Below are 41228 nucleotides of genomic sequence, written 5' to 3'. Positions count from 1 at the left end.
ATTGGATTCGTCAGACTTAAGTGAACCGCCTAGTGCGGAACCGCATGCTAGGTGGTGTGAGAGGTCGGGGGTTAATCACCCCCTCCTACTCGATTGAGGTATTCATCATAATGTGATTGTGTATTGTAGGTAAATAGGGTACATTCGTATTATTATGATTGAGGTGAAAACAAGTGTTTAAAATTGGCTACCGTACCATTAAAAGTGCGGTTGGTGCAGGTGTTGCGATTGCGATCGCACAGTATTTACACCTTGATTTCTACGCCGGTGCTGGAATCATTACGATCCTCTGCATCAAACAAACGCGGAAGAGTTCGTATGAAACAGCGTGGGAACGTTTCTTGACAAGTGTGATTGGATTGCTCATTAGTTGGTTGATTTTTCAAAATATCGGATATCATCCATGGACGATTACGCTTTTATTATTGGTCACATTTCCCATTATGGTAGGGCTCAAGGCAAAAGAAGGGATTCCTGCTGCCTCAGTCATCATCTCCCATTTATACACGTTGCAACATATCGATTGGCATGTCATTGTAAATGAATTAGGGATTATCGTGATCGGTATTTTAGTTGCATTTGTAGTGAATAGCTATATGCCGAGCTCTGAAAAGAAACTGCTTGAGCATCAACGTAAGATTGAACAAAATTTTAAGCGGATATTTCGGGAGATGGCTATTTATCTACGGTACGGTGAAAGTAATTGGGATGGAAAAGAATTGATGGAAACGGCAGAATGGATCAAAGAAGCCAAAGAAATGGCACTACATAACATTGAGAACCATAGCACAGAAGAAGAAAAAGCCATGTATCGATACTTCCAAATGAGGGAGAAGCAATTCGAGATCATGGAACGAATTATGCCAACAGTATCCATGTTGAATCATACATGCGACCAAAGCCAACAGATTGCTTGTTATTTAGAAGAACTAGCAGATGCCATTCACCCTGGGAATACAGCAGATATCTATCTAGAGCGACTTGAACAGATGAAACGAGAGTTTCGCGAGCAACCTCTCCCAGTAGATCGGATCGAATTCGAAACGAGGGCTTGTTTATATTTCTTTGTCGGGGAAATGAAACGTTATCTGATTATCAAAAAAGCATTATCCAAAAAGAAAGCAGCTCCCGATTCATCTGGTAAATCAACAACAAAGAAGATGGACCCATCACCTAACTAAAAGCGAGAGAGAATAGGGGAGAGAAGAATGACCGATCGTTTTTTACAGGAAGAAAATAACCATTTACGTAAGCTATCGTCTATGATGACAGAAGCCATCTGGATGGTAAATACAACGGGTTCGCAAGATTGGCAGGATAAAGAAGTAGAGGCTGAGTCACAGTATCGGTTATATTGTTCGGATTCGAAACGATTTGCTATGTTGAAGGAAAAAATGGTTCAGGCTCCAGAAGGTTCGATAGAGCGACGCCAATACGAACGCCTCCATCAATCAGCGCTCGAAAATCAGCTTCCTGCTGAGACCTTAGAAGAAATGGTCAAATTATCTTCTAAGCTAAGCAATATTTTTAATACGTTCCGCGCTACAGTAAATGGAGAGAAGTGGACGGAGAACCAAGTACGTCAAGTTCTCCTCACTAACACAGATGTAGCTTTGCGTGAGAAAGTATGGAACGCTAGCAAGGCGATTGGGCAAGAGGTAGCTTCCGGATTATTGGAACTCGTTCGTGTGCGTAATCAAGCAGCCCAAAGCTTAGGATTTGAAGATTTTCATCAAATGTCATTTGACTTGCAAGAGTTAAATCGCGATGAGGTTTTCGCGATTTTTGACGACCTAAAGAAGCTAACAGATGGTCCTTTCCAAGCGATGAAAGATGAAATAGATCATGAACTTCGCGTTCAATATGGGTTGTCAGAGGATACCCCTTTGCAGCCATGGCATTATAAAGATCCGTTTTTCCAAGATGCTCCTGTAGTACCGGGTGCGGATGTAAGTCCTTTTTTAAAAGGAAGGAATGTGGAGAAATTAACGGCTGATACGTTTACATCGATGGGAATGGAGATTCGCGATATGTTAGCTAAGAGCGATCTCTATGAACGGGAAGGGAAGAACCAGCACGCGTTCTGTCTCGATATGGATCGGGAAGGGGATGTGCGGGTATTATGCAATATTCATGATAACCAATACTGGATGGAAACGATGCTTCATGAATATGGCCATGCGGTATATGACAAATATATCGATCGGAAGATCCCGTTTCTTTTACGTACACATGCCCATATTTTCACAACGGAAGCTGTGGCGATGTTTTTCGGTCGCCTGGTAAAGAACCGGGAATGGTTGTCGGAAATTGCCCAAGTAGATGGGGATGCATTAGATAAAATCGTACTAGGTCTAGAGAAAATGCAGCAACGTCAGATGTTAATCACGGCTCGTTGGGTTATTACCTTTGTCCGATTTGAACGGGAACTTTATCGCGATCCCGACCAAGACCTAAATAAGTTATGGTGGGAAATCGTAAAAGAAGTTCAATTTGTGGAGCCACCGAACCAGGTAGATGAGCCACATTGGGCTTCTAAAATTCACTTTACGATTGCACCAGCGTACTATCAAAACTATTTACTGGGAGAACTAACGGCTTCTCAATTTGATCAACACATTAAACAACATATTAGCCCTACTTACTTCAATAAAGAGGTAGGTAACTGGTTCTTAAAAGAGATCTTCTTCCCAGGTGATCGGAATGGATGGTCTAAACTGATTGAAAATGCTACTGGCGAAACATTGAATCCAGCTCATTTTGTTACTCAATTTGTGAAATAGGGACTACGTAAGCGCACAAAAAAGAAAGATATTCCAATGCAGTATGGATATCTTTCTTTTTTAATTGACTTCAGAGGCTTCATTCGCTAAAATAAACCAAACGGTCGGTTTGTTTATAGGAGGTTTGATTCATGGTTTCCCGCAGGTATGATGCTCAAAAAACAAAGCAAGAGCTTGCCATGATTGCGAAAGAATTGTTCATTAAAAAAGGGTATATAGCTACGTCAATTGGTGATATCTGCTTAGAATCAGGTGTCAGTAAAGGGAGCCTATACTATCATTTTAAAAGTAAAGAAACTTTGTTCCTCTATATTATTGAGAAGAATGCACAAGATTTGACTTCAAAATGGCAACAAAAAAGCAACCAGTATACCGATGTGATTGAGAAAGTGTACGGGTTCACTGAGTTTTATGTAGAAGACTTTCGGAACCCACTCTTAAAGGCTTCCGAGGAATTCTCAGCCAAAGAGTTAGGGAAGGAAGAAGTAATTGAGCAAGTTTTAGAGATGAAAAAAAGGACATTTCAAATCTTCCAAGAGATCATTCAGGAAGGAATACAGCAAGGAGAATTTGTAGCGGCCGATGTTACCCTGCTTGCTCGTACGTATCGTGCTTTATTAGAGGGATTATCGCTCTCTTATTATGAAATGAGTATCGAAGAAATGAAGGACTTATATCGAAGTGCTGTTACCTTTTTCTTAGAAGGAATTTCTAAGAAAAAATAGTAAAGTATGGATGTGGTTGGACGCTCTCTATGTAACGACCGCTGTTTTATAAAGAATTTATCTTATATGAAAAGGACGTAGAATATGGATACTTACCAAGAAAACGTCTCATCACCGAAAGTAACCTCCCTCTTCCGAAATCGTTTTATCCAAGCGATTCTGGCTTCGGGATTGTTTTTACAAATCGGGATATGGGTTCGAAACTATGCCATTTTGTTGTATGTAGTGGATCAGACCAACGGTGACCCAGTGGCAGTGTCGATGATCTCTGTGGCTGAGTTTGCGCCGATTTTTCTTTTCTCCTTTGTTGGAGGGACATTTGCTGATCGTTGGAGACCGAAGAAGACCATGATTTGGTGCGATATTTTAAGTGCGATCTCGATCTTTTTCGTATTAATCGCGCTCTTGTTTTTTACTTGGAAAGTCCTCTTTTTTGCCATGTTATTTTCAGCGATTCTCTCCCAGTTTTCGCAACCATCCGGAATGAAGTTGTTTAAGATTCATGTGCCAGCAGAGCATATGCAATCGGGGATGTCGCTGTATCAATCGTTATTTTCCATTTTTATGATCTTAGGCCCGGTTTTAGGAACATTTGTTTTCCAGCAGTTTGGAATCAATACGGCTATTAGTGTTACAGTGGTGGCCTTTTTACTTTCTGCGGTCTCACTTGTTTTTCTACCTGCTGACCCTGAGATCAAAGAAGAAACAGAGAATCAGTCTTCTCTTGTTCAAGAGATGAAGGAAGGTATTAAGTATGTTCTCTCCAGCAAGGTGCTCCGTTCTCTGGGTGGAACCTTCTTTATGGCAGGTATTTCGATCGGTTTAATTCAACCTTTAGCGATCTTCCTTGTGACGGAACAACTACACTTGCCAAAGGAAAATCTTCAGTGGCTGATTATGGTGAATGGCATTGGTATGTTGGCGGGTGGTGCTCTAGCGCTCTTAGCTGCTAAGAAAATAGCCCCTCAACGATTACTAGTAATCGGTCTTGTGGTAAATGCCGTCGTCATTTCCATCTCTGGCATATCGGAAATACTCTGGTTAACGTTAATCGCGCAGTTTTTTGCTGGTATGGGGATGCCCGTTATCCAGATCGGGATTAATACGATGATTATGCAACATACTACTTCCGATTTTATTGGCCGGGTAAACGGGATCTTAACTCCGCTCTTCATAGGGGCGACTGTCATCATGATGAGTATCACAGGTCTGCTAAAAGAGAATCTATCCCTGACATGGATTTACCAAATCTCAGGTATCTTGATGTTACTGGGCGTAGTGTTCCTCTTGCCACTTCTCCGGTTATCAGCTCCTAAACCCGATCTCGTACAGGTTGCTCAGACTGAAACAGAAACAGAATAGATGTAGCTAATAAAGTGTAATGAACCACAGAAGAAGGGTGCGATTCACATGTAGTTGTGAATTGCACCCTTCTTACTCTCGCCTAGAATGAAAATGAACTTGGATGCTAGGGAGGGCATCCTCTTTCTTTTCTACCTCCTGTAGGAGTAAGACTTCTGTCCCATCTTCAGGATTCTGTAAAAAATGATTAATGTGTACATAGTCTGGATCGATCATTCCCATAGATAGCTGGATATGGGGATACAATTCGTTTTTCTGTACTAGATTACGCTTCATTTTTTGTCATCCTTCCAGAAGGAGATACATGATTTCCATATATTTCTATGCGAAAAACCTAGAAACGCGAACAAAAAGTAGTCAATTTTTGTCGATTTCTCATTTACGTTTTTCGGTTTCCGTAGTAACCTTAGTAGGATGACTAAGAAGGAGGAGACTATCATCGAAACTTTAATTGAGAATAATAATCAAAATCAGAAGTCTTCTTCCGGGCGTTGGAGAATGGCGATTATTTTAGGTGGGCTTTCCGCATTTGGAGCCTTATCCATTGATATGTATTTACCGGCGTTTCCAGAGATAGCAAATGAATTTCATGCAAGTCCATCATTGGTTCAAATGAGCCTTACGCTCTTTTTAATAGGTATGTGTGTAGGACAATTATTTACAGGTCCACTTAGTGATATGATCGGAAGACGGAAGCCTTTGTTAATCGGGTTATTATCATATGGAATCATATCTTTATTATGTATATGGAGTCCATCGATTTGGATGTTTGTGCTGTTGCGATTTTTCCAAGGATTGACTGCTTCAGCAGGGATTGTGATTTCACGTGCAGTCGTTCGTGATCTGTATGTAGGGACTGAATTAACACGCTTTTGTGCTTTGCTCGCCCTAGTTAACGGATTGGCGCCGATTTTAGCTCCGATTATGGGAGCACAATTATTAAGCTTTGCTCCATGGCAGGGAGTTTTTATCGTACTGAGTATCATCGGACTTGGTATGTTTGGTATCGTGGCGTGGGGGCTTCCTGATACACTTCCTGCTGAAAATCGTGCGCAAAGCGGAGTTCGTCCAGCCGTATTAAGCTATGCTCGCATTTTACGAGATCGCACCTTTATGGGTTATGCGATATGTCAGGGGTTAGTGTTTGCTGCGATGTTTGCTTATATATCGGGCTCATCCTTTATGGTGCAGAACATCTATCATGGAACTGCCACTACATTTAGTATTATTTTTGCCATTAATGGTGTAGGAATTATGATTGCGAGTCAGATCACAGGTAAATTGGCAGGAAGATTTTCGGAGCGGTCTTTATTTAAGGCGGGGCTGATCATGTCTGCTTCAGGCGGTGGATTACTATTAATCGCTTTCCTAAATCAGGCTCCACTCTATGTGGTTTTAATTCCTTTATTTTTAGTCGTATCAAGTGTAGGGGTTGTTTCGACATCCGTTTTTTCACTAGCGATGGAAAGTCAAGGGAAATCAGCAGGTAGTGCTGCGGCTGTCTTAGGCGTTATTGCACTCGTTTTAGGTGGAGTTGTTGCTCCATTTGTAGGCATTGCCGGCGAGTATACGGTAGTGCCACTAGGGATCATTACAACGCTATGCGGAATTGGTTCACTAAGTTGCTATTATTTCTTTATCGGGACGACGAGTGCTCTACAAAAAGAGAATAGCTATTAAGTAAAAGAAATGGCGGTAGACTGATCCGAGAGTGGATCTTGTCTACCGCCATTTTGCGTTAAATCGTACGATATTTTTCCCAACGGAGCCATTTGGGATAGTGATTTTTTAGCAGTCCCCCAGAAGCTTTTCCCCATCCGAGCGGGTAGTTGTCTACTGTGACCAGAGTCCAGCCACTTTGTTGATCGGGAAGTGTTTCTCCTTGTAAATAGAGCAGTAAGTCATTTCCGTTCCAGCTGAGATTACGCACACGCTTTACCTTGTCGCTCTGTAGGGCAAGGGCGAAGGCATGGGAGGGTTGAAAGTGACTTTTTTTAATTTGGCCTAGATGCATTCCAGGGCGCTCTACCTTTAATCCTTTTAGAGAGGGAAAGCCAGATGGTGTCCGATAGAGATGCTCTCCATATAGAGTGAACTCCCCTTCGATCCACGAAGAATCGAGTAAGTGATCTTGTACAAATGTATCATAAAGCTTTTTCCGATCTTTCGGGATGGATGCTGTTTTCCCGATTTTGGTCTTACGGGAGGTTTCGGAGTCGCCTTTTTGAAGTACAGCCACAAAGTGACCTTCGCCACGCAGATGATGGGGCCATAAGCGGCCAGCAAGAGCTAATCGCGGATCTGGGTTCTCCATCCAGTCAAGGCGGCCAGGTTGGTAATGTGACGCCTGCGGAACAGGGATTAACTCAAACTCAGAAAATTCGGCGAGGAAAGAAGCGACTACTTCTTCGTTTTCCAGCGGGTTAAAGGTGCATGTGGAGTAAACGAGTCGTCCTCCGTCTTTTAGCATGGGAGCCGTTGCACGAAGAATCTCCATCTGTAGCTCGGCACATTTTTCGACTAGACGAGGACTCCAACGCTCTCCTGATTCGTCATCTTTGCGAAACATCCCTTCACCCGAGCAAGGGGCATCAATTAAGATTCGATCAAAAAATTGAGGGAAGCGATCGGTAAGGTGATTCGGATCTTCATTTAGGACAACGGCATTGGGGACTCCACAGCGCTCTAGGTTTTCGACAAGTATTTTGATTCGTTTGCCGTCAATCTCATTCGCAACGAGGATTCCTTCTCCTTGCATGTGGGATGCGATTTGCGTCGTTTTCCCCCCTGGAGCGGCACAGAGATCTAAAATCGTTTCTCCTGGCTTTGCTTCAAGCGCTTCGGCTGGAGACATCGCACTGGCATCTTGGATATAGTACACACCTGCCGCATGGAAAGGGTGCTTGCCGGGGCGGTCTACTTCGTGTTGATAGTAGTACGCTTCTGGGCACCAAGGGACATTTTCTAGTGTGGTGAAAGGGAGTTCTTCTACTAGTTCTCCTGGTGTAGTGCGTAATCGATTGACACGAAAACTTCTTTCCGGTGCCTGTTCATAAGTAGCAAGGAAGGAATCATATTCATCTTGTAATCGCTCTTTCATCTGTTCTAAGAAAACGGATGGAATCGTAGGAGACATAAGACTCCCCTCTTTTCTATGTATGTAAGTTCTCAATCTGTTCGCTCGAGCTCTTTCCTGCTACGTATCCAGTACATAGAGCAGAAGTGATGTTATAGCCACCCGTATAACCATGGATATCTAGGATCTCTCCACAAAAGTAGAGGCCAGACATCATTTTGGATTGCATGGTACGCGGATCGATCTCTTTAATATGGACTCCGCCCCCCGTGACAAAAGCTTTATCAAGTGGTAGAGTTCCGTTGATATGAACAGGAAAAGCTTTTATGTGTTCGGCTACTTTCCGTTGGACTTCTTTGGAAGTTTGTGTACAACTTAATGTGTCCGAAAGGTTATTCATCTGAAATAGGACAGGGATCATTCTCTCAGGGAGATATCCTTTTAATGCATTCCGGAATGCTCGCTTTGGACTTTCGTCGACCAGTTTACGAATCTCTCTCTCTACCTCATCAACGGTACTCTCTGGTTTTACATCGATAGTAAGCAAAGTAGTCGGAGTACCAAATTTTTTTAGATTCTTGATGACGAATTGGCTACAACGAAGGGCAGTCGGACCCGAGAGCCCAAAGTGGGTAAAGAGCAAATCTCCGTCATGGCTTACCAATTTCTTTCCTTTTGCATTCCAAACGGTAACAGTGATATCTCGTAATGATAATCCTTGCATCGATTTATCTAGGATCCAAGGTTCCCCAGAGGTAAGAGGAACTTCTGTCGGGAATAATTCTGTAATGGTATGCCCAGCCGCTTCGGCCCAAGCGTATCCGTCGCCAGTGGAACCCGTCTGAGGAACCGATTTGCCCCCAACCGCTATGATGACTTGATTCGCATGAAAAATCTCTCCGTTCATACTCTCTACACCGGCTACTTGTCCATCTCGATAGAGCACTTGACGGACTGGCGTATTGACACGGATGTGTGCCCCGCCTTCTTTCACCTTTCGAATGAGTGCTTGTACTACGGATTTAGCACTGTCGCTGACTGGAAACATTCGACCATTATCCTCTTCTTTTAACTCGACGCCCAGTTCACGAAAGAAGTGAACGATATCCCAATTGTTAAATACAGAAAAGACACTGTAGAGAAATCGTCCATTTCCCGGAATAAATCGGATAAGCTCATCTATATCTTTAATATTGGTGACATTACAACGTCCACCGCCAGAGATCGCAAGCTTACGCCCCAGTTGATCTCCTTTATCAAGTAGGAGCACTTTTGCCCCATGCATCCCAGCAGCAGCACTGGCCATCAAACCAGAAGGGCCACCACCAATGACAATCACATCATATTTCATATAGCGCTCCTTTAAGGTTAAACGTAGCTATGTTTAGCTTTTCCTAACTTTCCCTATTGTAGAAGACCCCGCGAAAATTGGGAAGGGGAGCGTACAAAACCATCAAAAAAACTTCTTTTTTTAATAAAGTGATTCAAAAGCGTATAAAAATTAGCTAAAATAAGAATAAGGAAATCGGATGGATGACGTGAATACTCATTCATGACAGGAGGGTCCCTATGTCGTATGCAGAAAAAGTATGGCTCAAACAGTATCCATCGACTGTACCATCAACCATTGACTATCCAAATGTACTATTAACCCAATTCTTAATCGATGCCGCAAGGGATTTTCCTAAGCGAGATGCGGTTCTTTTTATGGGGAAAAAGCTTACTTATGAACAATTATTGGAAGAATCTTATCGTTTTGCGAACTCCTTAAAAGAGCTTGGCGTTAGGCCCCAAGAACGAGTTGCGATCATGTTACCAAACTGCCCACAAGCTGTAATCGCGTATTATGGAGCGCTGTTTATCGGAGCGGTCGTCGTTCAGACCAATCCGTTGTACATGGAACGAGAATTAGAGCATCAACTCACTGATTCAGGTTCCGAAACCATTATATGCCTCGACTTGGTGTTACCAAAAGTCCAAAATGTAAAATCAAAGACTCAGTTAAAGCGTGTGATTGTAACCAGTATCAAGGATTATCTACCATTTCCAAAAAATGTGCTTTATCCACTTACCCTGTGGAAAGACGGCATTAAACTGACTCATGAGTACGATAAAGATACACATGCTTTTAAGCGGCTCATTGCGAAAGCGCTTCCAACTCCAGTGACCCCACCAGAGACTGATCCGATCCATGATGTAGCCTTGCTCCAGTATACAGGAGGCACGACGGGTCTTTCCAAAGCGGCTATGCTGACTCACCGAAATCTGATTGTAAATAGCATTCAGGCATCCTATTGGCTATATAAGGTGAAACGTGGGACGGAAAAGATATTAGGTGTTCTTCCGTTTTTTCATGTGTATGGGATGACGGTTGTCATGAACTATGCCATGTATCAAGCAGCGACGATGATTCTGATTCCCCGATTTGACTGTGAAATGATCTTGAAGACGATTGTAAAAGAGCGTCCTACTTTGTTCCCGGGTGCGCCTACGATGTATGTGGCGATCATTAATCATCCTAACATCCAAAAGTATGATCTTTCTTCGATCGATGCTTGTGTAAGTGGATCAGCGGCACTACCCGTAGAGGTACAAGAAAAATTTGAAAAGTTAACAGGGGGTAGACTGATAGAAGGTTACGGGATGACGGAAACATCTCCTGTAACGCATTCGAATTTAGTATGGGATCGTGTCCGATCATCGACTATCGGTGTCCCATGGCCTGATACGGAATCAAGAGTCGTGGATGCGGAAACGGGCGAAGAGCTTCCTGTAGGTGAGATTGGTGAGCTTCAAGTACGAGGGCCTCAAGTGATGAAAGGATACTGGAACCGTGAGGATGAGACGGCGAAAGTTCTAACAGCAGATGGATGGCTAAGTACAGGTGATATTGTTCGCATGGATGAAGAAGGCTATTTCTTTGTGATGGATCGTAAGAAAGATATGATTATCGCAGGGGGATATAATATTTACCCACGTGAAGTGGAAGAGGTTTTATTTGAACATCCAGCCATTCAAGAGGCGGCAGTGGTAGGTGTTCCTCATCCGTATCGAGGTGAAACGGTAAAAGCATTCATCGTGCTCAAGCCAGGAGTCAAACTGACAGAAAAGGAATTAGATCAGTACTGTCGTGAAAAACTAGCAAAATATAAAATCCCACGCTTATATGAATTCCGTGATGAGTTACCTAAGACATTTGTTGGCAAGGTTCTCCGTCGTGTCCTTCAAGAGCAAGAGAAGAAGAAATACGAAGAAGAGATAAAAGAGGCCAATTAGATGAATGTGTAACCTAGCATCCGGAACGGATATGATGTTAGGTTTTTTCATTTCTGTGTGCGTTGACAAACGTTTTATTTATCCATACAATAATATTGAATGAATAATCATTCATTATTGTTTATGCAGAAAGGAATTTCGATCCCATGGCGAAACGGACTGGTGAAAAATACGAAGCGATCATCGATGCTGCAGTGCGCGTTATCGCAGAATTTGGTTATCATAATGCGCAGGTTTCGAAGATTGCTCGTGAGGCAAAAGTCGCAGATGGTACAATCTACCTCTATTTTGAAAACAAAGACGATGTGCTGATCTCTCTATTCAGCGAGAAAATGGGTTCATTTATCAGCGAGGCGGAGGAAGCGATTCAGCACTTCGATTCACCAGTTGAACAGTTACATCAACTCATTCGCCTTCACTTTGAGTATCTAGAGAGTGATCGTGAACTTGCGATTGTGACACAAATCGAGTTGCGTCAATCAAACCCAGAAGTTCGCAAAGGAATTGGACAGATTCTAAAGCGATATCTGGATATGATCGACCGGATCGTCGAAGATGGGATAAAAAAGGGTTTGTATCGTTCGACTCTAGATGTTCGCATGACTCGCAAGCTAATCTTTGGTACCATTGATGAGACCGTGACATCTTGGATTATGAACGATCGCAAATATAGTTTGCTCTCCCAAGTGGACCCAATCTTAGAGCTGTTTGTACACGGGATTGGTCAACAGACACGCGAGATGTAAGCGCTATCTAACAAAAGCACAGGAGGTCTCTTCATGAATATCCTAGTTTGTTTGAAGCAAACGTTTGACACAGAAGAGCGGATCACGATTGAAAATGGTGTGGTCGTAGAAGACGGCGCAGTATTCGTGATTAACCCGTATGATGAATATGCCGTAGAAGAAGGCATTAAGTTAAAAGAAGAACACGGCGGGGAAGTAACGATTTTAACCGTTGGTCCAGAACGTGTAGAAGCTTCGATGCGTAAGGCGCTTGCCATGGGTGCAGATAAAGGTGTATGGATTAATACAGAAGATTTTGATGGTGACTTAGATGAGCATAGTATCGCGAAAATCATCAAAGCAACGATCGAAGAGCAAGAACTTGAATTTGATATCATTCTCGCTGGTGCGATGGCAGTAGACGACGGTTCTGCACAAGTCGGCCCACGATTAGCGGAACTTTTAAATATACCTCATATCTCCACCATTACGAAGATAACAGTAGATGGTGGAAATGTAGTCGTTGAGAAAGACGTAGAAGGAGACATGGAAGTCATTGAATCTAAACTCCCTCTTCTCGTAACCGCTCAACAAGGATTAAACGAACCACGTTATCCATCTCTACAAGGGATTATGAAAGCAAAGAAAAAACCATTAGAAGAAGTAGAGATTGATGACCTTGATATCGAGGAAGAAGAGATTGAAGCCAAAACGAAGGTATTAGAAATCTACTTACCTCCTAAAAAAGATGCAGGGAAAATCCTACAAGGAGAACTTGCTGATCAAGTAACAGAGCTCGTTCAACTTTTAAAGAGCGAAGCGAAAGTGATCTAAAGACCTGGGGGGATTATCGACATGAGCAAAAAAATACTTGTACTGGCAGATGTTCGTGAAGGAAAACTTCGTAACGTGGCTTTTGAGAGCTTAGCAGCGGCACGACTTGCAAGCGAAGGTGGAACCGTAGTAGCAGCAGTCTTGGGAAGCTTTGCAAAAGATCACGTGGACGTACTTGCACATCACGGTGCAGATGAAGTAGTTGTAGTAACCGATTCGAAATTAGATCAATATACAACGGACGCATATTTCCAAGCAGTAAAGAAAATTATCGAAACAGTAGAACCACAAGCAATTTTCACAGGACACACAGCAGTCGGAAAAGACGTAAGTCCGCGAATTGCGGCACGTCTTGGTTTCGGTCTCATTTCCGATGTAACCGCTTTAGAAGAGGTGGACGGCAAATTAGTCTTCACTCGCCCGATTTATGCCGGAAAAGCATTTGTGAAAAAAGCATTTAAAGAGGACGAAACCGTATTTGCTACCCTTCGTCCGAATAATATCGTGGCACTGGATGCAGATACCGCTCGCACAGCAACTGTGACTGAAGTATCCGTAGACTTTGATCCAACTTTATTACGAACCATCATCAAGCAAGTGGTGAAGAAAGCAACGGATGGTGTGGACCTCTCCGAAGCAAGAGTTGTCGTATCAGGTGGGCGTGGTGTGAAGAGCGAAGATGGATTTGCTCCATTAAAGGAATTAGCTGACCTACTAGGTGGCGCAGTGGGAGCTTCCCGTGGTGCTTGTGACTCTGGGTACTGCGATTACGCACTGCAAATCGGTCAAACCGGTAAAGTGGTAACACCAGATCTCTACATCGCCGCTGGAATCTCCGGAGCGATTCAGCATTTGGCTGGTATGTCCGCATCCAAGACCATCGTCGCGATTAATAAAGATCCAGAGGCACCAATCTTCCAAGTAGCAGACTATGGAATCGTAGGTGACTTGTTTGTAGTCGTGCCAATGTTGACAGAGGAATTGAAAAAGGTGTTAGTAGGTAAGTAGTTTTTTACTTGGACTGTAGACTATGATGGTGGTCTACAGTCTTTTTTTGATCTAGACCACTAAAATCTTTCTGTACTTTTGGACACTCTCTAACTCTCGGACCGTTATCCCTTCTGCTTCCACCCATGCATGGGAAGCAAATGGAGCGAGCCGTATCCCTACGCACCAATCAATTGATTTCCCTTGCGATGTAGCAAACAGAAACAAGGCCAAAGACTGTTCTAAACAAGCCGTTCGAGAAATAAAAAAGCGCTTTGCTTGTTCGATTTGTATAAAGGCTTGTTCTGCCTCTTCAAATGACCATGCTTCCTTACAAGACAATTTTCGTTGGATGAGAAACGGTTTTAGCCTCTCTAAGTTTTGCGTTTTGATCAAAAAGGAAGCAAATAAAAGTGAAAGCCAAGCTCGTATCATGTTTTAATTAACAATCCCTTCTGAATGAGATGATCTGCGAAAGAAGTCATCTCATCTTGTACTCTTTCAAACAAAACCAAGTGGTCCATGCTAATCTTCTCAATCGCTCTTCTCATATCGCCATGTTGTCGAACTTGTTCGATAAATTCAGCTCCAGATTGGCTCACCGTGTAAAAGAAGTTACCCCGACAATCAAGTAGAACGTACTTCCCATCCACTTCAGATATCTGTACATGGTCGGGTAAAGCGAGTTTCATTCTCGTTGCTCCTTTCATGCTATCTAACGTTTTGACGAAGCCACAGTTCTAATGAAAGCGTATGATGGAATTCTGGAAGCTTCACAGGCACTCCGAGTGATAAACGATGTACACATTCTTGAAATGCCGGAAGATCAACTAACCCCATGTCCGATAAAGCCATTTCTCGAAAATGCTCCTGAAACCATGAAAACTGTTGCCTCATCCCGTAATAGACATCAGACGTATAATCGCCTTTTGTATTGCGGTTTAAGAGAGAGGACGGCAATTCATCTTGGAAAGCTCCCTTTAACAAGGGTTTTAGTTCATGCGGATTCATCTTTAGCTCTGATGGAGTACGCATACAAATCCGAATCACATTATGATCTAGATAGGGGACACATAGGAGCACTTGCTCTTGATTAGCCAAATCCTTTAAACCCTGCGAGACATAGCCAAGATATTGGATTCCGTACATGGTTTTGTTGACTCCCTGATATCGTGAAAATCGCACATCACGGACCATTGGACTGAATTTGAACCAATCTGCTTGATTGCCTACAGTCGAAAGCGGATTCCTTTGTCGTGGATGAAAAGGAAGATGAAATACCCTACGAAGTGCCCCCGAGATCCAAAGAAATGGAGACTCTTTTTTCTGCACCGCCCATCCATATACGTGAGAATAAAACGTTTTCCACTTTCCTTGACGAAGCAGATCAACGAGATACGTAAAATCCGCACCTAAAACGGTGTCGCCACCCTCACCACTAAAATGGACTTCGGATTGATTTTCACGCGCCCACTTCATTTTCTTTTTTACTTTATTAGCTGACCAGAGAAATGAAATAGGGGTATCTGTCCGAATCTGATCCATATGAGAATAAATGAGCGGGATATCATCCTGTTGCCAGATAAAATGTTGAATGTTTTCCTGTACCCCTGCGACTTCTCTGGCTATTTTTCCATCTTCGTCTTCCTCTTTCCCAATAATCGTCAGTGCTTTAATAGGCTTTTCTCTAGAAGCAATCCACGTAATCGTAGAAGAATCAAGCCCACCACTTAGATCACTCGTCACTCGCTTTCCCTGACAACGTAATCGGACAGAAGCCGTTAATTCTTCTCGTAAATCTCGCTGAGCTTCTTCCCAAGACAGTGGAACTTCTTGATCCACATTCCATGCTTGTACAACCCGTTCTCCTTGTGGACTTATAGAAAGTCCAAATCCGGACGGAACTCTCTTGATGCGCTGATAGGGAGTTTCTTCTTCTATACAAAACCCGCTAACGGATAGCGAACGCTGGAACCATGATACATTACAAGTAGATTGTACTTGCTTTTGAATCGGTGTAAGATGAGAAGAGAAAAGAAATGAATTTCCTTGTTTCGCATGATAAAGGGGTCTCACATTCGCCAAATCAGAGAACATCCATAACTCATTCGATATACGAATAATCGTTTGATAGTTTCCACGAAGAAACAGGATATGCTCTGGTTGACGATCCCTTATAAACTGGTGAAAGGCGTAATCAATCTCATCTGGATCTGATAGAATTTCACCAATGAGGTAACATTCAGCCCCGTTTTCTTTGAGATGTAGGTGCGGAGTTTGCATAACTTCAAAAGATAGCGAACTTCCTTCATAGTGTCCAAGAAACAATCGGGTTCCTCCTAAGTAAAAGAGAGACGCTGCTGACCTCTCAAAGCAAGCAGCGTCCCCCTACTCTTTTTTCTACCAACGATGTGAATTTTCGTCTGCTGTGTCGTTGAGCTTTGTTCCTAGAGTCATCTCTTCAAAAGAGCCAATCTCAACCAATTCTGGAGTTTGATATTCCATTCTTATTCACCTCCCTTCAATTTTACTTTAACCTGGTCTCCTACTAACACAGGCTGTAGTTGCTTAAATCTGGGCTTACCTAACCGTTTCCATTCATTCCACCAATTACGAAGGACATCTGCATGCAATGAATCTGTTACAAGCCACTGTCCTGATTGATGTCCCGAAGCGAGGGCAAATCCAGTTGGACTGCTATAGCCAATCCAAGATCCGGATTCAGGGTGACATGCATTTGTAAATCCTTCGGGATTCTTCCCTAGTAGATATGCACGAATTTCTTCCCCTGTTTCTTCAAAAGGCAGTGATTCAGGTTGAGTAGAAGTGAATTTATCTAGCCACTCTTGACTTGGATTTTCTTTCAACCATCTGGAGCTTGCCCATGCCGCTTCGTCTCCTTCCCCCACTAATTCAGCCTGAACGTGATATCCTGCAAGTTCTTTCAAGTCCTGCATAGGCTCTGAAGACATCATAATGTAACTTTCGCTCGCAACTGCCTCACCTTGCAAAATCCCGTTCACTTTCCTTAGACAGACAGTCACGATACAACGAGCAATGGGTAGAACTTGAAATGGGATGACGATAAGGCCGCCTTCTTGTAATTGGTCACTCCAAGCAATCGGGAAACTTTCAGGGGTTGTCCACGCTATAATACGGTCATATGGCTTTCCGGATTCAAAGCCCTTGCGACCATCGCGGGTTGCATGAAAGATATTGTTGAGTTCCTTTTTCTCACACAACTCTCTAGCTCTACTTGTTAAATGAGGTTCAATGTCGATAGACACAACCGAACCAGTTGGACCAACTAGCGTAGAGAGAAGTGCCCCACTAAATCCCGAGCCTGTCCCAATCTCCATCACATGCTGTCCCTCTCTAACATCAAGCATTTCTAAACCGTTCCTTACTCCTCGACTTGCCGTGCTTTGGGTGATCATCTTGCCATCCCCTTTTACTACGAAGTAGTTGTAATCTACTTGTTGGAGAGACTTATCAATTTTGTTCATGTTAACCCCTCGCTTATGGATAATCTAGTCGATCTCTTCGACTTAAAGATTGGATCACTTGTACTACGTATCTAAAAATATTATGCTAGATAACAATAGGAATTAGAACATCCTAATAAGTTTGAATTTTACACTTATAGCTCATACTAATTGGTTGGAACGGAGGTTTCAAAACCATGGAATATCACTATGGAATTACTGTTCGTGAAGGCAGAGAGAAATTAAAAATGACACAAGCACAATTAGCTGAAATATGGCCTCAATCAGGAGGTGGCATTGGTGTTAGTGTGAATTATGTATCTGATGTAGAAAGAGGAATTAAAAATATTACTGATTTGCAAACACTCCGTCGCTTATGTAACATTTTACAAATTCCGATCTGGAAAATGGGCCTTTCTGATTACAATCCATTTGATCCAAGTATAGATGATTCCCGAATTCTAGATAGTAACCAAATTTCTAGCTATGATAATTTCCACCCCTATGGTATAACTAAGCTTACTAATACCTCGTCTGATCGTATATTAGACTACAAAAGCTGTCTTCTAGAAGCAGAAGGTGACTGTTTTATCTCAGGAACTTCGATGATTCATCTGGCAGAAGATTCAAATGATATTTTGAGAGATAAGCTTTATGTAGGAAAGATATATTTACTTATCTTAGATCCAGATTGGATTAAAAGAAATTTTTCTATTCTTACATTTATCGCTGATGAAGAAGATAGAAAGGAATTTCATTACGAGATTCGCAATTCAATCCGAAAGCTAAATCAGTTACAAAGAAATTTACCACTTGAACTTATCCCACGTCTTAAGATAAAGACATACAGCACTATTTTCCCATATATTATTACCGGATTTGAAAATGGAGCAATTGGCAAGCTCGTCGTTGAGATTACAGATTATATTCCTGAAAAAAACCAACCTCGTTTCACACTCCATAAGACTAGCGGTAAAGATACAATGTTTGAACATGTAAAAAATAAGTTTTTTTCGATTTGGAATAACACAGCTATTACAAAGGAGATGTAGCATGAATAAGGAGCTTTACTTCCAATATCAATGGAGATATACAAAAGATGATTTAAAGTACTGCCCTCGATGTGGGCATCTTTTTTCATTAGAAGACTTGCATATTCCGAATCAACCCCAACTCCTTTGTCATAACTGTCAATTTGTATTTTACTTAGATCCAAAACTCGCTGTAGTGGCGGTTGTTTTAAATAGAGATCGAAGTAAAATACTTCTGCTACAAAGAAATGAAGAACCGGGAAAGGGCTTGTGGGCATTTCCGGGTGGACATGTTGAACGTGGACAAGACCTTTTTGACACGATCAAAAATGAAATCAAAGAAGAAACAGGACTTACTGTTGAAGTGAAAGAAATTATCGACACATTTTCTTTTCAGGCTGAAGGATTGATCCAATTGGCCTATGAAGCGATTTCGGATCAGGAAGAAGTTGTAGTCAACATTGAAAGCCAAAAGGGCTACTTCTTCCACTTTCATGAAATTCCTTGGGACCATCTAGCCTTCCCTACAACGAAAAAGCTATTACGTTTATACACAAGTAAATAAAGTTGTTTCCTACCATTTAACAGGTTATCAGGGAGGGGTTTGCATGTCCATTGAATTTGAGGCAAAAGTAATCGAAATCAATCCACAAGATCTTTCTGCAAAAATCCTAGAATTAGGTGGCGAGAAGCTAGGAGAATTCTTTATGAGGCGGTATGTGTACGACATGATTCCGGGTGATATGTCAAAATGGATTCGTCTCAGAGATAATGGGAAAGAGTCCACTTTAACCATTAAAGAAATCGTTCATGATGAAATTGACGGAACCCGTGAGCTTGAGACGATTGTAGAAGATTTCGAGATTACGAATCAGATTTTGGAGAAATTAGGGTATACAGCTAAATCCTATCAAGAAAATCGTCGGACAAGCTTCATCTTAAACGGGGTTCGCTTGGAAATCGATGAATGGCCGATGATTCCGCCGTATCTGGAGATCGAAGCAGATTCGAAGGAACAAGTGGTTCAAGTTGCGGGTTTGCTCGGATATGTAGATTCCCAATTAACTGGGGAGAACACGATAAAAATATATAAACAACACGGAATTGACCTTAATTCTACACCAAATCTTCAATTTGAAATGCTAGACAAAAGTGATTACAAGTGATATTTTTAACGTGATAAGAGTTTTTTTATTCTGTTTTTTTGAAAAGAGGATGAAGTAAATGAAAAAAGCGGTTTCCATTTTAAGTGTATGTGCGATTTCGGCTGTTACTATTTTTACAGTGGGAATAGGCTCCGCAAATGCAAGTGTTCCGCGCTATTCGTTCCAAACAGAAGATGGCAAGTGGGATGGCTTTATTGGCAATGAGAATAATGGAAGCAGTATCCAGATCGAGCTGGTTAAGCCGCTTTATAGCAAAACGAGCTCTGGAACAAAAGTATTTACTGACTACTCCAAGCTGTGGGTTCGATTGTGCAATGATAAAACAAAAGCTTGCACCACTTTTCATAATTTAAGTAGCGGAGAATCTACTTTTACGAATATGAAAAAGGGTGGATATAACGTAGATATCAAAGATGAACTTTCCTCCGCAAGGATATCTGGAAAACTAGATATTATTTTCCCTTAGAATATACAAAAAAGTGAAAAACGCTATTCCTTTCAATCTACAATATGGATGGAATAGCGTTTCTTTTAATATAAATATTTTGTTTTCTTTTACTGGAATAATATGTATACTATTAATAAGTAATGTAAAAACATAGAATAGAGGGAAATCATGAAAAAAGAACGTAAGAATGGTTGGTTGAAAAGTGGGCTTTTAGTGGTTTCTGGGATGTTTGCTCTAGCTAGTTTTAGTATTGTTCCACATGCATTTGCGGCACCGAGTTCATCACAAAAGGGTCTTTCTGTGGATTCTAAAAAACACACGCAGTATATCATCGCTGAAGCCAAAAAAGATGTGACAGGCGATAAAGTGAAAGATGTTATTACACTGATCGGACAAAAGGAGTTTCCGCAGGACGGTTGGAATGAAAAAGTATACCTTCGTGTGGTAGATGGGAAAAGTCACAAAAAAGTAATGGTGGAAGTCGGAAATGGCGGATATGAACCAAGTATGAAATTTGAAGATTTCAACGGTGACCACATACCCGATATTAAAATTCAAATTTTCTCTGGAGCAACAGGTCACAGTCCTATCGAAAATTATTACTATACGGTTGGTAAGTAGAGATTATCTGAAGTTCAGGCATCACGGAGCAATAAGCAGGACACATAGCGTTTCGTTTTTGTTTGGACTGTAGGAAGAAGCTACGGTCTTTTTTGTTATCTACAATGCGATTAGCGAATGGTCAATGTCACGTTTTTCATCATATCTTCTGCTACGTGGGCAGGAGATATTGGGTTTTGGGATTATGTAGACACTACTAGCCAAAAAAGAAGGGCATTCTATTTTTCCTCTAGAATGTCCTTCTCGTTGTTATCAGGGGTGTTTCCATCTCTAAATGCTTCTCCTCTTTCATTGCCAATCCAAACGTTGAATACCACTTCTGCCACTGTTTTAAGAACTTTCATGTGTTCCACCTCCGCGTTGTTGTTACCTTTACTTTACGTTAATTCTTCCTTTGTTCCTAGTGATTTTCCTTTCAAGTTCCTTACGTATTTGTAAGAATCCAATGTCGGACTAAATTGGTAAAAATTATCACTTATATAAGAACGTATATTCTCATATAATAAAGAGAACGTATGTACGTATATAAGGGAGTGAGTGTATGTTTCAGCCTGCTGATAATCTGAAAAATAATCATAACGATCGGATCGTGATGTTGGCTGACTGTGAGTCGTTTTACGCAAGTGTGGAAAAAGCCGCCCACCCCGAATATAGAGATCAACCGCTGGTAGTTGCGGGAGATCCGACGCGGCGATCTGGTATTATCCTCGCTGCGTGTCCACTTGCTAAGAAATATGGTATTACAACGGCAGAGCGACTTGGCGTATCTCTTGCTAAATGTCCAGATCTAGTGGTGATTCGTCCGCGTATGCAGGAGTACATAAGGGTATCTTTACAAATTACAGGCATTTATCAGTCCTACACAGACTTGGTAGAGCCATACAGCATAGATGAGCATTTTTTGGATGTGACGGGAAGTATCCATCTCTTTGGTGATCCTTATCAGATTGCGAAAAGGATTCAGGATCAAGTTCAACAAGAAACGGGAGTTCGTGTACGAATCGGAATGAGTGAAAATAAGGTGCTTTCCAAAATGGCCTGCGATCGGTTTGCCAAACGTAATTCTGTAGGTATTTTCTACTTGCCTGCCAAGGAGTTACAAAAGATGCTTTGGCCATTGCCGGTTCAACACATGTTTATGGTGGGCTCTCGAACATGTCGACACTTACAAACCATGGGGATCTACACCATTGGTCAGCTAGCTCAGACTTCTTTGACAAAGTTGAGGTCTAGATGGGGAGTGAATGGCGAAGTCCTATGGCTCATTGCCAATGGTAAGAATGATTCGCCTGTAAACCCTCATACACATGGTAAGCCAAAAGTAATCGGTCATCAGATGACTCTTCCCTTTGATTACCGGAAGCTTGAGGATATTTTGGTTCCCTTGCTCGAGCTCTCGGAATTAGTTTGTCAGCGGGCTCGGATGAAAGGTTATATGGGCCAAGTGGTCTCGGTGGGTTGCCAAGGAGCTGATTTCGCTCATCCATCTGGATTCCATAGACAAATGAAACTGCCTGATCCAACCCATCTTACAGATGAGGTGTTTGAGATAGCGAAAAAGCTGTTTAAAGAGCATTGGGACGGCCTACCGATTCGTAGAGTGGGAGTGTCGCTAAGTCAGTTGGTAAGTGATCAGGAGTATCAACTTACCTTGTTTGATAACCGCGAGACAAAATTAGTATTGGAAAGAACGACGGATTGGATCAAGGAAAAATACGGAAATGCTGCGATCATGAGAGCCTCCTCTTTAACTGAATCAGGACAAGCGCGGAATAGAGCGCAAAAAATCGGAGGACATTATAAATGAGTAAGAAACTGAAAGGAAATGGCTTGTTTGAATCATCCAGAATGATGCTTCCTGAACACAAGGAAGCGTATCATACACATCAGCGAAATTTACAACGGAGATCACGTCCACAACGGGATGATCAAGAAATGGAACGGATAGACATACTCATCTCAGAATCAATGCAATGTAAGCATGAGGTGACTCTGGTATTATTCACAGAGTTTGATTTGCTGGAACGAACGGGAGTTATAGTAAATGTTGATCAGCAGAGCCGAAAAATCAAACTCGATCAAGGCCAGGATGTCGAATGGATATACGTTGAGGATGTTATGGATGTATGGGTCTGTGGAATATAAGTAGGTTTTTGTATGAATGATTGTATGCCAATTTATTATTTCGTCTGACGAAACAGTTGGAACTTTTTCGAGAGAGTGGTATACTACATAGTGAAGATCGCTTTGTAAAAGGCCATCTTTAGATCGATTTTGCTGACTTCGAAAGGAGATTTCAACGATGGCAATCGCTGAATTAAATACACAAAACTTTGGTGAAAAAGTTGAATCAAAAGGAACCGGTACCGTTTTGGTAGACTTCTGGGCTCCATGGTGCGGACCTTGCCGCATGCTTGCGCCGATCCTAGAAGAAGTGGATACCGAAGTAGGATCAGATGTACAAGTAGTAAAAGTAAATGTGGATGACAATCCAGATCTTGCTACGAAATATGGTGTTATGGGGATCCCTACCTTGATCGTTTTTAAAGACGGCGAACAAGTGAAAAAGGTATCTGGTGTACAACCAAAAGAAGCAATCCTTGATATGGTGAAGTAAATGACAAAGGCTCCCGATGTGGGGCCTTTTATTTCGGGTTTAATTATTTGATTATTCAATAAACGTATTAAAACACGAATGAATATGATATATGAATAAAAATAGTTCGCTTTTATAAGAGATCTATGTTACGATACATCGGGTTGATCTTTTAAGCCTGTATTAAAAACGAACAAATAGAAATTAATGAAAGGGGCAGATCCGTATGCATTATGATGTGATTGTAGTCGGAGCTGGACCGAGCGGAATATTCGCTTCTTATGAATTGTCTAAAAGTAATCCCAATCTAAAAATACTTCTTATAGATAAAGGGCATAGTATTCGTCAACGACGTTGCCCAATCCTAGAAAATAAAATTACAAAGTGTCCACCTGCAACTAAGAAAAAAGAATATGCAGGATGTTTACCGGCTTGTTCGATAACAGCTGGCTGGGGTGGGGCCGGTGCCTACAGTGATGGGAAATTCAACTTAACAACAGAGTTTGGTGGCTGGATGCAGGATTATTTGGCTCCTTCTAAGGTAATGGAGCTAATCGAATATGTAGATTCCATTAACCTCGAACATGGTGGTACGACTGTCATTACGGACCCAACAACAGAAGATGTTCGTCGGATCGAGCAAAAAGCAGCAGGAGCAGGACTTAAATTATTAAAAGCACGTGTTCGCCATCTGGGGACTGAAGAAAACCTAAAAATACTTCAGAATATATTCCAGACAATGGAAAATAAAATGGACTTCTTATTTAAAACCTATGTAGAAGATCTGATCGTGGAGGATCAAGTTGTCCGTGGAGTTCGTTTGAAAAATGGAGATGAGTACACAGCAGATCGTGTGATTATCGGTCCAGGTAGAGATGGATCCGAATGGCTAAGTAATATTTTGAAACGCAATGGCGTGGAGATGACGAATAACCAAGTAGATATTGGTGTCCGCGTAGAGACTTCAGATGTGATCATGCAGGAAATTAATAAGTATTTGTACGAGGCAAAATTTGTTTACAATACTTCAGTCGGGACTCGTGTTCGTACCTTTTGCTCCAATCCAAGTGGGCATGTGGTTGTAGAGAATCATTCGGGTGTGATGACGGTAAATGGTCACTCTTATAAGGATCCTAAGATGGGGAGTAAAAATACGAACTTCGCATTACTGGTATCGCATACCTTTACCGATCCATTTGATAAACCAATTGAATTCGCGAAAGAAGTTAGTCGCCGGGCCAATGATCTTTCGAACGGATCGGTGATTGTACAAAAAGTAGGCGATATCTATAAAGGTAGACGGTCAACACCAAAACGAATTCAAGAAGGATTTTTAGAGCCAACGCTAAAAGAAGCCGTACCAGGCGATCTAGGACTCGTGCTTCCGTACAACACGATGGTTTCCTTAATCGAGATGATTAAAGCTCTGGATAAAGTAACACCGGGCATTGCTGATGAGCATACCCTTTTCTACGGAGTAGAAGCGAAGTTCTACAGTGCTCGTCCCAAAATAAACGATCACTTTGAAACGGAATCGATTAAAGGGCTGTATACCATTGGAGATGGAGCAGGGATTACCCGTGGCTTGGCTCAAGCATCGGCCGCTGGTGTACATGTAGCTCGCCACATTCTTCAAAATCTAAATCAATAATTTGTCGCTTCTACCAATTGCACAAATTTGGGATCATGCGCTAAGATAGTATTAAGGAGACGTGAATACTATGAGAGACCAAATCCACGCATTGGTAGACCTATTGCCAGAAGAAGATGTGGAAACGGCCTATTACTTAATTCGTGAATTACTGGTTCAAAAGCGGATGGATCAAATGGCAACTCAATCGTTACTACATCAATTATATAAACGACAAGAATTATCGTTATAACATAAAAAACGAGCTTCCTTCGGGGAGGCTCGTTTTTTATGTTATTCATGTCGCAAACAATCAATTGGATTTAATTTCGCCGCTTTGTTAGCTGGGAGAAGTCCGAATATGACTCCAAATAACATAGAGAATAGAATGCTACCAAGAGCTACAGGCAACGAGATCTCAGCAGGCCAAAGATCTAAGGACTGTAGAATCGTGGTGACGAGTCCAGCGATCGCCAGACCTATGATTCCACCTATGGAAGATAGCGTAATCGATTCAATGAGGAATTGGGTTAAGATGTTTCCTCGTGAAGCACCTAATGCCTTACGAATTCCGATTTCCCTCGTTCGTTCAGTCACAGATACTAACATGATGTTCATGACACCAATCCCACCTACTAAGAGAGAAATTCCGCTAATACTTCCAATGACGAGAGTCATGATATTACCGACTTCTTCGATTCCTTTCGAAATTTGTTGCAGGTTTTGTACTTCATAGCCATCTTTTTTACCGTGATTCTGATTTAAAACTTGGACGGCTTTCTTTCCGATCTTCTCCATATCGTTGGTATTTTCTACTTGCAGGGTTACCGAATCGATTTGCATCACCCCAAACACACTTTTCCATGTCCTAGAAGGGAGAAATACTTCATTCATCTTGATAAAAGAGCCAATTCCTTTGGAAGGCTTTGTGACACCAATGACGGTAATCGGTTTGTTCGCCACCTTGATAATCTTTCCAATGGGATCTTCGTTCGGAAATAACTTTTCTGCTACTCCATCCGTAATAACGGCCCCGGCATTGCTACTCTGGAAGTCGCTCCCTTGGAATGATCTCCCTTTGTCAATGGCTACATTGGACATTTCGAGATAGGAGGGATTACTAAAGCCGATTACAAAGGTTCCTGATGCTTTTTCTTTTTGGTACTGAACCTCAGCCATGGAAGAGCCTGTCGTAAGTACTTGCTTGACTCCTGGTACTAATTTCAGGCTTTCAATATCCTTCTCAGTAAACACTTTCTCATTTGGATTGGGGATCGCAAACCCACCAGCTTCATTATCTGATTTTGGCATCAAGTTAATCGAGTTTTGAGTCCCTGTAAAGGATTCCGTTAGTTGCTGGGTCCCCCCTTGTCCGATGGCCACGATAATCGTGACGGAAGCGACACCAATAATAATCCCTAACATCGTTAGAATCGAACGAAGTTTATGAGAGATAATGGAATCAATCGCCATTTTTAGGTTTTCCCATATACTCATAGTGACCTCCGTCCTACTCCATGGGAGGGCATGGAATCTTCGATGATTTCTCCATCTCGAATGATGATCTGTCTCTGGGCTCTCTTTGCCACTTCAGGGTCATGCGTAATCATGACAACGGTTCGCCCTTCGTGATGGAGCTCATCAAATAATTCCATGATGACTTGTCCAGATTTGGTATCTAACGCTCCAGTCGGTTCGTCTGCTAAGAGGACGTGAGGATCATTTACCAGAGCCCTCGCGATCGCGACACGTTGCTGTTGGCCACCAGATAGTTCTTTTGGCCGGTGACTTTTTCTGTCCGCAAGGCCCACTTTTCGAAGGGCTTCTACTGCTTGAATACTTCTTTTGCCTTTTGAAATTCCAGCATAAACAAGAGGAAGTTCTACATTTTTTTGGGCACTTAATCGGGGTAAAAGTTGAAATTGTTGAAAGATAAATCCAATCATGCGATTTCGTACCTTCGCTAATTCCAAATCCTCCATTTGTGAAACTTCTTTCCCATTTATTTGGTAACTTCCTGAAGTAGGGCGATCTAAGCAGCCAATTATATTCATCAATGTTGATTTCCCAGAACCAGAAGGTCCCATAATCGCAACGTATTCACCCTGCTTTACATGGAAGTTAATGTTTTGAAGTACAGGCACATGTAATTTTCCAGAATGGTACGTCTTGCAAACTTCAGTCAGCTGGATCATTTACTATTCACATCCATCCCGGATGTAATGTTTGAAGGTAATTTGACGATGACTTTATCGGTTGCCGAGATGCCGGATACGACTTCAGCCATTTTTTCATCTTTTGCTCCCAGTTTGACAGGCTTCCGAATCGCCTTACCACTTTCCACGACAAATACATATGCTTGAGAGCTCTCCTCTTGAATGGCTGTTTGTGGGACGCTCATTGCTTTTTTGGAAGAAGAGATAATGTTTACGACTACCTGTGAACCGAGTTTCATGGGGACTTGATCATTTAGATACAACTCGATTGGATAGTTGGCCGCTTGAGCCTTCTCATTTGGTACGTTTCCTGCACTATTGTTTTCGGGTAGGAGCCCTACTTGGGAGACGGATGCTTTCCATGTCTTGTCTGGAATAGCATCACTTTTTACGGTTGCTTCCTGTCCTTCTTTTATCTTTAAAGCATCATACTCGGAAATGGTGGCTTTAATTTTCAACTTATCAACAGTGGCGATAACGACGATTGGCTTTGTATTTGCAGGGCTACTATTATCCTCATTTACTTGAGCCACTACACCGTTTTCCTTACTTTTGACAACCAGATTCGCTATTTTGGTTTTGACGATATCTAGCTGTTTTTTCGCTTGGGTTACTTCGAGCTTGGCAAGCTGGATCTGCTGATCGAGATTTTCCCCGCTAGGAGGCATAGTTGGCTGTGTACCTTTACTTGCACCTGCGCTCTTTTGGGTATTCAGTTGTTTCAATTTTAATTCAGCCGATTTTACTTGCAGGTCGGCTTGATCTCTTTCGGTTGTGAAAGCAGGATTTTTATATTCTACCAATTTATCTCCTTTGCTCACTTTATCCCCGACTTTCACCCAAACTTTCTTTAATTCTCCTTGTTCCGGACGTAAGAAAATGGCTTCTTCGTCAGCAGGAGTAAGTGTTCCCGTGGTCATGAAACTTTCTTGGATAGTATGCTCTTGCAACGTCGTTACCTCTACATCTGGCTTTTGATTCCCTTGTTGGAAGATAGCAATCCCTACTAGTAGCCCAATAACGGCTACAACTGCTATCCAAATCCATGCTTTTTTCTTCATGATGACCTCCAATGATGAAATATGTACAGCTATCACTCTTTACCCAATTACATATTAATTGATCATCCTAATTTTCCTCTAATGCAATAAAAAATATGCTTATCTTTATGAAAACAAACCTCTTCCAAACTTTTGTTCAGGAGAGGTTATGTTTGTAGCCTAAAATGAACTTTCTTTAAAGGAGATTTATTTTTATTGCATTACCCCCAGTTGAAGGGGTTATTAGGCTGATTCGATTGATCAGGTTTTTGCTGATTCGGTTGCTGTTGCGGATAAGGCTGTTGGTTAAAAGGTTGTTGATTCGGTTGGTATTGCGGATAAAGCTGTTGATTAAATAGTTGCTGATTTGGTGAACCGTTAGGAAATACGATCGGTGCGATCTTGTCTTTAAAACGAATGGTAATGACCAACTGGCCCGTAATATACATAGCAGGTATCATTAGTAAAATTAGGAGGATAGCGATTAGCCCAAAGAAGGCGCTTCCTTCGAATCCTTCAATAAGTTCCATTTGAGCTAATCCAAAAGATGCATCTATTAGTGCTAATAGTAGTATTATAAGGATGGTTGCGACATATATTCCCAAGTATGAGAGGATGGCAAAAATGGCGCTTGCAAAGTTTTTGCCAAATGTTTTTCTATAGGTTAAAAATCCAGCTTTGATGGAATGAAAAGCACTTATGTTTTGCTCATAACTGATAATAAGAGAATGATTAGTAGCGATAATAGCTGGAATGAGTAAAAGTAGGTATATAAGAAAAATCAGTATTGCTAGAGCCTCATTCGTTGTGGCAATAGCATCCACAAAGACGTTCATGATACCGCCAACCACTAGAAACAGGGTTACAGTTGATAAAAGAATCTTGGATGTCTCCCAAAAATTTTTAAATCCGTGGCGAATAAAGCTTCCTACTGTAGATTGATTTCTAAATACCGCATCGTTAACAGATCCAATTAGCCCTCCAGTTACATAGCTAACGATAAAAATATATAGTAAAAACAAACATAGGATTCCAATGATAATAAGGGAACCACCAACTCCTGTTTCGATGAGATTGCCCTCTATATCACCACTAAAGACCCCTCCTAGTGAGGCTCCTATCAGGAGTGCGAATAGCAAAACTCCAACAAAAATAGTAACGTACACTATCAAACAGCCCAGTAATGCGCTGATCGAAAGCTTTAAACCATGACGCTTTAAAATATCCATTTACACATACTCCCTAAATAAGAATGAACAACAATCAATATCTTAATACACATTGTAGAAATCCGTCTATATTATATACATTTAATTATTAAAATTATTTTTATAACGAATAAACTATAAGAGAACTTCGCAATAAAGAAGTTCTCTTATTCGTATGCTTTATTCTTTGTTCGATGGGTTGGGATTTGAATCGGAGTCTAAGTCTAAATCAGAATCTTGCTGTTCCGCTTCAGAGTGATTGCCAAACACACGAGGCTCAATGATTTCTTTGAGGCGTTTGGTGATGATTACTTGATAAATCATGGTGATAGGTGGGGTTACAATCATGAATAGGAAACCAATGGCGAGACTCATCATAACCACAGCGAGTGGACTTGGATCTGAAGTACCTATGATGACAAGCCCGAGAACCACTAAGATTCCAAATCCAATCATCAATGCAAAGGCTAGGACAAACACTAATATACCGCTGAGAAAGGTTTGACCAAATTCACGAGTAAGGGTTTGAAATCCTGCCTTTACTGCTGCCCAAACACGTAAATCTTTTTGTAGATAAAGGATGATCCCATGTGTCATTGAGATATGCAGTGGAATGGTTAGGATATAGTATAGGATCAATAATAGAAATCCGAGTGTAGGAAAATGGTTTGAGATAGCAGATATCAGTGACTCTACTACAAAAAGAGGTATGTAGAGCACAACAAGATAGGCAAGAAGCAGTTTTAGCACTTTCCAAAATTTCTTGAATCCATATGTTAGAAAACTACTTACGCTTGACTGATCCTTATATACAGCATCATTAACTGCACTGGTCATCCCGGCAGTGAAGAGAGCGGTAGATACGAAATAGATGAGGATCATAAAAGGAATCATGATAATGAGTGCATAGCCAAGTGGCTCAATCAACTCATAAAGGGTCTCTAGATCAGGATTGGATAGATCTAATTGACTAAAATCAAATGCTTGATAAAGACTTGTCCCTAGAATTCCAAATAGGATGAGGGAAATAGTGAGGATGAGTACCCCGAAAGTAAGAAAACCTAAATACGATCCAGCAAAAAGTTTAAATCCGTGTTTTTTTAAGATATCCATACTTGTCTATTAGGGAATTCCACTAATAGACAGCACCTCCTTTGATTGTAAAAAAATGATTACATTTAGTATTGTAATACAACTCTAATAAATTTGTCCATTGTGTTACAAGGATTATCCTTCCTTATTTTATATAGATCAAAACAGGTATTTCGCTTTTATTTTGATTTTTTTGTTTGAAATCGTGTTAAAATGTTTTGTATAGAACAGATGTACGGTTCAGTATGGAGGGGCGCTTGTGTCGTTATTAAAAGATAAGCTGGCCTTATTACCCGATCAACCTGGTTGCTATTTGATGAAAAATGCAGACCAAGAGATCATCTATGTGGGTAAGGCAAAGAGTCTTAGGAGTCGAGTGCGCTCCTACTTTACGGGTTCTCATGATGCAAAAACACAACGTCTTGTCATGGATATCGTGGACTTTGAATATATCGTTGTGAATAGTCCACTGGAAGCACTTATTTTGGAATTAAATCTGATTAAGAAGCATCGCCCTAGATACAACATTATGTTAAAGGATGATAAGTCTTATCCCTATATTCGATTAACGAAAGAGAAGCACCCACGTCTAGAAGTGACCCGGAAGGTACGGAAGGATGGGGCTAAGTATTTCGGTCCTTATCCCCATGCAGGTGCGGCTCAACAGACTAAAAAATTGCTTGATCGTTTATTTCCACTGCGAAAATGCCACAATCTACCTAAGCGGGTATGCCTTTATTATCATCTGAATCAGTGTTTAGCTCCTTGTGAATTTGAGGTTGAGCCTGAGAGCTACGAAGAGATTACGAAGAAGATCACGCGCTTTCTAGGTGGTGGCTATCCAGAGCTACAAAAGGAGCTTCGCCAAAAGATGGAAGAGGCGGCCGAAGCGATGGAGTTTGAACGTGCGAAGGAATTACGGGATTTGATACAGGATATCCAAGCGACGATGGAACGGCAAAATGTGATGATTCAAGATCATATAGATCGAGATGTGTTTGGATATTATGTAGACAAAGGTTGTATGTGTGTACAGGTCTTTTTTGTACGCCGGGGGAAATTGATTGAGCGAGAAGTATCGATTTTTCCATACTATGGGGAAGCTACGGAGGATTTTCTTACTTTTGTAGGGCAGTTTTATCATGAGTCACCTGTGTTGCCGAAAGAGATTCATTTGCCAGCTGGAGTCGATGCGGAGTTAGTGGCACAATTGGTTCCGAGTGTGAAGGTTCGTATCCCTCAGCGAGGAATCAAGAAAAATTTAGTCGAGATGGCTACGGAAAACGCCAAAATTGCCCTATCGGAACGTTTTCAGTTACTAGAACGAAATCAGGCGAAGACGGATGAATCGATTCGTAACTTGGGAGAAGAGTTAAATATTGGGTTGCCAAGGCGGATCGAAGCATTTGATAATTCGAATATTCAAGGGGCTGATCCAGTCTCAGCGATGGTTGTATTTATCGATGGGAAAGCGGATAAGAGGGAGTATCGTAAGTATAAGATTCGTACGGTCGATGGCCCCGACGATTATGGAACGATGCGTGAGGTCATTCGCAGACGGTATACGAGAGTGTTAAAAGATAATCTACCGTTACCTGACTTGATATTAGTGGATGGCGGAAAAGGCCAAATGTCCGCTGCGAGTGATGTGCTGGAGAATGAATTAGGATTGTATGTCCCGATTGCGGGGATGGTGAAAGATAAAAAGCATCAAACAGCTGGACTTCTATATGGTGATCCTGTTTATGCAGTTGATCTACGCAGGGGGACGCAAGAATTTTATCTGATCCAGCGAATTCAAGAAGAAGTTCACCGCTTCGCAATCACGTTCCATCGGCAAGCGCGTGGGAAATCGATGATTCAATCAGCTCTCGATGAGATTCCAGGGGTAGGAGAGAAGCGGAAACAGCAACTTTACCGTCATTTTGGATCGATTGATGAGATGAGGAGCGCGAGTCTAGAGGATTTTCGCAAAGCTGGGCTCGGAGACCAGCTAGCGAAAACGATTATGCAGGTATTAAGGGAAAAAGGAGAGCAGAGCCTACCGGATTGATAGGCTCTGCTTTTTTATTGATTAACGATATACATTTACATACGAGATTTGATCATTCCAGCCACTTCCTACATAGGAAATGTCTAGTCCTGGGCCAAATGTTTTACAAGGCTCGCCGCCACTTTTATGGTAGCAAACCTTAGTTCCAGAGCTTCTACGTGCCGTTTTAATGGAGGAAACCTCATCATTGTACTTACTGTTATTGAAGTTAGTTGAGTAGCCAACAGGTGTTGCATAGTTCCATCCTCCAAAGCCACTGTGCTCGTAGGAATCCGTTGCATAATCAGAAGCGAGTACACCTACTACGTTCTTAGAGACAATCGCCCACTTTGCTTTAAATGTTTGCTCTGCTGCTTCATAGCTTTGTCTGTCAGCATACGTATAAATGCTTCCATCCGTATCCACAATTTGATATTTCCCTACGCTCGTGTCAGCCGATAGATTTACAACGAGTCGGTCTTGTTTAATTGAGGAGGCATCCACTGTGGAAAATCCAAATGTTACAGTGAAAAGTAAGGCTCCGATCATACTGTATAACCATGTCTTTTTCATAAAACAGATCATCTCCCTATCCCGTTTTCATGTGTGTTTTAGAAACACAATATACTGTATATTTCGCTAAATGATGTTTTAGAACGGTAAAAAATAAGAAATCATTAGCTGGTAGATATTCTCTTTTATTTAGAGGGCTATGAATTTGATAAATCATGTATTCTGTAGTTAATTGATTTTTACTGGGCGGAGGATATATGAAAAAAAGAACCATTTTAATAGGAGCGGTCAGTCTAGCTTGTGTGGTATTGATTTTGCTTCCTATCTACCAACTTACTCATACATATCGATCTCTTCAACAGATTCATAAACCAGCTTCACCTGCAAAAGAAACTTTGCGAATTGCTTTGATTTCTCCAGCTATACGTGATTTGTATTGGAAAGAGGTACAGCTTGGTATCAAAGAGATAGCAAAGAAACAACAGGCTATGGTTGAGGTGCATGGAGGATACCGTGGAAATGCATCGGAGATGGCACGAGATGTACAGAGAGTTACTTCAGCCAAAGTAGATGGTATTATCGCCATGGGTATGGATGATCCTGCTTTTATACAAGCGGTCAACCAAGCAACAGAAAGCGGAATTCCGGTTATTTTAATCGGAACCGATATACCTAATTCGCTCCGTAAGATGTATGTGGGATCAGACCATGTAGCGGCGGGGCGTCTTCTGGGTGATAAGGTGCGGGTTGATTTAGAAAAGAAGTCGAATTCGACTGTTGGTATCATTGGCCAGTCATCGGATCCAATGGTAGCGATGTTACGGATAAAAGGTGTGGAGCAAAGTTTAGCAAGCCAGAAGAGCATGCAAATTGTGAAACAAATTTACAGTTCTTCTGAGAGAAATGGGACGATGCAAACGATGAGCCAGACCCATGAATTATTAAATCGAACTTCAAATCTCGATGCAATCATTGTGTCGAAGGGAGAGGAATTAGAAGCGGTCACCCGTGTGATCGAGCAGCGTGTGGGATTGAATAAGATTCAAATATATACGTTTCAAGATGTTGCACAGTTAACGGATTTATTTGAAAAAGGGCAAGTACAAGCTGTGGTAGTAGATAGTCCTCGAAAGATGGGTGTAGAAAGCATAACACATCTTCTTTCTTGGATTCGAGGAGAACAGCTGCCATTACCAAGTCATGTTTATACAGATTCGACTTTGGAGACATCGACAGGGAGCCGATTCCGTAATGAAGAGCATTAAGGGGAAAATCTTGTTATTAGCGTGCTGTTTGTTACTTGTTTTCGGGCTGTTTTGGTTGATGTTTCAGTACTTTCATCAGCTATTTTTACAACAATATAATCAGGTGTTAGAGCGATATTTGATTTTTCAACAAGTCTCTGTCCAATCAGAGCAATTGCTGATTCGGACGAATGATTTTATACATGAGGAATCGGAGAAATCGAAAGAAAATTATGTATCGACTCGAAGCTTACTACGTCAAGCTCAAAGTAAGGTCAAACGTCTACAAAATGATGAGAATACAGCAGGTGTGAGTGATTATACCCATCTGATTGATAGTTTTATTGAAAGTACTGATTTGTCCATCCAAGCGCATCAACAGGAACGTTCTGATGATGCCACTCGGTTTTATCGAAAAGCAGAGCAAGGACGCTCATTTATTACAGAGACAACTCTTTCCTTGTTAGAGCATGAGCTAACCATTCATGAACGACTCTATGCGCAAATGATTCAATCATCAAAGGAGCTACAAATAGTAGGCTGGGAAGGGTTTCTTATCATCATGGTCATATTACTCGGCTGTGCCTATTGGATTTCACGCGGAATCACTCGTTCCATCGCTAAGTTAACAAAGGGGGCTAGATTCATTTCTTCTGGTGTTTATGATAAGCCGATTGAAGTGAAATCCAAGGATGAAACGGCTTTTCTCGCGCAAACCTTTGATCAGATGCGAATAAGTGTGAAGCAGTCGTTTGAGGAGTTAGAGGCGAAAGGGAAGTTAGAGCAAGAGGTAAAGGAGTATCAATATTTATTAAAAGAGATGGAATGGCGTAATTTACAGAATCAGATGAAGCCCCATTTTCTATTTAATACCTTAAATACATTGGCCAAAAAGGCATATCTAGAAGGATCATATGAGACGAGTGATCTTATTACGACGGTTGCCGAACTAATGCGTTATCAATTGGCAAAAGCAGATGTAGAAGTAACGTTAGCAGAAGAGATTGAGATGATCCGTCATTATATGACGATTCTACAAGCGCGATTTACGGATCGATTAAAAGGTGAGGAGAAGATAGATCCTGCCTGTTTACATGTACCAGTGCCCAGTTTTCTCTTGCAACCTCTGGTAGAAAATGCATTCATTCATGGAATTGAGTCAAAGGAAGAAGGAGGAACGATTTCGATTGGTGTACGGGCGATAGAGTACGGGGTACAGTTGGAAGTGACGGATGATGGAGTCGGAATGTCACCAGATCGGGTAAGACAAATCCTACAAGGAATGCCCGCCACACAAGGAAAAACAGGAAGTGTAGGCTTGTCGAATGTGATTCGAAGACTTAGTTTGTACTATCGCAGAGAGGATCTTTTGCAGATACAGAGTGAGGCTGGGAAGGGAACCTCGATTACGATTTTCATACCCACTACACTAGGAGAGAGGAGGAAACTGGATGATTCGGATTTTGATCGCAGATGATGAAGAGATTGAACGAGTAGCGCTGGAGAAAATATTGACAACCCATCTAGATCAAGCGGAAGTGGTTGCGACTGTTGGGAATGGCCGGGAAGCGATTGAGAAGGCTGAAGAGCTGAAGCCAGATCTACTATTGATGGATATTCAGATGCCAGGAATCAATGGTTTAGAAGCGATTGAACAGATTCGGGAGAAGTTTCCTACTACAAAAGTGGTGATTGTGTCGTCGTACGATACATTTACCTTTGCCCAACAGGCGATTCGACTAGGTGTAAAAGATTATTTGCTAAAACCGAGTAAGGTGCAAGTGATCGTGGAGACGATTCGGAAGGTATGCGAGGAGATCAGTCAAGAGCGATCCCACTTGGAGTCACAGCAGGAGACTGACAATCGAATCCGAAAAATCTTACCCATCATCGAATCGGAGCTTGTCTCGCGCCTGCTCTTTGATCAAGTGCAACTAATGGATTTGGAAGAGATGTCGAATCTCATGAGGGTAGTGGTACATCCTCCCGCTTCGGTTATCGTGGTGAGTATACGTACGAGAGAAGACCAGGACCAGCAGGATTTATCTATTAAGAATCTCATGTGTGAAATGCAAGCAGAGTTTCGGGACTGTGATGACACGATGGTGGGAAGTATCTCGGGTCATATCCTACCAATCTTATTTTTTCATCGAAAGGGAGAAGAGCGGCGTCAAGCGATCAACCTGATGGAACAAGCTCGTCGAATCGGCAGACGCTATCCTGGATTGGATATAGGGCTAGGGATCGGCGGTGCAAAGGATGGACTGGATGATTTGCGCTTCTCCTATCAGGAAGCTTTGATGGCCTGTTCGGATATAGGGATGGTTCAAGGGTTCCGGATCCGATTTTATGATGATCTGTCCCAAGAGCAAGATAAGAACGATAAGAGATTACGATATGAACGGCAATTAATTGAAGCGATACGGAATGAGCGATGGCAAGATACAAAGGAGATTATCTTTTTGTTGCTATCTGTGATCGAACAAAGACAAACTCCTTTGGTCGAAGCGAAACAACGTTTGTATGGTCATTTTCTTCTATTAACTCATTTATTAGATGAGATGGGAGTAAAAGAAGTCTCAGCTAACATTCTTTTGCGTGGACAGTCCTATATGGAATTATGGCAAGAAGCGAAGGGGAAAGTGGAGGAGCTGGACGTTGCATACCAACGTTTTCAACAAAATGCTCAATTTGATGTCTTTGATCAAGTAAAGAAATACATAGAGGAACATTTTATGGAAGATCTTTCGCTAGAGCAATTAGCGCAGTTAGTTCAGTTGAGCCCATTTTATTTGAGCAAATGTTTTAAAGAGGAATTTGGAATTAGTTATGTGGATTATATGACCCAATGTCGTATTTCTCGTGCCAAAGAGTATATTCGCCAAGGAGGACTTAGCTTTAAGGAGATCGCTTATGCTGTAGGCTATCATGATCCGAATTACTTTAGTCGGGTGTTTAAGAAAATATGTGGACTTTCCCCTTCACAATATCGAGATAAGAAATGAAAACAGTTTAAATAAAAATGCTACTAATAACAAAAAAGTGAAGAATGTTTAACCATGTAAACGCTTTCTATCATGGTACAGTCAAATTATGAAAGTAAAGGGGGAAAGATCTAGATGTTTAAAAAAATCCAAGCATTTTGCTTATTGAGTGCATTTGCTCTTTCGGTTACGGCATGTAGCACAGGGGCACCAGCCGCTGATCAAAGTGGTGGCAAGTTGAAAAAAGACGATGGAAAGACTGTGATTGGTTTTTCATTAGATACTTTAGAAGAAGAGCGTTGGAAAAAAGACCGTGATATTTTTGTATCCAAGGCGAAGGGGCTAGGAGCCGAAGTAAAGGTACAAGCGGCAAATGGAGATGACGCGAAGCAGATTTCTCAAGCCGAAAACTTAATTAGCCAAGGGGTAGACGTACTCGTGGTCGTTCCACATAATGCGGAAGTAGCTGCGGCAATCGTGGAAAAAGCCCATAAAGAAGGCGTAAAAGTACTTTCTTATGATCGTTTAATCAAAAACTCTGATGTGGACTTATACCTTTCATTTGATAACGAACGTGTTGGAGAAATGCAGGCGAAAGCGATTGTAGAGAAAGCTCCTAAAGGAAATTATGCTCTAATCGAAGGTGCGGATACGGATAATAACGCCCACCTATTTAAAAAAGGTCAGATGAAAGTGTTAAAGCCATTGGTTGATAAAGGCGATATCAAAGTTGTCTATGATCAATGGACGAAAGAATGGGATCCAGCGAATGCGCTTTCTAACATGGAAAATGCTTTAACGGCCAACCAGAATAAAATCGATGCAGTCGTAGCGGCTAACGATGGTACTGCTGGTGGAGCGATTCAAGCACTATCTGCGCAAAAATTGGCGGGTAAGGTTCCAGTGTCAGGTCAAGATGCGGAGTTGGCAGGGATTAAACGGATCGTAGAAGGTACACAAACGATGACAGTTTATAAGCCGATTAAGCTGATTGCTGAAAAAGCAGCGGAGTTAGCTGTTTCATTGGCAAAGGGTGAGAAGGTAGCAACGGATAAAAAAACGGTAAACAATGGTAAGAAAGATATTCCTTCTATTTTGCTAGATCCGATTGTAGTGACGAAGGAAAATATTGATACTACGGTTGTGGCGGATGGGTTCCATAAGAAAGAGGATATCTCTAAAAAGTAAGGCATGTCTATTGGATGATCGAGTTTCGCTCACCGATCAAATATATACAAATTATGTAATTTCATGAACCTGTGGAGCAGAGATGTTCCACATTTTCTATCAGGAGGGAGGAAATAAGATGACAATCGCCTTGGAGATGAAACAGATTACGAAGGAGTTTCCCGGAGTAAAGGCACTGGATCGTGTGACATTTCAAGTGAAAAAAGGCGAGATCCATGCTCTTTGTGGAGAGAATGGTGCGGGGAAATCGACTTTGATGAAGGTGCTAAGTGGTGTATACCCGCATGGCTCGTATGAGGGCTCCATTGAGATTGAGGGCACGGAGCAAACGTTTCGCTCGATTAAGGATGCTGAAAAAGCGGGAGTTGCAATCATTTATCAAGAGCTGGCACTGGTAAAAGAGATGTCGGTTACGGAAAATTTATTTCTCGGTAAAGAGCATGCCAAGTTTGGTGTCATCGATGCCCATCGTCAGCATAAAGAAACGGAATATTGGCTGGAGCAAGTAGGGTTGTCCAGTATTCATCCAGAGACGGTAACGGGGACGCTTGGAATTGGACAGCAACAGCTTGTAGAGATTGCGAAAGCGCTCTCGAAAGATGCGAAAATCCTGATTTTAGATGAACCAACGGCAGCTCTAACTGAAAAAGAAGTTGAGATTTTGCTCGATATCCTACGGAAGTTTAGAGAACGTGGGGTTTCTTGTATCTACATCTCTCACAAATTAAACGAAGTCTTCTCCATTTCAGATTCGGTTACGATTTTACGGGATGGGAAAACAATTGCGACGAAATCGATTGGTGAGGTAAACGAGGATCAAGTGATTTCTCTCATGGTAGGTCGTGAGTTAAAAGACCGCTTTCCTCGTGAAGAATCTACTCCCGGTGATGTGGTGCTAGAGCTTGCTAATTACAACGTACCGGACCGAAAAAACCCGAACAAGAAGATCATTCGCGATGTTTCCTTTCAATTACGAAAAGGTGAGATTGTAGGGATCGCGGGATTAATGGGTTCAGGACGTACGGAGCTAGCGATGAGCTTATTTGGAGCATTGGACGGTCGTACGTCAGGTACTGTGAAAATAGAAGGCAAACCGGTCACCATTAAACAACCAGATCACGCTATCGCACATGGGATTGCGTTAGTAACTGAAGATCGTAAACGGACAGGGCTTGTATTAGAGAGAAGCATTCAAGATAACATCACGTTGCCAAGCCTGAAGCAAGTATCAAGTTGGTCGGGAATTGATTCTAGCAAAGAAGTCTCTCAGGCTATGTCCTATTTTCAAAAGCTAGGAGTAAAGGCTACTTCGCTAGAGACAGTAGTGGGGACATTAAGTGGAGGGAATCAACAAAAAGTCGTGTTGGGTAAGTGGTTGATGACGAAGCCAAAAGTGCTCATTTTAGACGAACCAACCCGTGGTGTGGACGTCGGGGCGAAGTACGAAATCTATCAAATTATGAATGAATTGGTACGCGAGGGAGTTTCGATTTTAATGATTTCCTCCGAGTTACCAGAAGTTTTAGGAATGAGTCATCGCATTTTCGTTATGGCAGAAGGCTCGATTACCGCTGAATGGAAAGCGGAAGATGCGACTCAAGAACGAATAATGACTGCGGCGACAGGAGGGGACCAGATATGACAACGAAAACAGGCTCAGCTAAATTTAATAAAGATTTGTTTCGCTTAGATGTACGTGCATATTCTATGATCATTGCTATTATCGCGATTTGGACATTTTTTTCTTTTATGGATGATAGCTTCTTAACAGCTCGTAACTTTTCTAATCTATTTGTTCAGATGTCGGTTACTTCCATTCTAGCAATTGGAATGGTGCTCGTATTAGTAGCGGGACAAGTTGACTTATCCGTCGGCTCTCTGGTGGGATTAACAGGTGGGATCGCAGGAATCCTGCATGTTTGGTACGGTTGGGATACGGTTCCCGTCGTGATCGTGACGATTTTACTAGGAGCGATCATTGGTCTCATCCAAGGATGGTGGGTCGCATATCGGGCTGTCCCTGCTTTTATCGTCACATTAGGTGGGATGATGATTTTCCGTGGTGCGCTTCAAGGGATTACGAAGAGTGAAACGATCGCACCTTTAAAAGAGAGTTTTAAAGCACTCGGACAAGGATTCATTCTTCCTTTTATGGGGTACATCGTTGCTGGAGTTGCGATTGTGATAACAGGAATCTTCCTACTTCGTCAGCGTCAATCGAGAGTGAAGTTTGGTTTTTCCGTTGCTCCATCATGGGTGACTGGCTTAATCTGGCTAGGAATCAGCGCCTTAATTTTCGTCGTCGTTTCCGTGATGAATGCATACCAAGGAATTCCGATTCCCTTTATGGTAGTTATCTTCTTAGCGATTGTATTTACCTTTATTGCGAAGAAAACCGTATTTGGTCGTCAAGTATACGCGATCGGCGGGAACCCCGAAGCGGCCGTCTTATCTGGAATTAACGTGAAGCGGAAAATTATGCTGATCTTTGTACTATGTAATACACTTGCCGCCGTAGCGGGTCTCATTCTCACTGCACGGGTAAACGCTGCGACCGTTGGTGCGGGTACGATGTATGAACTTGACGCCATCGCTGCATGTGTAATCGGTGGAACCAGCCTCATGGGCGGAGTCGGTACCATTCCTGGAGCTATGATTGGGGCACTTGTCATGGCGAGTTTGGATAACGGGATGAGTATTTTGAATATCGATTCCTTCTGGCAGTTGATTGTAAAGGGATCCATATTGGTGTTTGCTGTATGGTTTGATATATATAGTAGAAGTAAGGCGAAGAATAGTTAATAGATAGTTAATAGAATAGAAGAAGCCCACATCCTAGAGAGGATTGTGGGCTTCTTCTATTCTATTAACTCAGACCGCAGACAAAGTCTATTTTATAGACAAGGTTTGCGGTCTTTTTTGTCGAATTCTAATTATATAGAATCGACTACATGGAGGGATAGCTT

At 41.8% G+C, this 41228-nt stretch carries 41 protein-coding genes; 26 read left to right on the top strand and 15 right to left on the bottom strand.

The features are described 5' to 3' along the window. Positions 1 to 173: 173 nt before the first annotated feature. The 4 genes from EDD57_RS08790 (at position 174) to EDD57_RS08775 (ending at position 4870) form a co-directional block, all read left to right on the top strand. Positions 174 to 1181 (top strand): aromatic acid exporter family protein, encoded by a 1008-nt coding sequence (locus EDD57_RS08790; RefSeq protein WP_131849088.1) that lies wholly within the window; start codon positions 174 to 176, stop codon positions 1179 to 1181. A gap of 27 nt (positions 1182 to 1208) precedes the next feature. After that, the gene (locus EDD57_RS08785; protein WP_131849087.1) at positions 1209 to 2783 is read left to right on the top strand and encodes a M2 family metallopeptidase; all 1575 of its coding nucleotides are present in this window, start codon (positions 1209 to 1211) and stop codon (positions 2781 to 2783) included. Between the two features lie 131 nt (positions 2784 to 2914). Beyond that, on the top strand, positions 2915 to 3508 hold the full coding sequence (locus EDD57_RS08780; RefSeq protein WP_131849086.1) for a TetR/AcrR family transcriptional regulator: 594 nt from the start codon (positions 2915 to 2917) through the stop codon (positions 3506 to 3508). A gap of 84 nt (positions 3509 to 3592) precedes the next feature. Continuing rightward, complete coding sequence (locus EDD57_RS08775; protein WP_131849085.1) at positions 3593 to 4870, top strand: MFS transporter; 1278 nt, start codon at positions 3593 to 3595, stop codon at positions 4868 to 4870. Between the two features lie 72 nt (positions 4871 to 4942). Here the strand turns inward: EDD57_RS08775 and EDD57_RS08770 are convergent, their stop codons facing one another. After that, complete coding sequence (locus EDD57_RS08770) at positions 4943 to 5146, bottom strand: hypothetical protein (protein ID WP_131849084.1); 204 nt, start codon at positions 5144 to 5146, stop codon at positions 4943 to 4945. A gap of 222 nt (positions 5147 to 5368) precedes the next feature. Between EDD57_RS08770 and EDD57_RS08765 the strand changes: the two genes are divergently transcribed. Beyond that, positions 5369 to 6550 (top strand): multidrug effflux MFS transporter, encoded by a 1182-nt coding sequence (locus EDD57_RS08765; RefSeq protein ID WP_131849090.1) that lies wholly within the window; start codon positions 5369 to 5371, stop codon positions 6548 to 6550. A gap of 58 nt (positions 6551 to 6608) precedes the next feature. On the opposite strand, the gene EDD57_RS08760 is transcribed toward EDD57_RS08765, so the two are convergent. Both EDD57_RS08760 and EDD57_RS08755 read right to left on the bottom strand, forming a co-directional pair. Further along, positions 6609 to 8006, bottom strand: coding sequence for an RsmB/NOP family class I SAM-dependent RNA methyltransferase (locus tag EDD57_RS08760; RefSeq protein ID WP_131849083.1), 1398 nt, complete (start codon positions 8004 to 8006; stop codon positions 6609 to 6611). A gap of 16 nt (positions 8007 to 8022) precedes the next feature. Further along, positions 8023 to 9297, bottom strand: a complete 1275-nt coding sequence (locus EDD57_RS08755) for a BaiN/RdsA family NAD(P)/FAD-dependent oxidoreductase (protein WP_131849082.1) — start codon at positions 9295 to 9297, stop codon at positions 8023 to 8025. Between the two features lie 218 nt (positions 9298 to 9515). Here EDD57_RS08755 and EDD57_RS08750 point away from each other — a divergent pair, with 218 nt between their 5' ends. The 4 genes from EDD57_RS08750 to EDD57_RS08735 all read left to right on the top strand — a co-directional run bounded on the left by EDD57_RS08750 (position 9516) and on the right by EDD57_RS08735 (position 13789). After that, positions 9516 to 11222, top strand: coding sequence for a long-chain-fatty-acid--CoA ligase (locus EDD57_RS08750; RefSeq protein ID WP_131849081.1), 1707 nt, complete (start codon positions 9516 to 9518; stop codon positions 11220 to 11222). A gap of 146 nt (positions 11223 to 11368) precedes the next feature. Further along, positions 11369 to 11968: a TetR/AcrR family transcriptional regulator gene (locus EDD57_RS08745; RefSeq protein ID WP_131849080.1), complete on the top strand. Its 600-nt coding sequence runs from the start codon at positions 11369 to 11371 to the stop codon at positions 11966 to 11968. A 33-nt stretch (positions 11969 to 12001) separates the two neighbouring features. Then, on the top strand, positions 12002 to 12781 hold the full coding sequence (locus tag EDD57_RS08740; RefSeq protein WP_131849079.1) for an electron transfer flavoprotein subunit beta/FixA family protein: 780 nt from the start codon (positions 12002 to 12004) through the stop codon (positions 12779 to 12781). 21 nt (positions 12782 to 12802) lie between these two features. After that, the gene (locus EDD57_RS08735; RefSeq protein WP_131849078.1) at positions 12803 to 13789 is read left to right on the top strand and encodes an electron transfer flavoprotein subunit alpha/FixB family protein; all 987 of its coding nucleotides are present in this window, start codon (positions 12803 to 12805) and stop codon (positions 13787 to 13789) included. A 51-nt stretch (positions 13790 to 13840) separates the two neighbouring features. Here EDD57_RS08735 and EDD57_RS08730 read toward each other — a convergent pair whose 3' ends face one another. The 5 genes from EDD57_RS08730 to EDD57_RS08710 form a co-directional block, all read right to left on the bottom strand. Beyond that, positions 13841 to 14203: a lasso peptide biosynthesis B2 protein gene (locus EDD57_RS08730; protein ID WP_131849077.1), complete on the bottom strand. Its 363-nt coding sequence runs from the start codon at positions 14201 to 14203 to the stop codon at positions 13841 to 13843. After that, positions 14200 to 14460 carry a PqqD family peptide modification chaperone gene (locus EDD57_RS08725; protein WP_131849076.1) on the bottom strand — a complete coding sequence of 87 codons (261 nt, stop codon included), beginning with the start codon at positions 14458 to 14460 and terminating at the stop codon, positions 14200 to 14202. Before EDD57_RS08725 ends, EDD57_RS08730 begins: the two co-directional genes overlap by 4 nt. 19 nt (positions 14461 to 14479) lie before the next feature. Next, positions 14480 to 16096 carry an asparagine synthase-related protein gene (locus EDD57_RS08720; protein WP_131849075.1) on the bottom strand — a complete coding sequence of 539 codons (1617 nt, stop codon included), beginning with the start codon at positions 16094 to 16096 and terminating at the stop codon, positions 14480 to 14482. Between the two features lie 72 nt (positions 16097 to 16168). Continuing rightward, on the bottom strand, positions 16169 to 16273 hold the full coding sequence (locus EDD57_RS08715; RefSeq protein WP_131849074.1) for a lasso RiPP family leader peptide-containing protein: 105 nt from the start codon (positions 16271 to 16273) through the stop codon (positions 16169 to 16171). A gap of 2 nt (positions 16274 to 16275) precedes the next feature. Next, the gene (locus EDD57_RS08710) at positions 16276 to 17274 is read right to left on the bottom strand and encodes a protein-L-isoaspartate O-methyltransferase family protein (protein WP_131849073.1); all 999 of its coding nucleotides are present in this window, start codon (positions 17272 to 17274) and stop codon (positions 16276 to 16278) included. A 176-nt stretch (positions 17275 to 17450) separates the two neighbouring features. On the opposite strand from EDD57_RS08710, the gene EDD57_RS08705 reads away from it, so the two are divergent. From EDD57_RS08705 to EDD57_RS08685, 5 genes are all read left to right on the top strand, one after another. Next, on the top strand, positions 17451 to 18305 hold the full coding sequence (locus EDD57_RS08705) for a helix-turn-helix domain-containing protein (RefSeq protein ID WP_131849072.1): 855 nt from the start codon (positions 17451 to 17453) through the stop codon (positions 18303 to 18305). A gap of 1 nt (position 18306) precedes the next feature. Next, complete coding sequence (locus EDD57_RS08700) at positions 18307 to 18849, top strand: NUDIX hydrolase (protein WP_131849071.1); 543 nt, start codon at positions 18307 to 18309, stop codon at positions 18847 to 18849. 43 nt (positions 18850 to 18892) lie between these two features. Next, on the top strand, positions 18893 to 19450 hold the full coding sequence (locus tag EDD57_RS08695; RefSeq protein ID WP_131849070.1) for a class IV adenylate cyclase: 558 nt from the start codon (positions 18893 to 18895) through the stop codon (positions 19448 to 19450). 58 nt (positions 19451 to 19508) lie between these two features. Beyond that, positions 19509 to 19916, top strand: a complete 408-nt coding sequence (locus EDD57_RS08690; protein ID WP_131849069.1) for a hypothetical protein — start codon at positions 19509 to 19511, stop codon at positions 19914 to 19916. Positions 19917 to 20066: 150 nt separating this feature from the next. Then, positions 20067 to 20519 (top strand): hypothetical protein, encoded by a 453-nt coding sequence (locus tag EDD57_RS08685; RefSeq protein ID WP_131849068.1) that lies wholly within the window; start codon positions 20067 to 20069, stop codon positions 20517 to 20519. Positions 20520 to 20737: 218 nt separating this feature from the next. On the opposite strand, the gene EDD57_RS14960 is transcribed toward EDD57_RS08685, so the two are convergent. Continuing rightward, entirely contained in the window at positions 20738 to 20863 is a 126-nt protein-coding gene (locus tag EDD57_RS14960) for a hypothetical protein (RefSeq protein ID WP_279388950.1), read from the bottom strand. 197 nt (positions 20864 to 21060) lie between these two features. Between EDD57_RS14960 and EDD57_RS08680 the strand changes: the two genes are divergently transcribed. The 5 genes from EDD57_RS08680 (at position 21061) to EDD57_RS14395 (ending at position 24998) form a co-directional block, all read left to right on the top strand. Then, positions 21061 to 22326 carry a DNA polymerase IV gene (locus EDD57_RS08680; protein ID WP_243649499.1) on the top strand — a complete coding sequence of 422 codons (1266 nt, stop codon included), beginning with the start codon at positions 21061 to 21063 and terminating at the stop codon, positions 22324 to 22326. Beyond that, entirely contained in the window at positions 22323 to 22664 is a 342-nt protein-coding gene (locus EDD57_RS08675) for a YolD-like family protein (RefSeq protein WP_131849067.1), read from the top strand. Before EDD57_RS08680 ends, EDD57_RS08675 begins: the two co-directional genes overlap by 4 nt. Before the next feature lie 157 nt (positions 22665 to 22821). Continuing rightward, the gene (gene trxA / locus EDD57_RS08670) at positions 22822 to 23136 is read left to right on the top strand and encodes a thioredoxin (RefSeq protein ID WP_072335920.1); all 315 of its coding nucleotides are present in this window, start codon (positions 22822 to 22824) and stop codon (positions 23134 to 23136) included. 205 nt (positions 23137 to 23341) lie between these two features. Beyond that, positions 23342 to 24766, top strand: coding sequence for an NAD(P)/FAD-dependent oxidoreductase (locus EDD57_RS08665; RefSeq protein WP_131849066.1), 1425 nt, complete (start codon positions 23342 to 23344; stop codon positions 24764 to 24766). A 70-nt stretch (positions 24767 to 24836) separates the two neighbouring features. Further along, the gene (locus EDD57_RS14395; RefSeq protein ID WP_165873732.1) at positions 24837 to 24998 is read left to right on the top strand and encodes a hypothetical protein; all 162 of its coding nucleotides are present in this window, start codon (positions 24837 to 24839) and stop codon (positions 24996 to 24998) included. Positions 24999 to 25039: 41 nt separating this feature from the next. Here EDD57_RS14395 and EDD57_RS08660 read toward each other — a convergent pair whose 3' ends face one another. From EDD57_RS08660 to EDD57_RS08640, 5 genes are all read right to left on the bottom strand, one after another. After that, entirely contained in the window at positions 25040 to 26242 is a 1203-nt protein-coding gene (locus EDD57_RS08660) for an ABC transporter permease (RefSeq protein WP_131849065.1), read from the bottom strand. Continuing rightward, a complete protein-coding gene (locus EDD57_RS08655) occupies positions 26239 to 26940 on the bottom strand; it encodes an ABC transporter ATP-binding protein (protein WP_131849064.1) in 702 nt (233 codons plus the stop codon). The genes EDD57_RS08660 and EDD57_RS08655 overlap by 4 nt, the downstream gene beginning before the upstream one ends. Continuing rightward, positions 26937 to 28022, bottom strand: coding sequence for an efflux RND transporter periplasmic adaptor subunit (locus EDD57_RS08650; protein ID WP_131849063.1), 1086 nt, complete (start codon positions 28020 to 28022; stop codon positions 26937 to 26939). Before EDD57_RS08650 ends, EDD57_RS08655 begins: the two co-directional genes overlap by 4 nt. Positions 28023 to 28222: 200 nt before the next feature. Next, a complete protein-coding gene (locus tag EDD57_RS08645) occupies positions 28223 to 29230 on the bottom strand; it encodes a hypothetical protein (RefSeq protein WP_131849062.1) in 1008 nt (335 codons plus the stop codon). Positions 29231 to 29389: 159 nt separating this feature from the next. After that, a complete protein-coding gene (locus EDD57_RS08640; RefSeq protein ID WP_131849061.1) occupies positions 29390 to 30322 on the bottom strand; it encodes a hypothetical protein in 933 nt (310 codons plus the stop codon). A 238-nt stretch (positions 30323 to 30560) separates the two neighbouring features. Between EDD57_RS08640 and uvrC the strand changes: the two genes are divergently transcribed. After that, a complete protein-coding gene (gene uvrC, locus EDD57_RS08635; protein ID WP_131849060.1) occupies positions 30561 to 32354 on the top strand; it encodes an excinuclease ABC subunit UvrC in 1794 nt (597 codons plus the stop codon). 21 nt (positions 32355 to 32375) lie between these two features. Here uvrC and EDD57_RS08630 read toward each other — a convergent pair whose 3' ends face one another. Continuing rightward, a complete protein-coding gene (locus EDD57_RS08630; protein WP_131849059.1) occupies positions 32376 to 32906 on the bottom strand; it encodes a hypothetical protein in 531 nt (176 codons plus the stop codon). Positions 32907 to 33103: 197 nt separating this feature from the next. Here EDD57_RS08630 and EDD57_RS08625 point away from each other — a divergent pair, with 197 nt between their 5' ends. The 6 genes from EDD57_RS08625 to EDD57_RS08600 all read left to right on the top strand — a co-directional run bounded on the left by EDD57_RS08625 (position 33104) and on the right by EDD57_RS08600 (position 41064). Further along, the gene (locus EDD57_RS08625; RefSeq protein WP_131849058.1) at positions 33104 to 34111 is read left to right on the top strand and encodes a sugar ABC transporter substrate-binding protein; all 1008 of its coding nucleotides are present in this window, start codon (positions 33104 to 33106) and stop codon (positions 34109 to 34111) included. Further along, the gene (locus tag EDD57_RS08620) at positions 34098 to 35567 is read left to right on the top strand and encodes a sensor histidine kinase (protein ID WP_165873731.1); all 1470 of its coding nucleotides are present in this window, start codon (positions 34098 to 34100) and stop codon (positions 35565 to 35567) included. The genes EDD57_RS08625 and EDD57_RS08620 overlap by 14 nt, the downstream gene beginning before the upstream one ends. Further along, positions 35542 to 37095: a response regulator gene (locus EDD57_RS08615; protein WP_131849056.1), complete on the top strand. Its 1554-nt coding sequence runs from the start codon at positions 35542 to 35544 to the stop codon at positions 37093 to 37095. The genes EDD57_RS08620 and EDD57_RS08615 overlap by 26 nt, the downstream gene beginning before the upstream one ends. Before the next feature lie 114 nt (positions 37096 to 37209). Then, positions 37210 to 38262, top strand: a complete 1053-nt coding sequence (gene xylF / locus EDD57_RS08610; RefSeq protein ID WP_131849055.1) for a D-xylose ABC transporter substrate-binding protein — start codon at positions 37210 to 37212, stop codon at positions 38260 to 38262. 118 nt (positions 38263 to 38380) lie between these two features. Continuing rightward, complete coding sequence (locus tag EDD57_RS08605) at positions 38381 to 39904, top strand: xylose ABC transporter ATP-binding protein (RefSeq protein ID WP_131849054.1); 1524 nt, start codon at positions 38381 to 38383, stop codon at positions 39902 to 39904. Further along, complete coding sequence (locus EDD57_RS08600) at positions 39901 to 41064, top strand: sugar ABC transporter permease (protein WP_131849053.1); 1164 nt, start codon at positions 39901 to 39903, stop codon at positions 41062 to 41064. The genes EDD57_RS08605 and EDD57_RS08600 overlap by 4 nt, the downstream gene beginning before the upstream one ends. The last annotated feature ends 164 nt before the right edge of the window (positions 41065 to 41228 follow it).

The sequence above is a fragment of the Baia soyae genome, from assembly GCF_004341445.1.
GTDB classification, from domain to species: domain Bacteria; phylum Bacillota; class Bacilli; order Thermoactinomycetales; family Thermoactinomycetaceae; genus Baia; species Baia soyae.
The sequence above is the reverse complement of the archived record's forward strand: the minus strand, read 5'-3'. Positions and strand labels throughout refer to the sequence as shown.

What these genes read in the sequence shown, in the direction of transcription:
- EDD57_RS08690 (WP_131849069.1), top strand. Translation starts at nt 19,509, where the DNA reads ATGAAAAAAGCGGTTTCCATTTTAAGTGTATGTGCGATTTCGGCTGTT.
- EDD57_RS08745 (WP_131849080.1), top strand. Translation starts at nt 11,369, where the DNA reads ATGGCGAAACGGACTGGTGAAAAATACGAAGCGATCATCGATGCTGCA.
- trxA (WP_072335920.1), top strand. Translation starts at nt 22,822, where the DNA reads ATGGCAATCGCTGAATTAAATACACAAAACTTTGGTGAAAAAGTTGAA.
- EDD57_RS08605 (WP_131849054.1), top strand. Translation starts at nt 38,381, where the DNA reads ATGACAATCGCCTTGGAGATGAAACAGATTACGAAGGAGTTTCCCGGA.
- EDD57_RS08775 (WP_131849085.1), top strand. Translation starts at nt 3,593, where the DNA reads ATGGATACTTACCAAGAAAACGTCTCATCACCGAAAGTAACCTCCCTC.
- EDD57_RS08740 (WP_131849079.1), top strand. Translation starts at nt 12,002, where the DNA reads ATGAATATCCTAGTTTGTTTGAAGCAAACGTTTGACACAGAAGAGCGG.
- EDD57_RS08695 (WP_131849070.1), top strand. Translation starts at nt 18,893, where the DNA reads ATGTCCATTGAATTTGAGGCAAAAGTAATCGAAATCAATCCACAAGAT.
- EDD57_RS08685 (WP_131849068.1), top strand. Translation starts at nt 20,067, where the DNA reads ATGAAAAAAGAACGTAAGAATGGTTGGTTGAAAAGTGGGCTTTTAGTG.
- EDD57_RS08755 (WP_131849082.1), bottom strand. Translation starts at nt 9,297, where the DNA reads ATGAAATATGATGTGATTGTCATTGGTGGTGGCCCTTCTGGTTTGATG.
- EDD57_RS08680 (WP_243649499.1), top strand. Translation starts at nt 21,061, where the DNA reads ATGTTTCAGCCTGCTGATAATCTGAAAAATAATCATAACGATCGGATC.
- xylF (WP_131849055.1), top strand. Translation starts at nt 37,210, where the DNA reads ATGTTTAAAAAAATCCAAGCATTTTGCTTATTGAGTGCATTTGCTCTT.
- EDD57_RS08615 (WP_131849056.1), top strand. Translation starts at nt 35,542, where the DNA reads ATGATTCGGATTTTGATCGCAGATGATGAAGAGATTGAACGAGTAGCG.
- EDD57_RS08780 (WP_131849086.1), top strand. Translation starts at nt 2,915, where the DNA reads ATGGTTTCCCGCAGGTATGATGCTCAAAAAACAAAGCAAGAGCTTGCC.
- EDD57_RS08700 (WP_131849071.1), top strand. Translation starts at nt 18,307, where the DNA reads ATGAATAAGGAGCTTTACTTCCAATATCAATGGAGATATACAAAAGAT.
- EDD57_RS14960 (WP_279388950.1), bottom strand. Translation starts at nt 20,863, where the DNA reads ATGAAAGTTCTTAAAACAGTGGCAGAAGTGGTATTCAACGTTTGGATT.
- EDD57_RS08770 (WP_131849084.1), bottom strand. Translation starts at nt 5,146, where the DNA reads ATGAAGCGTAATCTAGTACAGAAAAACGAATTGTATCCCCATATCCAG.
- EDD57_RS08625 (WP_131849058.1), top strand. Translation starts at nt 33,104, where the DNA reads ATGAAAAAAAGAACCATTTTAATAGGAGCGGTCAGTCTAGCTTGTGTG.
- EDD57_RS08650 (WP_131849063.1), bottom strand. Translation starts at nt 28,022, where the DNA reads ATGAAGAAAAAAGCATGGATTTGGATAGCAGTTGTAGCCGTTATTGGG.
- EDD57_RS08640 (WP_131849061.1), bottom strand. Translation starts at nt 30,322, where the DNA reads ATGGATATCTTAAAAAAACACGGATTTAAACTTTTTGCTGGATCGTAT.
- EDD57_RS08645 (WP_131849062.1), bottom strand. Translation starts at nt 29,230, where the DNA reads ATGGATATTTTAAAGCGTCATGGTTTAAAGCTTTCGATCAGCGCATTA.
- EDD57_RS08750 (WP_131849081.1), top strand. Translation starts at nt 9,516, where the DNA reads ATGTCGTATGCAGAAAAAGTATGGCTCAAACAGTATCCATCGACTGTA.
- EDD57_RS14395 (WP_165873732.1), top strand. Translation starts at nt 24,837, where the DNA reads ATGAGAGACCAAATCCACGCATTGGTAGACCTATTGCCAGAAGAAGAT.
- EDD57_RS08735 (WP_131849078.1), top strand. Translation starts at nt 12,803, where the DNA reads ATGAGCAAAAAAATACTTGTACTGGCAGATGTTCGTGAAGGAAAACTT.
- EDD57_RS08655 (WP_131849064.1), bottom strand. Translation starts at nt 26,940, where the DNA reads ATGATCCAGCTGACTGAAGTTTGCAAGACGTACCATTCTGGAAAATTA.
- EDD57_RS08620 (WP_165873731.1), top strand. Translation starts at nt 34,098, where the DNA reads ATGAAGAGCATTAAGGGGAAAATCTTGTTATTAGCGTGCTGTTTGTTA.
- EDD57_RS08725 (WP_131849076.1), bottom strand. Translation starts at nt 14,460, where the DNA reads ATGAAACTCGCTTTACCCGACCATGTACAGATATCTGAAGTGGATGGG.
- EDD57_RS08715 (WP_131849074.1), bottom strand. Translation starts at nt 16,273, where the DNA reads ATGGAATATCAAACTCCAGAATTGGTTGAGATTGGCTCTTTTGAAGAG.
- EDD57_RS08765 (WP_131849090.1), top strand. Translation starts at nt 5,369, where the DNA reads ATGGCGATTATTTTAGGTGGGCTTTCCGCATTTGGAGCCTTATCCATT.
- EDD57_RS08630 (WP_131849059.1), bottom strand. Translation starts at nt 32,906, where the DNA reads ATGAAAAAGACATGGTTATACAGTATGATCGGAGCCTTACTTTTCACT.
- EDD57_RS08665 (WP_131849066.1), top strand. Translation starts at nt 23,342, where the DNA reads ATGCATTATGATGTGATTGTAGTCGGAGCTGGACCGAGCGGAATATTC.
- EDD57_RS08730 (WP_131849077.1), bottom strand. Translation starts at nt 14,203, where the DNA reads ATGATACGAGCTTGGCTTTCACTTTTATTTGCTTCCTTTTTGATCAAA.
- EDD57_RS08600 (WP_131849053.1), top strand. Translation starts at nt 39,901, where the DNA reads ATGACAACGAAAACAGGCTCAGCTAAATTTAATAAAGATTTGTTTCGC.
- EDD57_RS08705 (WP_131849072.1), top strand. Translation starts at nt 17,451, where the DNA reads ATGGAATATCACTATGGAATTACTGTTCGTGAAGGCAGAGAGAAATTA.
- EDD57_RS08675 (WP_131849067.1), top strand. Translation starts at nt 22,323, where the DNA reads ATGAGTAAGAAACTGAAAGGAAATGGCTTGTTTGAATCATCCAGAATG.
- EDD57_RS08785 (WP_131849087.1), top strand. Translation starts at nt 1,209, where the DNA reads ATGACCGATCGTTTTTTACAGGAAGAAAATAACCATTTACGTAAGCTA.
- EDD57_RS08710 (WP_131849073.1), bottom strand. Translation starts at nt 17,274, where the DNA reads ATGAACAAAATTGATAAGTCTCTCCAACAAGTAGATTACAACTACTTC.
- EDD57_RS08760 (WP_131849083.1), bottom strand. Translation starts at nt 8,006, where the DNA reads ATGTCTCCTACGATTCCATCCGTTTTCTTAGAACAGATGAAAGAGCGA.
- EDD57_RS08660 (WP_131849065.1), bottom strand. Translation starts at nt 26,242, where the DNA reads ATGAGTATATGGGAAAACCTAAAAATGGCGATTGATTCCATTATCTCT.